Source organism: Streptomyces sp. NPDC059373, from assembly GCF_042751495.1.
Lineage (GTDB): Bacteria > Actinomycetota > Actinomycetes > Streptomycetales > Streptomycetaceae > Actinacidiphila.
Map to the genome: position 1 here is coordinate 1 of NZ_JBHYXC010000035.1, position 48,105 is coordinate 48,105.

A 48,105-nucleotide genomic window follows, 5' to 3' on the forward strand; every position below is an offset into this window, starting at 1 on the left:
CGCGCTCGTACTGGGCCGTACTTGCGTGATTCGGCAACGCCGCAGATGGCCGTGCCAGGGCGGCGAGCGGGGCAAACGTTGCCGGGCGCGGCACTGGCTCAGGGCTGGTCAGCCGATGTGGAGGACGAGGCCGCCGTCCGCGGTGGCCTCGACCCGCACCTGCTCCAGGGAGTCCACGTGGGCGGTCGGGCCGTGCGCGGCGGCCCGGGGGCCGACGCCGACGACGCGCATTCCGGCGGCGCGGCCGGCGGCTATGCCGACCTCGGAGTCCTCGAAGACGACGCAGTCCTCCGGGCCGAAGCCCAGCTCGGCCGCGCCCTTGAGGAAGCCCTCGGGGTCCGGCTTGCTGGCGCTCACCCGTTCCGCCGTCACCATGATCTCCGGCAGCGGAAGCCCGGCCGCCTGCATGCGGGCGCGGGCGAGGGCGTCGTCGGCGGAGGTGACGAGTGCGTGCGGCAGGGCCTGGAGGGCGGCCATGAAGGCGGGCGCTCCGGCGATCGGCAGGACGCCGTTCACGTCGGCGGTCTCCTGGGCGAGCAGCTCACGGTTCTCCGCGAGGTTCTGCTCCATGGGGCGGTCCGGCAGTAGCACCGCCATCGTGGCGTAGCCCTGGCGGCCGTGTACGACCTTCATGACGGCGTCGGCGTCCAGGCCGTGCCGGGCGGCCCAGCCGCGCCAGCAGCGCTCGACCACCGCGTCGGAGTTGACCAGCGTGCCGTCCATGTCGAGGAGCAGCGCGCGGGCGGACAGCGCAGCAGTGGACGGGGTCGTGGACTGCGGCATACGTGCTCCTCGTTCGTACTCAGTGGCCCCGCCCGCCGGTCAGGGAAAACGGGCGGAACCACTTTGTTCCTACACGATACAAAACCCGAGGGGCTTTACGCCAGGGGGGTCACGCGGTCAGTCGATGAACGGCAGGGGGCCAGTCCGTGTACGGCAGGGGTCAGTCCACGTACTGCAGCAGCCCCCACGTGAAGTGCGCCACGCGCGCCCCGCCGTCCTCCGGGTCCGTGAACCCCAGCCGCCAGCGGCTGGGCGCGTCGCCCTCCATCGGCACGGCGGGCGCGAACGCCCTGGCCACCTCGTCGACCGTGCACGACCACGGCTTCAGATCCTCGGTCGCACGCAGCGCCGGCCCGGCCTCGCCCGGGGCGCGGATCAGCCACTCGTTCCACGTGGCGGTCCCTCGCGGCGCGCACAGCACCTCGAAGCACAGGCTCGGCCACAGCGGTACCGGCCACCGCAGCGCCCGGAACGTCAGGTCGCCCACCCGGCGGGTCTCCTCCGCCTCCGGCTCGCCCAGTGCCATCCGGTACCGCCGCTCGCCCCGGGGCCCGTGGCGGCCGTGCCCCCAGGCCTGCCAGCGGCGGTTGGCCTCGCGGAGGTCGGCGTGGCTCGCGCCGAGCGTGCGGAGGGCGTCCTCGACCAGGGCGGGCTGGTGGTCCGCCATGCGGCGGAGCAGGACGAGCTGGAATTCCGCCGGGCCGAAGCCGTCTGTCACCACGGGCCGATTCTGTCACCCGGCCCGCCCCGGGCTCCTACGGATAGGTCGTCTTCGACTCCAGCGAGGCCCGCGTATGGGCGCCGTAGACGCCGTCCGGGTCGCCCTTGACGCCGTAGATGGCCTGGTAGCGGGAGACGGCGTCGCGGACGGCAGAGGTGTAGTTGCCGTCCACGGTGCCGTTGTAGAGCCAGACCTTGTGGAGCCGGGTCTGGAGCTCGACGACCTCGGGGCCGTGGTCGCCCATGCTGAGGACCGGGGCGGAGGTGGGCGAGGCGGAGCGGCGCGGCGACGGGGAGCTGCTCGCCGACCGGGAGGGCGAGCGCGAGGCGGAGACGCCCGTGGAGCCCGAAGCGGCGCTGCGGGAGGCCGACGCCGAGGCGGAGGCCGATGCGGACCGGGAGGCGGAGGCGGACGGGGCGCGCGAGACGGAGGCGCCGGCGGAGGGAAGGACGAGCTGGGGTGCGGAGGTGTCGCTGTCCGGCAGGACCCGCTCGGAGCTGTCGCTGCCGGCGAGGAGCTGTGTGGCGAGGACGACCGCGCCGACGACGACAGCGGTCGCCGCGACGGCGGCGGCGGCGACAACGACCGGCCCCCGGCGGCGGCCGGGCTCGTCGTCGTAGGCTTCCGGATCGCCGTACGGCTCCGGATCGGCGTCGTACGGCTCCGAGCCCTCGGGCGGTTCCGGCGGCGCGGCCGCGGCGTCGGCGGCCTCTGCGGGCTCCACGACGTACGGCTCGGGAACGGCGCCGCCCGGCTCCCCGCCCGAACCGGAGACCGCCACATAGGGCCGTACCCGCAGCGGATGGAAGTCCGCCGCCTCGGCCACCGCGTCCTCCCGCTGGGCCGCGCGCGTGGCGCAGCCGCAGCCGGGTCTGCCGTCGACCTCGGCCGGCGCGTTGCACGTCGCGCAGCGCTCCGTCATTTCCGTCGCCACCGCCTACCTCCCCTGGACGCTGTGATTATGCAGACCGACACAGACCGTGCACAGGCTCACCCCCCGCCCAGCCGGGCGCGCAAATAGCGCCAATACCGTCGATCAGTGTGAATATTGACCGGAGAATCAAGGCGAGGAGCGCGGCATGGCGCAGAACACGACCTCCGAAGCGCCCCCCGAGGGCCCGACGACGGCCGCCGCCAAGCGCAGTGTGAACCTGGCGATCGGCGCCCTCGCCCTCGGCCTGCTGCTGGCCGCGCTGGACCAGACGATCGTCTCGACCGCCCTGCCCACCATCGTCAGCGAACTCGGCGGCATTCAGCATCTGTCCTGGGTGGTCACCGCCTACCTGCTCGCGTCCACCGCCGCGACCCCGCTCTGGGGAAAGCTCGGCGACATGTACGGGCGGAAGAAGCTCTTCCAGACCGTCATCGTCATCTTCCTCATCGGCTCCGCCCTCTGCGGCATCTCCCAGAACATGGCCGAACTCATCGCCTTCCGCGCCCTCCAGGGCCTCGGCGGCGGCGGCTTGATCGCGCTGTCGATGGCGATCGTCGGCGACATCGTGCCGCCGCGCGACCGAGGCCGCTACCAGGGCGTGTTCGGCGGGGTGTTCGGCGCGTCGAGTGTCCTGGGGCCGCTGCTGGGCGGGGTGTTCGTGGACAACCTCAGCTGGCGCTGGGTCTTCTACATCAACCTGCCCATCGGCCTGATCGCCCTCGCCGTCATCGCCTCCGTCCTGCACATCCCGGTACGCCGCACCAGCCACCGCATCGACTACCTCGGCATGGCCGCGGTCGCCGCCGCCGCGACCTCCCTGGTCCTCATGGCCTCCCTCGGCGGTACGACCTGGGCCTGGAGCTCTCCGCAGATCATCGGTCTCGCGGTGCTCGGCTGCGTACTGATCGTGGCCTTCGTCCTCATCGAGCGCCGCGCCGTCGAACCCGTCATGCCCCTGCGCCTCTTCCGGATCCGCACCTTCTGGCTCTGCTCGGTCATCTCCTTCGTCATCGGCTTCGCGATGTTCGGGGCGATGACCTTCCTGCCCACCTTCCTCCAGGTGGTGCACGGATACTCGCCGACCCTGTCCGGCGTGCACATGATCCCGATGGTGATCGGCATGCTCGTGGCGTCGACCGGCTCCGGCCAGATCGTCTCCCGCACCGGCCACTACAAGATCTTCCCGATCCTCGGCACGGCGGTCACCGCCGTCGGCCTGTTCCTCCTGCACCAGCTCGACGAGTTCACCAGCACCTGGGTGATGAGCGGGTACTTCGTCGTCTTCGGATTCGGGCTCGGCCTGGTCATGCAGGTGCTGATCCTCGCCGTGCAGAACGCGGTCGGTTACGAGAACCTGGGCGCGGCCACGTCCGGCGCGACCTTCTTCCGGTCGATCGGCGCGTCCTTCGGCGTCTCGATCTTCGGCACCATCTTCGCCAACACGCTGGGCGACAAAATCGCCGCCGCCCTGGTGGGCAAGCCCCTCCCGGCCGGCTTCAACCCGTCGACCATCACCTCCGACCCGCGCGCGGTCGGCCGGCTCCCGGCGGACGTGCGGCCCGCCGTGCTGCACGCCTACTCCACCGCGATCACGAGCGTGTTCCTCTACGCGGTGCCGGTGGTCCTCGTCGCGTTCGTACTGGCGTGGTTCCTCAAGGAGGAGCCGCTGCGCGGCTCGGTGACCGTCCCCGACGCGAGCGAGACCATCGGCACCAACCCCGTCGAACGCTCCTCGCTGGACGAGATCGCCCGCGGGCTCGCCATCCTCGGCAGCCGCGACGCCCGGCGCGATCTGTACACGCGCATCACCACGATGGCCGGGCTCGACCTCTTCCCCGGCTCCAGCTGGCTGCTGTTGCGGATCGCGAAGGCCGGACCGGCCGACCCGGTCGACCTCGCCCTGAAGACCACCGTGCCGCGCGAGGTCATCGAACGGGCGGCGGTGGAGGTCGAGGAGTGGCATCTCGCCCGCCGCGAGGGCAATCCGCTGGTCCTCACCGAACGCGGCCAGGAAGTCGCCGCGCTCCTCATCGAGGCCCGCCGCAAAGTGCTCGCTGACCTGCTCGGCGACTGGGACCCCGACCGCCACGCCGAACTCGCGGCACTACTCAGCAAGCTCACCGGCGAGTTGTGCGGAGGAGACACCGACCGCCCCGGTGGCCAGAGAGACTCCGCCAAATACAGGCCCGGCGAGGCGGTCACCTGACGTAGCCGGCGTTTCAGCGCGGTCCTGGCGGCAACCCGATGCCCAACGGCACTTGTTCCGTCCGAAGGTCCAGCCCTGAGAGGCAGCTATGACAACCGGCATCATCATCGCCGCGATCGTGATCGTCCTCGCGCTCGTCGCCGCGGTCGGATTCGGCATCGTACGGCGGCCCGGCAGCGGCGCGGGCAGCCTGCGGCGGCGCTTCGGCCCCGAGTACGAGCGCGCTGTGGAGCGGCACGACGGAGACACGGCTGCCGCCCGCGAGGAGCTGCAGGAGCGGCTGCGGCGGCACGGCGAGATCAAGGCGCGGCCGCTGAGTTGGCAGGAGCGGGAGCGCTACTCGGCCGAATGGACCGGCGTCCAGGAGCAGTTCGTGGATTCCCCTGCCCAGGCCGTCGGTCAGGCCGAGGCGCTGCTCGGTCGCCTGGTCCACGAGCGCGGCTACCCGGAGGCCGAGTCCGGCGAGCAGATCGACGCCCTGTCCGTCCACCAGCCCCGGTACGTCCAGACGTACCGCGACGTGCGGTCGGCCGTCGCCCGGGCACAGAAGGGCGAGGGCTCGACCGAAGAGCTGCGCACGGTTCTCGTACGCGCCCGCGGGCTCTTCGACGAACTCGTCAAGCCCGGCCCGCAGGACCCCGACCCGCACCACGGCAACGCCAAGGGCAACGGCAATGGCAATGGCAGCAAGCACCGTGCCGGCCGCCTTCACCTCTCGTCGAGGAGCAACAGCTGATGAATGAGCAGCGACACGCCGAATCGGCCGATCGCACCGTCAACCCCGAATCCACTGACCGGCCCGAGTCCGCCAGGCCTGCGCAGCGGCCCGAGCCGACCAGGCCGACCGAGCGGACCGAGCCCGTCAAGCAGACCGAACGGCCCGAGCCGACCAGGCCGACCGAGCCGCCCAGGCGGCCCGACCGGCCCGAGCCCACCAGGCAGGCCGAGTACGCCGCCCAGCGCCCGCCTGAGCCGCCCGAGAAGGTCAACGGCGACGCGGACAAGCTCACCCTGCGCCTCCAGCAGGCCGTCACCGGCTTCGTCGACCAGCCGCGCCACGCGGTCGAGGAGGCCGACCACGTCCTGGACGAGGCACTGGCCCGCCTGCGTTCCTCGTGGCAGGGCCAGGGCGCCGGCGCCAAGGCCGCCGACACCGAGGAACTGCGGGTCGTCCTGCGCCAGTACCGCGAAGTCGTACAGCGGCTGCTAAGCCCGCGGGCCGGCTGACTGAACGACCTCGAACGACCACAGGGTGGAGCCGCTCGCCGCGGGCTTCGGGCGATCGGCCCCACCCTGGTGCGCGGCCTGCATCGGGCCGGACATCCAGGCCTGGAAGTCCTCCTCGCTCCGCCAGCGGGTGTACACCAGGTAGCTGTCGGTGCCCTCGACCGGGCGCAGCAGCTCGAACCACTCGAAGCCGTCCGAGCCCTCCACGGACCCGGCCCGCGAGGCGAACCGCTTCTCCAGGACCTCCCGCTGCTCAGCGGGGACGGCCAGCACATTGATCTTCACGACGCTCATGCCGTCCATACTGCCCCACCCCTAAATGCGGTGCTGGTGGGGGACGGGGTGTGCCACGCTTCCGCCATGTCCGCCACCAGCGCCCACGAGGTGTCCGCGCTCTTCTCCCGAGGCCGCCTGACCTCCATCCCGCGCCGCACAGCCCGCCGGGAACAGCTCCTGGCCCACCTCGCCGAGACCCTCTTCGAGCAGGGCCGTGACTACACCGAGCCCGAGGTCAACCACGCCCTCCTCACCGTCCACGACGACTGCTCGGCCCTGCGCCGTTACCTCGTCGTCGGCGGCTGGCTCACCCGCCCCCGGGACTGCAGCGTCTACCGGCGAGCCCGGTAACCATGACCAGTACGTTCCCCGAAACCGTCCTGAAGTCGGACCGCCTCGTCCTGCGCCCCTTCGAGGCCGCCGACATCGCCGACGCCGCCGCGGCCTGCTCCGACGAACTCACCCAGCGCTGGCTGCCGCTGCCCAACCCCTACACCCTTGACCACGCCACGGACTGGTGCACCCGCACCGCCCACGAGCTGCGCGAATCGGGCGACGGCGTCCAGTTCGCCGTCACCGACGCCCCCTCGGGCCGGCTCCTCGGCGCGATTGGCCTCAACCGCACCAGCTGGAGCTCCCTCGTCACCGAGATCGGCTACTGGACGGCCCCCTGGGCCCGCGGCCAGGGCATCGCCGTCGACGCCACCCGCCTCCTCGCCGCCTGGGCCCTCACCGACCAGAACTTCGCCCGCACCGAGGTCCGCGCCGCCACCGCCAACGCCGCCTCCCAACGCGTCGCCCTCAAGGCCGGCCTCCACCAAGAGGGCATCCTCCGCAACGCCGGCTTCGTCCACGCCGGCCGCGTCGACCTCGTGCTGTTCTCACTGGTCCCGTCAGACCTGCGCTGAGGGCACCGCGCGGCTCGGGCACGACGGGAGCTGTCGGGGTGGACCGAAAACTGCTCGATCTGCCAGGCAGGCGCGGGTGCGTACACTCGGCCGAATGCCTACCGACGTATCTCCCCCTCGCCCGGTCGTGGTGCCGTACGACCCCGCGTGGCGGCCGCAGGCGACCGCGCTGCTGACCGAACTACGTTCCGCGCTGGGGCCGTTGGGGCTGCGGGCCGAGCACATCGGCAGTACGTCGATCCCGGGGATGGATGCCAAGCCGATCCTTGACCTCCAGCTCAGCGTCGGTGACCTGGATGCGGCGGCGGAGGCGTTCGGGCGGGCGTTGGGCGAGCGGGGGTTCGAGCGGTTGCCGTACGAGAGGGATCACGTGCCGGCCGGGCGCGAGGATGACCCGGGGCGCTGGGTGAAGCGGTACTGGCGGCGGCGCGGGCACCCCGGCCATCTGGACGTCAACCTCCATGTGCGGCTGGCCGGTTCGCCGAATGAGCGGCTGGCGCTGCTGTTCCGGGACTGGTTCCGGGCGCATCCGGAGGCGGTGCCGGCGTATGCGCGGTTCAAGAGGGTGCTGGCGGGATCGGTGGCCGATCTGGACGCGTACGTCGACGTCAAGGACCCGGTGGTGGACCTGGTGGTCGAGGTTGCCGAGTCGTGGGCGGGCGCGACGGGGTGGACGGTGGGACCCCGACGGGCGGGGGGCGGGAGGGCCCGGTAGGGTCCGTTGACAGTTGAAGCGTCCTGTGACGACGCCGGGCGCGCAGTGAGATGCAAGGAACCGAAAGGTCACCTCCATGTCCCATCCCCCCACCACGCCGTCCCACCGCGCGAAGTCGCGCCTGTCGCGCCGGGGCGTGATCGGGGCCGCCGGAGCGGTGGCCGCCGGCGCGGCTGTGACGCCGATGGTGTTCGCGGCCACCGAAAGCGACGGGTCCACCACGTCCGCCGCGTCCACCGCCGGTACGAAGACCGAGAAGTTTCCGGAGACCCGGTCGAAGGCGGCCGGCGGCGCCGGAGCCGCCACCGTCGCTTTCCCGGTGAACTACGTGGGGCTGCGCTGGACCGGCGACCAGGACGGCGCCGGGATCCGCTTCGCGGACGCCTGGCAGGACGTCAAGGGTGACGGGTGCGCGAGCACGAACCTGAACGGCGGTGGAACGGCTCTGCTGGCCGCCCCGAATGCCACCGCGTACGACGTGAAGGCGCCGGACGGGGCGACCGACGTACGCTCGCTGGCGATCGACACCACGGGCGGCCCGCAGCGGAGCGTCGCGGTGCCGGCGGACACGACGCGGGTGCGCGGGGTGGCGTATCTGTCCCGTGCCGCGTGGGGCGCGGACGAGTCCCTGCGGTTCAAGGCGGACGGCACGGAGAACTCGCCGACGAAGTACTACCCGGCGCAGGTGCTGACGGTCCATCACACCGACACCCCGAACGGCGACCCGGACCCGGCCGCCACGGTCCGCGCGATCTACCAGTACCACGCGATCACGAACGACTGGGGCGACATCGGCTACCACTTCCTGATCGACGAGGCCGGCCGGATCTACGAGGGCCGCTACTCCGGCGACGACGGCATCCCGGCCCACGACAAGGACGGCAACGTCGTCACCGCCTTCCACACCGGCGGCTACAACTCCGGCAACCTGGGCATCGCCCTGCTCGGCACGCTGGTCGACCAGGGCCCGACGGACGCCGCCCGCAGCTCGCTCACCCGGCTGATCGCGGTCCTGACCCGGTTCCACGGGCTCGACCCGCAGGCGAAGGTGACATACGTCAACCCGGTCAACGGCGTGACCAAGGACGTCACCACGGTCGGTGGCCACCGCGACTGGATGGCGACGGACTGCCCGGGCGCGACGATGTACGCGCTGCTCGACGACGTACGCAAAGCCGCCGCCAAGGGCTAAAGGCTGCCCTGGCCATAGGCGACCGGCAGCTCCTTCACGCCGTTGATCCACGCCGAGCGCAGCCGGCGTGGGTCGCCGGTGAGACGGATGCCGGGGAGGGTGTCGGCGATGGCGCCGAAGATCAGGCCGATCTCCATACGGGCCAGGCTGGCGCCGAGGCAGAAGTGGGGGCCGCCGCCGCCGAAGCCGAGGTGCGGATTCGGATCGCGGGTGATGTCGAAGGCCTCGGGGCGGTCGAAGACCTCGGGGTCGTTGTTGGCGGAGGCGTAGAAGAGCCCCACCCGGTCCCCGGCCTTGATCTGCGCGCCGCCGAGTTCGGTGTCGCGGGTGGCGGTCCGCTGGAAGGACGTGATGGGGGTGGCCCACCGTACGATCTCGTCGGCCGTGGTCGAAGGGCGCTGCGCCCGGAAGACCTCCCACTGCTCAGGATGGGTGAGGAAGGCGTGCATGCCGTGGGTGATGGCGTTGCGCGTGGTCTCGTTGCCGGCGACGGCGAGGGTGAGGACGAAGAAGCCGAACTCGTCGTCCGTCAGATTGCCCTCGTCCTCCGCGGCCACGAGCTTGGTGACGATGTCGTGGGCCGGGCAGGCCTTGCGCTCGGCGGCCATGTTCATGGCGTAGGAAATAAGCTCGATCGAAGCGTTGGTGCCGATCTCCTCGGTGATGGCGAGTTCGGGGTCGTCGTAACCGACCATCGTGTTCGACCAGTCGAAGATCTTGGCGCGGTCCTCCTGCGGGACGCCGATCAGGTCGGCGATGGCCTGGAGCGGCAGTTCGGCGGCGATCTCGGTGACGAAGTTGCCGCTCTTGCGTGCCGCCGCGCCGGAGACGATGCGCTCGGCGCGCTCGCGCAGTGAGTCCTCCAGGGCCCGGATCGCCCGCGGGGTGAAGCCGCGCTGGACGATCTGGCGGAGCCGGGTGTGCTCGGGCGGGTCCTGGTTGAGGATGATCAGCTGCTGGGCGTCGATCCGGTCGCGCCGCATGTGCTCGTTGAAGCGGATGATCGCGGTGTTGGTACGCGAGGAGAAGACCTCGGGCGCCACGGAGACCGCTTTGACGTCGGCGTGGCGGGTGACGGCCCAGTAGCCGTCGTCGCCGAACCCGGCGATGCCGTGCGGCTGTCGGACCCACCACACCTGGTCGCTCTGGCGCAGCGCCGCGAGTTCGGGGAGCGGGATGGCCTGCTGGTTGACGCCCGGGTCGGTGAAGTCGAAGCCTTCGGAAATGACGGGGCAGGAGGACATCGGCCACTCCAAGTCTGACGGTCAATCAGATCGTATGCGCCGTTGACGGTAGTAACGGGTTCTCCAAGTCGCAAGGGAAGTGACACCACGGATTGTGTGCACGACCCTTGCGTGCCCCTACCGCCGGTAAGCAGACTGCATGTGGAACTAGAACGCGTACTAGTTCTGCCCGCGGGCGCCGGGACGCCCCGCGGCCGAGGAGAGGACGAGGTCATGGCCGCAGAACCCGTCATCGTCGAAGCTGTACGCACCCCCATAGGCAAGCGCGGCGGCGCGCTCGCCAACCTCCACCCCGCCTACCTTCTGGGCGAGACCTACCGCGAACTGCTCGGCCGCACCGGCATCCAACCCGATGCCGTCGAGCAGATCGTCGGCGGCACCGTCACCCACGCCGGCGAGCAGTCCATGAACCCCGCGCGCAACGCCTGGCTCGCCTGCGGACTGCCGTACGAGACCGCCGCGACGACCGTGGACTGTCAGTGCGGCTCCTCCCAGCAGGCCAACCACATGGTCGCCAACATGGTCGCCGCCGGCGTCATCGACATCGGCATCGGATGCGGCGTCGAGGCCATGTCCCGCGTGCCGCTGGGCAGCGGATCCAAACACGGGCCGGGCAAGCCCTTCCCCGACGAGTGGAACGTAGACCTGCCCAACCAGTTCGAGGCCGCCGAGCGCATCGCGCGCCGCCGCGGAATCACTCGCGAGAACGTCGACCGCCTCGGGCTCATCTCCCAGGAACGCGCCGCCCGCGCCTGGGCCGAGGAACGCTACAAGCGCGAGACCTTCGCCGTACAAGTCCCCACCACCGAAGAGGAACAACTCGCCGGACAGGGCATGTGGCGCCTCGTCGACCGCGACCAGGGCCTGCGCGACACCACCATGGACGCCCTCGCCGGCCTCAAGCCCATCATGCCCACCGCCGTCCACACCGCCGGCAACTCCTCCCAGATCTCCGACGGCGCCGCCGCCGTCATGTGGGCCTCCAAACGCATGGCCCGCGCCCTCCGGCTCAAGCCCCGCGCCCGCATCGTCGCCCAGGCCCTGGTCGGCGCCGACCCCCACTACCACCTCGACGGCCCCATCGACGCGACCAAAGCCGTCCTCGGCAAAGCCGGCATGTCCCTCAACGACATCGACCTCGTCGAGATCAACGAGGCCTTCGCCTCCGTCGTCCTCTCCTGGGCCCAGGTCTTCGACCAGGACCTCGAAAAGGTCAACGTCAACGGCGGCGCCATCGCCCTCGGCCACCCCGTGGGAGCCACCGGCGCCCGCCTGATCACCACCGCCCTCCACGAACTCGAGCGTACGGACAAGGAGTTCGCCCTCATCACCATGTGCGCCGGCGGCGCACTGGCCACGGGGACGATCATCCAGCGCCTCTGATTCTTCGGAGCCCCGCATGGTGCTTCTTTGGAACCCCGCATGGTGCAGAGGAAGACGGCGGGGAGGTCCGGGGTCGCACCCACCAACCCACGTCACCCACCCGGTAGGCAACGACGGCGGGGAGGTGCGGGGTCGCAGGGGTGGGGGTTCTGGACGCTCCGCATATTTGTGTGCGGCATGCCGGGTGAGGCAGCGGAGGGGCCGTCACGCACGTAAATATGTCGGTCCAGGACCCCCAGCCCCGGAGGCCCCGGACCGGCACCACGACCGGCACCGCAAACCGGCACCGCAACCGGCACCCGTCACACAGCGCGATACGTCACCGGGTCGCTCCCTGGAACCGCCTCCGCCAGCCCTGCCTTCACCAGTCGCCGCAAGTGAGCCTCCGCCTCGCTGACCGCGATGTTCCGCGACCCGTAAGGGATCTGCTCCCACGGCCGGTTCCACTCCATCACCTCGGCCAGCTCCCACGGCGTCCGTGGCGCCCCCGCGACGAGCCCCCGCAACGCCGCCAGCCGCTCCGCATGATGCGCCAGCAGCTCCCGCACCCGCCCGGCCGCGTCGCCGAAGGCGTACTGGTGGGCCGGCAGCACCTCCGCCGGGTCCAGGCGGCCGATCCGCTCGAGGGAGTCCAGGTAGTCGCCGAGCGGATCGGTCACCGTGGCGTCCTCCGGGTCCTCGTAGAGGCCGATGTGCGGGGTGATCCCGGGCAGAAGGTGGTCCCCGGAGAAGAGCCGCCCCCGGTCCTCGTCGTAGAGGCATACGTGCCCCGGGGTGTGCCCCGGCGTCCACACCGCCCGCAGCCGCCGCCCGGCCAGCGGCAGCCGCTCGCCCGGCACGATCTCCCGGTCCGGCAGCGCCGCCCGGGTCCCCGGCAGGGTCCGCATCCGCCCGTCCGCCTTCGCCGCGCGCAGTGGCGCGAGGTGCTCGTCGGGCGCCCCGGCGGCGGCGAGCCTGGTGAGCAGGTAGTCCACCCAGACGCCGGGATCGGCGGCGCGCGTGCGCTCCACGACAGCGATGTCGGCCGCGTGCATGGCGATCCACGCGCCGGACGCCTCCCGCACCTTCGCCGACAGGCCGTGGTGGTCGGGGTGGTGGTGGGTGACCAGAACGCCGTGGATGTCGGCGACGGACGTGCCGATGTCCGTCAGGCCGCGCGTGAGGGCCTCGTACGACTCCGGGTCGTCCCACCCGGTGTCGACGAGCACCGGCCCGCGGTCGGTGTCCATGGCGTACACCAGCGTGTGGCCGAGCGGATTGTCGGGGATCGGAACCTGGATGCTCCAGACGCCGCCGCCGTGGTCCATGGGATCCCCTCTCGCCCGATGCATTGCCCACCATAACTAGAACTGGTATCAGTTCTGAAGCAGTATCGATTCTGACGGCACGTCAGAGAGGATGGCCGGCGCCATGACCGAGCTCATCGAACACGGACAGATCGTCATCGGCGGGCAGTTGGTCGACCCGCTCGGCGACGACGGCGACACCCCGGGCACCATCGACGTCATCTCGCCCCACACCGAGCAGGTCATCGGCCGCGTACCGCACGCCTCCCGCGCCGACGTCGACCGGGCCGTCGCAGAAGCCCGCCGCGCCTTCGACGAAGGCCCCTGGCCCCGTACGCCCCTCGACGAGCGGATCGCCGTCGTCACCCGCATCAAGGACGCCGTGGCCGCCCGCCACGAGGAGATCGCCCGCCTCATCAGCAGCCAGAACGGCTCACCGATCTCCTGGAGCATCATGGGCCAGGCCCTGGGCGCCGTCATGGTCTGGGACGCCGCGATCCGCGTCGCCCGTGACTTCACGTACGAGGAGCGGCGCCCCGGCGTGCTCTGGCCCCTGGTCGTTCGCCGCGAGCCGGTCGGTGTCGTCGCCGCCGTCATCCCCTGGAACGTCCCCCAGTTCACCGCCGCCGCCAAGCTCGCCCCCGCACTGCTCGCCGGCTGCACCGCGATCCTCAAGCCGTCCCCCGAGGCCCCGCTCGACGCGTACGTCCTCGCGGAGATCGCCCGCGAGGCCGGGCTGCCGGACGGCGTGCTCTCCGTCCTGCCCGCCGACCGCGAGGTCAGCGAATACCTCGTCGGCCACCCCGGCATCGACCAGGTCTCCTTCACCGGCTCGGTCGCGGCCGGCAAGCGCGTCATGGAGGTCGCCGCCCGCAACCTCACCCGCGTCACCCTGGAGCTCGGCGGCAAGTCCGCCGCCATCATCCTCCCCGACGCCGACCTCGCCGCCACCGTCGCCGGCCTCGTCCCCTCCGCCTGGATGAACAACGGCCAGGCCTGCGTCGCCCAGACCCGCATCCTCGCCCCCCGCTCCCGCTACGACGAGATCGCCGAAGCCTTCGCCTCCGCTGCCTCCGCCCTCGTCACCGGCGACCCCCTCGACCCCGCCACCCAGGTCGGCCCCCTGGTCGCCCGCCGCCAACGCCGGCGCTCCCTCGACTACATCGCCCTCGGCCAGGCCGAAGGCGCCAAGGTCCTCACCGGAGGCGGCCGCCCCTCCGCCCAACCCACCGGCTGGTACGTGGAGCCCACCCTCTTCGGCGACGTCTCCAACACCATGCGTATCGCCCGCGAGGAGATCTTCGGCCCCGTCATCTGCCTCCTCCCCTACGACGACGAACCCGACGCCATCCGCATCGCCAACGACTCCGACTACGGCCTCTCCGGCAGCGTCTGGGCCGCCGACATCGAGCAGGGCATCGACATCGCCCGCCACATCCGCACCGGCACCTACAGCGTCAACACCTTCGCCCTCGACATGCTCGGCCCCTTCGGCGGCTACAAACACTCCGGCCTCGGCCGCGAATTCGGCCCCGAGGGCTACAGCGAATTCCTCGAACACAAAATGATCCAACTCCCGCCCGGCTACGCAGGGCCCACGGCCCCGTGACCGCCCCCGACCGCTGGCACATCGACGTCGATCGCACCGTCTGCATCGGCTCCGGCATGTGCGTCAACTCCGCCCCCAACGCCTTCAAACTCGACTCCGCCCGCCAATCCCACCCCCTCACCCCCGACTCCACCGCCGCCGAAACCGTCCTGGCAGCCGCCGAAGGCTGCCCCGTCGAGGCCATCACCATCACCCTGCGCGACACGGGGGAGGCGGTCTTCCCACCGGAGGAGTAAGGGCGGGCGCCGGTCACGCGGCGACGCCGACGCGGACGCCGGGCGCCGGTGCCCTTTCCCTCCCGGTTGGGCGTGCTTCGGCCTCAAGGCAGCCTTAAGGCAACTTCAAGCCGGTGAACGGATTGGGAGATCTTCCTCGTCGCTTCGTACTGGCTGGTGGACGCGCGCACCGCGTGAAGCCGGCCTCACGAAAGGACATCGAGTCGCACATGACGCGAAAGAGGACACTGAGCCGTAAGAAGAAGGCAGCGGCACTCGTCGGCGCGGCTGCGCTGGTCGGCGGGATCGCGATCGTCACGACCGGCATCAGCCACGCGTCGGTGGTCTGCGACGGGCTGGACACGGCACTGCGCAACAACCAGAACTTCATCGCCGACCAGAAGGCGCATCCTGACGCCCAGTCGGCTGCCCGGATAGCCAACCGGGAGGCCGTGATCAAGCAGATCGGCGTGCAGCGCGAGGCGTCCGGATGCGGGGCGGCGGTCGCAGGCGCGCAGCCGTCGGCGAGCGCGTCGGTTGCCCCGACGACAGCAGCCCCGGCCACGTCGGCCGCCGCATCCGTCGCGCCGTCCGCATCGGTCGCGCCGGCCGGGGCCGTGGTCTGCGCCGGCTCGACGGTGACGCTTTCGGGTGAGGCGGGGGCGCCGGCGGCGTCCAGCAACCAGTTCCCGCAGGGTACGAAACTCAAGGTGACGAACCTGGACAACAACAAGTCGACGGTGGTCACCGTGACCTCGACGTCGGGCAGTTGTGCCCTGCTGAACAACGCGGCGTTCGAGCTGGTCCGAGAGCCCGGCAAGTTCCTGATCCGGCACGCCGTGATCGAACGCGTCGGATAGCGCCCCCCGGCGGGGCCCGGCCCCTGCCTAGGCGGCCGCCGCATCCTCCCGGCACTCCCGGCAGTGGCCCGGGTCCGGTGCCCGGAAGCCGCGTTCGCAGCCCTCGCAGACCTGCATCGGTTCCGGCCGAGCGGGACCCTGCGGGGGCGCGGCGGGGAGCGCGGGCGGCATCAACTCCCGGAGCCGCCAGGCGATCAGCCCTGCGGGCTTGGCGATCTCGCCGACCGGCAGCAGTCCGCACAGGACGGCCCGCGCCTGCTCCGGCGTGACGCCGCGCTCCAGCCAGGCGCTCAGGCCGGGGGCCAGGCGCCGTACGTCCCGTCCCGACAGCACCAGCCGCTCATCGCACCCCCGCAGCCCCGCCAGCACGGCGGCCGCCACCGGATCCACGGGCCCCTCCGGGACCGGCTCGGTCCTGGGCCCGGGCCTGGGCGCCGCCCTCTCCCGTACGACCGGAGCCGCCGGAGCCGCCCCCGGCCGCTCGAAGAACGTCGTCCGCGTCACCATCCTGCCGTCCGCCAACCGCTCCCGCCGCCGCTCCAGATACCCGGCGGCCTCCAGTTCCCGCAACGCCCGGGCGATCGTCATCTCGCCCTCCCGGAAGCGCGCCGTCAACTCCCGGATCCCCACGGGCACCCCATCGGGCAACGACTGGATATACACCGCGATACCGATCGCCACCGCTGAAAGCTCGCGGTTCTGGGCGAGGTGATTGCCGACCACGGTGAACCGTTCGGCGTGATGGTGACGGACGTGCCGGACCCCGGCATGGGGCCCCGCGCTAAACTGCGCTGAAGTCATTGGGAAGGTGCTTCTTCCTGGTGGTCAGGCCCTCGATCGGGATGCCAGTCCCGGCCGGGGGCCGTCGTCTGTGTGCGGTTGTTCGCGCGACCGTACCGCGTTCGTCCGAACATCTGCCACCTCGTCACCCCAAGGGGTGATACGGGCAGTTGGGATGGACTTGGTGAAGTTCTCTCCCCACGTGCTTGGGAAGACCTCGCCCCTCACCGCCTCCCGGCCCACCGCGTCGCGACTACCCACGACCCGGAAACGCAAGAACCTCGACCAGCTGCTCAACTCGCTGATAGTGCAGGCCGGTCATGCCGACCGCGCCCGCCGCAGTGACGTTGCCGAGCGTGTCATCCACGAACAAGCAACGCGAGGCAGCGACCCCCGCTCGCTCCGCGGCGATACGGAAGACGACCTCGTCCGGCTTCGCCGCCCCGACACGCGACGAGTTCACGATCCCGTCGAACGCATCCCTCACCCCGAGCCGAGCCAGGTCGGCCTCCAGCCGCGTCGTCGCGTTCGACACCAGCACCACGGGCACGTACTGACGCGCTGTGGTCAGCAGGCTCAGCACCTCTCCGTCGACCCGCCCCTCCTGCGCCTCCCAACTGGCCACCGCTGCCTTTGCCTTGGCCAACGACCCGCAGGCCTCCGCCAAATCCTCGGCGACCGACGCCCGCCACTCCTCATCCGTAACCACCCCCCTCACGGCGGGCCCCAGCCGCTCCTCCCGAAACGCCGCCGCAGCCAGCGTCCCCGCCGCCAGCCCGTACTCCCGGTCCACGGCCGACATCCCGTCCGGATCCCACAGCCGCAGCACGCCGTCGATGTCGCACAGCACAGCGTCGAAGGGGACGGGGACGGTGCTCATGGGGTGGGCCTGCCGTTCTGCTTGCCGGGGAGGGGTTCGGGGCGGAGTTTTGCGATGGCGGAACGGAGTTGGGCTTCATCCAGTTCGTAGACGGTTTCGCCGGTGTGGGGGTCGCGGGCGTGGAGGGTGTGGAAGAGGGGGGAGTGGGGGGTGCCGAGGTGGACGAGGGTGGCGGAGGCGCCGCGGACGGCGCGGTTGGTGTCGGCCGGGGCGGTGAGGTCGATGCGGTTGACGACGCCGGGGGTTACCCAGACGGGGGCCGACTCGAGGTGGCCGAAGAGCTGGAGGTGGAAGTGGCCGCAGAGGATGAGTTGGACGTCGGTGCCGCGAATCGCGTCGGCCAGGTCGGACGGGTTCTGCAGTCCGAGGACGCGCTGGATCTCGATGCCGAGGTTGATCGGGGGGTGGTGGAAGACCAGGACGGTCCCGTGGGGCGCGGGGGTGTTGAGGATGTCGCGTAGCCAGTCGAGTTGGGCGCGGGTGATCCGGCCGTAGACCTTGCCCGGGACGAGCGAGTCGAGGGTGATGAAGCGGTAGCCGTCGATGTGGCTTACGGCGGCGCGTTCGCCGTCCGGGGTGTCCGGGGAGGTAAGGACGGCGTCGGCTCGGTCGTCCCCGGCCGGGTCGAGATGACCGCTTCCCAGAGCTTGGGTGAAGGCGCGGCGTTCGTCGTGGTTGCCGGTGCTGTAGATCACCGGGGCGTCTCGTTCGAGGGCGAAGGCACGCACGATGTCGCGGGTGGCTGTGTACGCCTCCAGCGACCCGTCGTCGGCGATGTCCCCGCTGATCACGATGGCGTCGATGTCGCGCATGGACTGGAGGTCGGCGAGCATGCCGCGCAGTGCCTGGGTGGCGTTGACTCCGTTGGCATTTGGGGAGTCGGTGCGCTGGAGGTGGGTGTCGGACAGGTGGAGGATCCGCATGCCCAGGACGCTACAAGGCGGACTGGGTCTTTACATCGTGAGCTCGGCGAGCAACGCGGCGAGGCGGTCCAGGACGTGGGGCCAGCCGTCGCCCATGCCGTCGAAGGCGGCTTTGCCGAGGGGGGAGTTGAGGTCGAAGCCCTCCTGGGTGAGGAAGAGGCGGGTGCCGGTGCCTTCGGGTTCGAGGCGCCAGGTGATGGTGGTGTCGAGAGTGCCGGGGGCGAAGCTGTAGGCGAGGAGGCGTTCGGGGTCGACGGCGGTGACCTCGCAGGGCTGCTCGCCCCAGGGGCCCATGTCGAGGGTGAAGCGGTGGCCGAGGACGGGGCGTACATCGCCGGCGGCCCACCAGCGGGCGTGGAGGTCCGGGTCCGTGAGGGCGTGCCAGACGGCGGCCGGCGGGTGGGGGAGGAACTGGTCGCAGTGGATGGCGGTGGGCTCGGTGGGGCCGGTCATGGGTTCTCCTGGTCGAGGACGTCGCGCAGCGAGCGCATGCGGGCACGCCAGTAGTGCTCGAAGGGGTGCAGCCAGTCGCCGACCTCGGCCAGGGGCGCGGCCTCCAGGTGGTAGAAGCGCTGTCGGCCGCGCGGCTCCTCGCGTACGAGGCGGGCCTGCCGGAGCACTTGGAGGTGCTCGGAGATGGCGGGCCGACTCAGCTCGAACTGGCCGGCGAGGTCATTGACGGCGCGGGGGCCGTCCCGGAGGGACTCGAGCAGTCGGCGCCGGACGGGGTTGGCGAGTGCGCTGAAGACGTCTGTAGGCACGGCCACGACGATACGTCGGAGATTCCCGACGCGTCAAGTGTCGGGAATCTCCGACGCGTCGGCCTGCCGCGGCCGCTGCGCCGCTGAGTCCGGACGTGATGTCCGGGGGCTCAGGTCCGAGCCTGTCGGTGTCAGACGGTCGTCAGTCGCCTGATCGACCATGGCTGGGACCACTGGTCCGGGGGCCAGTCCTGGTTGTGACCTGACTCGTGGTCGGGGTGCTTCCAGGGGTCGGGGTGATCGTAGTAATCGTTGTGGCAGTCGTCCTTGTGGTCGCCGTGGTGACCGTGGCCATTCGGGTAGTTCGGGTAAGGCGGGTAGCCCGGGTGGGGCGGCGGGTAACCGGGGTAGTCCGGGTAGCCGGGGGCACCCGGTCCGGGGGGCCCAGCCGGTCCGGCGGGTCCGGCAGGTCCGGCAGGTCCGGCAGGTCCGGCAGGTCCGGCAGGTCCGGCAGGGCCTTGGGTACCGGGAGTGGAGGGTCCGGCGGGTCCCTGAGGTCCGATCGGGCCGGCAGGTCCGGCAGGTCCGGCAGGTTTGGTAGGGCCACCGCCCGGTCCAGTGGGTCCGGCATGGCCGGTGGGCCCGGTGGGCCCGGTGGGCCCGGTGGGCCCGGTGGGCCCGGTGGGCCCGGTGGGCCCGGTGGGCCCGGTGTTGGTGACCGTCGAAGCGGCCAGAAGGGCATAGTTGGTTGCGGTGCCGAGCTGCACGGGTGCCTGTGCGGCGTAGGCTATGCCCGATATCGGAGAAATGGCCGCCAGCAGCAGTGAGCCGGGCAGCAGCGCGAAAAACACTTTGAGTCGAGTGCGTGTGCGCCTCGCATGTGGAGAGGGCGACGCAATGGCGTTCACAGCCATGGACGAGACCTTTCTTGCGGCCTTGGGACGACCGTGGTGCCCAGATGCCACGTCAGGTGAGGCTTCCGGGGGCAAGCCACGGATTCCGGGCAGGCCAAGTCACCCGAGTGAGCCGCGGGCAGTGGTCTGCCTGGAAGGGTGACGTCTCATCACCCACACCTAAAAATGGGCCATGGGGACATAGGCGGCAATTCGTAAAGATCGGTTAAACGAGTGAATTGCACGCCCGTCACCCGTTCGCCTGGCCGCCGGAATTCGTAACTGCCCAGTGGGCGTGGGGAATCCGCAGCTGCCCGCCATCGGCGCGTCAATTCACGCCGCCCCGCGCCACCCCGGCCATCCGAGAAACCGGGAGGGGCTGGCCCCGGGCTATGCCCCGAAGAGCACCCGGCACGGCTCCAGCCCCGCCACCTCGACCGGCACCGTGCGGGTCGCCTCCCACGTCGCGCGGTCCAGGCGGAGCCGCTGGAGGGTGCGGGCCCGGCCGCGTACGGAGGCCACGGTCAGGCCGTCCGGCCGGTAGCCGAGCCGCCGCGAGACGCCCAGGGAGCGCGGGTTGTCGGTCATGGCGGCCGAGGTCGCGGAGTCGGCGCCCAGACCGGCAAAGGCCAAGTGGAGGACCGCCGCGCGCATTTCGGTGCCGATGCCCTGACCCTGGTGGGCGAGGCCGACCCAGGAGCCGGTGTCGGCCACGCGGGTCACGGCGAAGTCGGCGGCCGTCAGGTCCTGGCGGCCGAGGACCTTGCCGTCGCGGATGACCGCCAGGCTGAGGTGCCACTTCTCGGGACGCCACGCGGCGACCGTCCCCAGTACGTGCTGGAAGGTGGCCCGGGCCCGGGCGGCCGGGGGCTCGTCGGTCCACGGGACCGTGAACGGCATGGCGTCGGGGTCGTGGACGCCGTCCGCCGCCACCGCCGCGAGCTCGTCGAGCAGACGCAGGTCCGGCAGGCGCAGCTCAAGGCGCGGGGTCGTGATCCGCAGGCCGTACAGCGGCCAGAAGCGGGCTTCCATGACGAGAGGCTGCCGGAGTCGCGCCCGGGCCGTCGAACGAATTACGGCGCCGGGGGTGAAGGTGGCGCCGTGAGGTCGATCAGCCGGCAGACCATCTCGATGTCGATCTTGACCTGGGCGATCGAGGCCCGCCCGGAGAGCCAGGTGACCAGAGCTGAGTGCCAGGTGTGCTCGATCACCCGGACGGCGGAGAGCTGCTCGGGACTCGGCGGGGTGTCCAGGCCCATCGCGTCGAGGATGATCGCGGTGGTGAGGCGGGAGACGGTGTCGACCTCGGGGCTGACCGACCGGTCGGCGAAGGTCAGGGCCCTCACCATCGCGTCGGCGAGGTGGGGCTCGCGCTGCATGGCGCGGAAGGCCCGCATGAGGGTGTCGGCGACGCGGTCGGCGGGGCCGGCGGCGGCCGGGGGGTGCTTGCGCAGTGCCTCGTGGAGGTGTTCGAGCTGGTCCTGCATGGTGGCGACCAGCAGGTGGATCTTGGAGGGGAAGTAGCGGTAGAGGGTGCCGAGGGCGACGTTGGACTGCTCGGCGACCTCACGCATCTGGACGGCGTCGAAGCCGCCCCGGGACGCGAGGTGGGCGCTGGTGTGGAGGATGCGGCGGCGCCGGGCCTCCTGGCGCTCGGTCAGCGGCTGGGAGTCGGGGGAGCCGACGGCCGCACGGGACGAGCCGACGGCCGCACGGGACGAGGGTCTGGGGTCTGTCGCCATCCCTGCCGTTCCCCCGTTCCCTGTTCTCGTTCTCATTCGTGCCGCAGATGCCGTGCCGTGCTGACCGCGAGCCGCGGTGTGCATGATGGCAGGACCTGCACCGTGGTGCGAATCACCTGGTCCGGCTCTTTCCGGCCGCTGCGGTGCCGGTACATTCGAGCCCTGGACCAGAGAGTCTGAAACTTGTTCTACATTAGCGCGACCGGCTACGCTCCGGCTGAAGTGCTGTGAGAAGGGGGCCGTGAGTGACCGCAGAGGCCAGGCCGCTCCGGATCGCGCTGCTCAGCTACAAGGGCAACCCCTTCTGCGGGGGCCAGGGCGTCTACGTACGCCATCTGTCCCGCGAGCTCGCCCGGCTCGGGCACAGCGTCGAGGTGATCGGGGCGCAGCCGTATCCCGTACTGGACGGCGGCGTCGTCCTCACCGAGCTGCCGAGCCTCGACCTCTACCGGCAGCCGGACCCCTTCCGAACGCCGCGGCCCGGGGAGTTCCGGGACTGGATCGACGCCCTCGAAGTGGCCACGATGTGGACCGGGGGCTTCCCCGAGCCGCTGACCTTCTCCCTGCGCGCGCGACGCCATCTGGCCGCCCGGCGTGGCGAGTTCGACGTCGTGCACGACAACCAGACGCTCGGCTACGGGCAGCTCGGCTTCGGCGTGCCGCTGGTGACGACGATCCACCACCCCATCACCGTCGACCGCCGGCTCGACCTCGACGCCGCGCAGGGCCGGCTGCGCCGCGCCTCCGTCCGCCGCTGGTACGGCTTCACACGGATGCAGAAGCGGGTCGCCCGCCGCCTGCCGTCCGTGCTCACCGTCTCCGGATCGTCGCGACAGGAGATCGTGGACCACCTGGGCGTCGCCGAGGACCGGATCCACGTCGTGCACATCGGCGCCGACACCGACCTCTTCTCGCCCGACCCGGCCGTGCCGGAGGTGCCGGGGCGGATCGTGACGACCTCCAGCGCCGACGTACCCCTCAAGGGCCTGGTCCACCTGGTCGAGGCCCTCGCGAAGCTGCGCACCGAACACCCCGACGCCCACCTGGTCGTCGTCGGCAAGCGCGCCGACGACGGACCGGTCGCCGCCGCGATACAGCGGTACGGACTCGAAGGCGCCGTCGACTTCGTCAAGGGCATCAGCGACGCCGAACTCGTGAACCTGATTCGCTCTTCCCAGGTGGCCTGCGTGCCCTCCCTGTACGAGGGCTTCTCGCTGCCCGCCGCCGAGGCGATGGCCACCGGGACCCCGCTGGTGGCGACCACCGGCGGCGCGATCCCCGAGGTCGCCGGGCCGGACGGCGAGACCTGCCTGGCCGTGCCCCCCGGGGACGCGAGCGCCCTCGCGCACGGCCTCGGCCGGCTGCTCGCCGACGCCGGGCTGCGCCGCCGCCTCGGCCTGGCCGGGCGCGACCGGGTGCTGGCCCGTTTCACCTGGCGGCAGGCCGCCATCGGCACCGCCGAGCACTACCGCGCCGCCATCGCCGCACAGAGCGGCGCCGGTGAGGCCCCCGCCGGACGGACCGCCGCGCAGTCCACTGCGCTCACGCATGCGGGGAGGTCGTCGTGATGCCGCTTTCTGTCTCCCGTAGGCCTGAGCGCAGCGTCGCCCGCACCGCCGAGCACTACCGCGCCGCCATCGCCGCCCAGAGCGGCGCCGGTGAGGCCCCCGGAACCCCTGCCATACGCCCCGCCGCCCCCATCGCCGGATAAGAGAGAGCCTCCGTGCTGACCGTCGACTTCTCCCGCTTCCCGCTCGCCCCCGGCGACCGGGTGCTCGACCTGGGCTGCGGCGCCGGCCGCCACGCCTTCGAGTGCTACCGGCGCGGTGCCAACGTGGTCGCCCTCGACCAGAACGGCGACGAGATCCGCGAGGTCGCCAGGTGGTTCACCGCCATGAAGGAGGCCGGCGAGGCACCGGCCTCCGCGAGCGCGGTCGCGATGGAGGGGAACGCGCTCCAACTCCCCTTCCCCGACGACAGTTTCGACCGGGTGATCATCTCCGAGGTCATGGAGCACATCCACGACGACAAGGGCGTCCTCGCCGAAATGGTGCGCGTCCTCAAGCCCGGCGGCCTCCTCGCCGTCACCGTGCCCCGCTACGGCCCCGAGAAGATCTGCTGGGCCCTGTCCGACGCCTACCACGAGGTCGAGGGCGGCCACATCCGCATCTACCGCGCCGACGAACTGCTCGGCCGGATCCGCGAGGCGGGGCTGCGCCCGTACGGCACGCATCACGCGCACGGCCTGCACTCCCCGTACTGGTGGATCAAGTGCGCGGTCGGCGTCGACAACGACCAGGCCCTGCCGGTGAAGCTGTACCACAAGCTCCTGGTCTGGGACATCATGAAGAAGCCACTGGCCACCCGGCTCGCCGAGCAGGCCCTCAACCCCCTGATCGGGAAGAGCTTCGTGGCCTACGCGACCAAGCCGCACGCGCCCGTCGCGCCCGAGGTGGACGCGTGAGCTCTCCCGGGCGCACCGAGCACCTCACCCTCCCCGGGGTGCTCACCGCCGAACAGGCCGCCCAGACCGTCGCCGGGATCGCCGCCGTCCAGCGCCCCGACGGAGCCATCCCCTGGTTCGCCGGCGGCCACCTCGACCCCTGGGACCACGTCGAGGCCGCCATGGCCCTGGACGCCGCCGGCGAGCACGACCGGGCCGAGGCCGCGTACCGCTGGCTGGCCGCACGGCAGAACCAGGACGGCTCCTGGTACGCCTCCTACCTCTACGCGGACGGCACCGAGGGCGAGCCCGGCGACCGCGGCAGCGAGACCAACTTCGTCGCGTACATAGCGGTCGGCGTCTGGCACCACTACATGTCCACCGGCGACGACGCCTTCCTGGACAGCATGTGGCCGACCCTCTACGCCGCCATCGAGTACGTCCTCGCACTCCAGCTGTCCGGCGGCCAGATCGCCTGGAAGCGCGAGACCGACGGCAGCCACCCCGACGAGGCGCTGCTCACCGGCTCCTCCTCCATCTACCAGGCCCTGCGCTGCGCCCTGGCCGTCGCCGAGCACCGCGAGGACCCGCAGCCCGACTGGGAGTTGGCCGCCGGGGCCCTCGGTCACGCGGTACGCCAGCACCCCGAGCTGTTCCTGGACAAGGACCGCTACTCGATGGACTGGTACTACCCGGTCCTCGGCGGCGCCCTGCGCGGCGCGGCGGCCCTGGAGCGGATCGACGGCGGCTGGGACCGCTTCGTCGTGCCGGACCTGGGCGTACGGTGCGTGGTCCCCAACCCGTGGGTCACCGGCGGCGAGAGCGCCGAACTGGCTCTCGCACTCTGGGCGATGGGGGAGTCCGACCGCGCGGTACGGATCCTCGCCGACATCCAGCACCTACGGGCGGACGACGGCATGTACTGGACGGGCTACGAGTTCAAGGACCGGGCCATATGGCCGCAGGAGCGCACCACCTGGACGGCGGGCGCGGTGCTGCTCGCCGTGGCCGCGCTGGGCGGCGACGAGGCGACCACCGCCGTCTTCGGCGGTGACCGCCTCCCGGTCGGGTTGGAGCCGGACACCAGTGCGACCGGCTGCTGCTGAGGGCTTGGGCGCCGCCTAGACCTTGTTGACCCGGCCTGCGATGGCGTGGCCGAGGAGGAGATAGACCACGGCCGGCAGGCCGTAGTTCAGCAGCGTGCGCTGCCAGTCCCGGCTCACGGTGAAGAGGTTGTGGGCCCAGCCGCCAAGCCAGAACGCCACGTTGTGGATCCAGTTGACGAGGTCGTTCGCCCGGTTGGCGTCGAGCAACCACAGCAGGATCCACAGTAGAAGGAAGAACGCCGCGACATCGGCAACGATCGCGATGATCGTAGCGGCGGGGTTGCCGCCGTATCGTCTGGACATGTATAGCGGGTTGCCCGGATGGGCGATTCGAAACCCTTCTCGAGTGGCCGGGTCGGCAGAGCCGGGTGACGATGCGGATGTCTGTGCCTCGCACCAGCCCCCTGGAGAACAGCCATGCCCCTGCGCCGCACCCTCACCGCGATCCTGCTCGCGGGCGCCCTCTTCGTCCTTCCCGCGTGCGGCGGTAACGCCTCGTCAGACATCTCCGGTGGCAGCGCGAGCCCGACCTCCTCGGTGGCGAAGCAGAAACTCGCCAAGACCCGGTTCGTGGCCAACGCCGGGCTGGCGGCGGGAGCCACGTACCAGTGGATCGTCAAGCCCTACCGGAACGGCACGTTCAAGAAGGGCGCGAACGGCCGGACCGTCGCCCTGGTCAAGGCGGGGCTCGCGGGCACCTTCGCCTACAACCGGCTGAAGCACGCGGCGAACAACGCGAAGGGCGACCCCACGCTGTCCAAGCTGGTCGTGCCGCTGACCGGCGCCATCGACTCCCTCAAGGACCTGCCGGCCAAGCTGCGCAAGGGCGAGTCGACGGACAGCGTGGTCAACAGCTTCCAGGACACCATCAGCAACGTGAAGTCGGCGGGCCAGGACGCGGGGGCCACGGTGACGGACAAGGTGCCGTCGCTGTCCCAGCTCAGCGGAGGTTGAGCTCGGCGAGTACCCGCAGCGTCTCCGGGTCGGGCGCGGTCACCAGCAGATCCGTGACCGGGCCCTCCCGCCACAGGTCGAGGCGCTCGGCGATCCGCTCGCGCGGGCCGACCAGGGAGATCTCGTCCGCGAAGGCGTCCGGGACGGCCTGCAGTGCCTCGCGGCGCCGGCCGTCGAGGAACAGCTCCTGCACGCGGCGGGCTTCGGCCTCGTAACCCATCCGCGCCATCAGGTCGGCGTGGAAGTTGCGGGTGCGGGCGCCCATGCCGCCGATGTAGAAGCTCAGCATCGCCTTGACGGCCGGCAACCCCTCGGCCGGATCCCGGCAGACCCTGGCCCGCACCATGGGCGCGATCATGAAGTCCTTGGGAGCGGCGGCGATCGGCGCCTCATAGAGGTCGGTACGGAACGGCGACCAGTACAGCGGCAGCCACCCGTCGGCGATCCTGGTCGTCTGCTCGACGTTCTTGGGGCCCTCCGCGCCCAGCAGGACGGGTATGTCCGGCCGCAGGGGGTGCGTGATCGACTTCAGCGGTTTGCCGAGGCCCGTGCCGTCCGGCCCGTTGTACGGATGGCTGTGGAAGCGCCCGTCCACCGCGACCGGCCCCTCCCGGCGCAGCACCTGCCGGATGACCTCCACGTACTCCCGGGTCGCGGTCAGCGGGCTCTTCGGGAACGGCCTGCCGTACCAGCCCTCCACCACCTGCGGGCCCGACAGCCCGAGACCCAGCATCATCCGCCCCCCGGAGAGGTGGTCCAGGGTGAGCGCGTGCATCGCGGTCGCCGTGGGCGAGCGCGCCGCCATCTGCGCGATCCCGGTCCCCAGCCGGATCCGGCTCGTATGGGCCGCGATCCACGTCAGCGGCGTGAACACGTCCGACCCCCACGCCTCCGCCGTCCACACCGAGTCATACCCCAGCCGCTCCGCCTCCCGCGCCAGCGCCACATGGTCCTGGGCGGGCCCGCGCCCCCAGTATCCGAGTGCCAGCCCGAGTCGCATGCCTCTCCCCCTACTGACGGCCAGTCAGATGCCTAGGGGACTGTACGGCAACGGCCCCCGCCGTGGAAGGGCGGGGGCCGTGTGGTGGTGGGGCTGGGGTTGGTCTCAGCCGCGCTGGATGCCGCTGGTGTCCTGGAGGACGCCGCGGCGGCCGTCCTGGGTCTGGGCGATGAGGGCGGGGCCGCGCTGATCGACCGCGAGGTACCAGGTGCCGGGGGTGAGTTCGGCGATGGGGGTGGGGGAGCCGTCCTCGGGGAAGAGGGGGCGGGCCACCGGGACGGCGAACCAGAAGGCGGCGAACTCGGGGGCGGCGGGGGCGGCCGGGCCGGGCTGGGGGGCGGCCTGGGTCGGCTGGGGCTGCGGGGCCGGGGCCGGGGCGCCGTAAGGGTGCGGCTGCGGCTGGCCGCCGTACGACGGGTCGGGCGCGCCCGGGGCCGGGTAGCCGTAGCCGCCGGGCTGCGGGGTGCCGGGGTAGGGCTGGCCGTACGGCGTGGGCTGCGGCTGCTGCGGGCGCGGAGCCGGGAGCAGCGGGGCCTTGAGGGCCGGGTTGCCGATCAGGGTCAGCACGGCGAGCGCGGCCAGCCCGAAGGCGCCGACGAGCGACAGGTACGCACCGGCGCCCAGGCTCAGGTCGATGCTGTCGCCGCCGCTGCCTGCGAACAGCGACCACAGGGCGGCCCAGGCGGCGGAGAAGGCGAGGACCGTGCCCCACTGGTCCAGGGCGATGCCCAGCACCTTGCGTCCCTCGGGCTGGAAGCGGGCGGCGACGATCAGACCGGCCGCGATGAGCCCCATCAGGTGGACGGACGGCAGCAGCGGGAAGAGGTTGCTCTTCCAGGCGTTCGTCTCGGCGTGGTAGGAGGCGAAGGAGCCGGTGCCGCTGCTGCTGTAGAAGGTCAGGAACGAGGCGATCAGAAGCAGCACCGCTGCACCGATCACCGCGCCGTCTCCTCGCGTGAGGGAGCGGTTATTCACTAATGGTCCTTAGTCGTCAGTAGTCCAGGCGCGGGGGCGATCCCCCATCGTACGGGTGTGATCAGAGGCCGGTGAGCCGGGTGTTGGCTCTGGTACAGGATCGGGACCCAGCCTCTACGGCGTTCTCACGTGCTCACGTCTTTCCTTCCAGGTATGCGGTGATGCCGTCCGCGATGCCCTGCGCCGCGCGCTGGCGCCAGGCCGCGTCGGTGAGCTCGGCGGCGTCCTTCGGATCACGCATGTTGCCGCACTCGATGAAGACCTTCGGGACGGTGCTGAGGTTGAGCCCGCCGAGGTCGCTGCGGGTCACCAGGCCGGTGCCGCCGCCGAGATAGTTGGCGGGGGAGGAGCCGGTGTCCGCGGCGAAGTGCTTCTTCACGGCCTTGCCGAGGCTGCGCGACGGCGCGACGATCGACCGGGTGTCCGCGATGCCCTGGTGGACGGACGCCGGGAGGATGACGTGGAAGCCGCGGTTGCCGGCCGCCGAGCCGTCCGCGTGGACGGAGATGGCGGCGTCGGCCTTGGCCCGGTTGCCGATGCCGGCGCGCTCGTTGATGCACGGCCCGAAGGCGGGGCCGTCGGTGTCGTGGGTGAGCTTGACCGTGGCCCCGCGCTTGACCAGCAGGGCCTGGGCGCGGTGGACGACGTCCAGGGTGAAGGACGCCTCCGCGTAGCCGCCGTTGGTGGCGGTGCCGGTGGTGTCGCAGGCCTTACGGGCGTTGCCGATGTCGACCAGGCGCGCGATCTCGGCCGTGTGGTTGCGGTCGCCGGGGTTGTGGCCGGGGTCGAGGACGACGACCTTGCCCTTGAGGGGCAGGGCAGCAGGGGTGGCGGGGGTGCCGCCGGCCGCTTTGCTGTCGCTCTTGCCGGCGTCCTTGCTGTCGCCGCCGAGGGTGGACGCCGCCGACGACACGGACGGCAGCGGCAGCACGCGCTGCGGCTCGCCCCCGCCGCCGGGCCCGCGCATCGAGTCCCAGACCAGCCAGCCCGCGAAGCACGTCGGTACGAGTGCGGCCACCGCGATGGCGAGCGTGCCGCCCCGCCGGCCGGATGCATTGCTGAACACGGCAGCGATGCTAGCCGCCGCCTCAGATCCCCGCGCCCGTACGCCGCAGGACGTGCAACGAACCGGTCACGGAGAGTTCCGTAAAAGCGCCGGACGCGAGCGCCCGCCGGTAGATCCGGTACGGGGCCTGGCCGCCGTCGGCCGGATCGGCGAAGACGTCGTGGATCACCAGCAGGCCGTCCGGCGCGACGTGCGGCGCCCAGCCCTCGTAGTCGTTCGTGGCGTGCTCGTCGGTGTGGCCGCCGTCGATGAAGACCAGGGCGAGCGGCTTCCCCCACAGGGCGGCCGCCCGGGGCGAGCGCCCCACGAGGGCGACGACGCTGTCCTCCAGGCCCGCCGCGTGCAGCGTCCTGCGGAAGGTGGGCAGCGTGTCCATCAGGCCGACCTCCGGATCGACCAGCTCCTTGTCGTGGTACTCCCAGCCCGGCTGCTGCTCCTCGCTGCCCCGGTGGTGGTCGACCGTGACGGCGGTCGTCCCCGCCTCCCGGGCGGCGCCGGCCAGCAGGATCGTCGAGCGCCCGCAGTACGTTCCGACCTCCAGCAGCGGCAGCCCCGGCAGCCGCCGGGCCGCGTCGGCGGCGGCCGCGTACAGAGCGAGGCCTTCATGGGCGGGCATGAAGCCCTTCGCCGCCTCGAAGGCGGCAAGCACGGCTGGTGCGGGGTGCTGCGTCATGCCGCCCATCGTGCCAGTCGCCTCCGGCGGGGTGCGCTGGGGGTTTCGGTTGCGTGCCGTTGCGCCTGCGGCGGGCTTCTCCCACCCGCCCACCCGGCGCCCTTGACCGTCGGGCTGGGGCCTCTTGAGGGTGGTTGCGCGCCGTCGGCGACTGTCGCGCCGCACACCCGGAGGGTGCTCTTACAGCCAGCCGTTGTGGCGCGCGGCGCGCAGGGCTTCGAGGCGGTTGCGGGTGCCGGTTTTGCCGATGGCGGCGGCGTTGAGGACGTCGCGTTCGCGGGGGGTGAGGGGGCCTCCTCCCCCTGGTCCCTGTGGGGCCGGGACCATCATCGGTCATGCCCTGACCGTACGAGGGATGGTGCGGGCCGGGGCAGATGCGAATGTCGTGGGTCCGGCAGGACAAATGTCCTGCCCCGACATCCACCGGCTGATGGTGCGTCAGCTCTTCCCGCTCCAGGAGCGATGCGTTATACAGGAGGCCGTTGCTAGAACGCGTTCTAGAAGGAGCGGTCCGGGCATGCCGATCGATGTCACCAAGGCCACCACCGCCGAGCCCCGCCGGGCGGAGCTCGCCTGGACCCACAAGGACGTCCTCCTCTACCACCTCGGAATCGGCGCCGGTGCCGGTGCCGACGACCTCCGCTACACCTTCGAAAGCCCAGCCCTCCAGGTGCTGCCCAGCTTCGCGACCGTCGCCGGCGGGGCGCTGGCCGCCGCCGGCGGACTGTCGATGCCGGGGATCGACGTCGACCTCGCCACCGTGCTGCACGGCGGCCAGCGCATCGACGTCGCCCGTCCGCTCCCCGTCCACGGCAAGGCCGTCCAGTCCTCGCGGATCGCCGCCGTGTACGACAAGGGCAAGGCCGCCGTCATCATCCTCCGCAGCGAAGTCGCCGACTCCGACGGCCCGTTGTGGACCTCCGACACCCAGATCTTCGTACGCGGCGAAGGCGGCTTCGGCGGCGAACGCGGCCCCTCCGCCCGTACGGAGGCCCCCGACCGCGACCCGGACCGCACGGCCCTGCGCACCACCCGCGAGGACCAGGCCCTGCTCTACCGGCTCTCCGGCGACTGGAACCCGCTCCACGCCGACCCCGAGTTCGCCAAGCGCGCGGGCTTCGACCGGCCGATCCTGCACGGGCTGTGCTCGTACGGGATCGTGCTCAAGGCCGTCGTCGACACGCTGCTCGGGGGCGAGGCGGCCCGCGTCCGCGCGTATTCCACCCGCTTCGCCGGGATCTTCTTCCCCGGCGAGACCCTGCGCATCCGTATGTGGTCCGGCGAGGGCCGCATCCAGGTGTCGGCCACCGCCGTCGAACGGGACGACGCGCCGGTCCTCTCCGACACCGTCGTCGAACACGCCTAAGCACGCCTAAGGAGAACCGGCATGCGCGCAGCACTGCTGCAGGAGATAGGCCAGGACAAGCTCGAAGTCGTGGACGACATCGACACGGTGGGCTTCGGCCCCGGGAAAGTACGCATACGCATCCGGGCCACCGGCCTGTGCCACTCCGACCTCTCCGCGATGAGTGGCGTCCTGCCGCAGCCCGCGCCGTTCGTGCCGGGGCACGAGGGCGCCGGCGACATCGTCGAGGTCGGCGCCGGCGTCGACGGCCTGGCGGCCGGCGACCGCGTCCTCGTCTGCTGGCTCCCCGCCTGCGGCTCCTGCCCCGCCTGCCGGCGCGGCCAGTCCCACCTCTGCCTCGCCGGCTTCGTCAACGCCGGCACCCCCAACTTCCGCCGCCCCACCGGCGACGTCTTCGGCTTCGCCGGTACGGGCACGTTCGCCGAGGAGGTCGTCGTCGCCGCCCCCTGCGCCGTCCCCATCCCGGACGACGTCCCCTACGAGATCGCCGCGCTCATCGGCTGCGGGGTCACCACCGGCATCGGCGCCGCGCTCAACACGGCCCGCGTGGAACCCGGTTCGTCGGTCGCCGTCATCGGCTGCGGCGGCGTCGGCATCAGCGTCATCCAGGGCGCGCGGGCCTCCGGCGCCGCCGACATCATCGCCGTCGACCCCGTCGAGTCCCGGCGTGACGCCGCCCTCCGCTTCGGCGCGACGGACGCCGTCGCCCCGGACGACCTCGCCGAGGTGAAGGCCCGCGCCACGGGAGGTGAGGGCTTCGACTACGTCTTCGAGGTCGTCGGCCGTTCCGGTACGGCCCGAACGGCGTACGAGACCACCCGGCGAGGCGGCACGATGTGCGTCGTGGGTGCCGGGGCCATGGACGACCTGCTCCAGATCAACATGTTCGAGCTCTTCTTCGACGAGAAGCGGATCCTGCCGTCGCTGTACGGGGGTGGTGACGTGCTGCGGTCGTACGACCGCGTCATCCGGCTCTGGCGGGCCGGGCGTATCGACCTGGAGGGGCTGATCACGCACCGGGTGCGGCTGGAGGAGATCAACGAGGCCATCGGCCAAATGCGGACCGGTGAGGCGCTCCGTACGTGCATCACGGTGTGACCGCAGCCCGGCCCTCCCCCGTGGTGCCGGTCCGGGGCCTCCGGGGCTGGGGGTCCTGGACCGACATATTTACGTGCGTGACGGGTCCGTCCGTTGCCTCACCCTGCATGCCGCACACAAATATGCGGAGCGTCCAGAACCCCCACCCCTCCGACCCCGGCCCTCCCGTCGTCCACCTTCTGCTCCCCGAGTGGGTGGGTGACTGCGGCCCCGGCCCTCCCGTCGTCCACCTTCTGCTCCCCGAGTGGGTGGGTGACTGCGGCCCCGGCCTTCCCGTCGTCCACTTCTGCCCCCCGGGTGGGGTGGGTGGTTCCGGCCCCGGCCCCTCACGTCGTCCACATTCTGCTCCCCCGGGTTGGGGGTAGGCCGTCCGCCTGAGGCGGGACGGGCTGGCCCAACCCGGCCACCCGGCGAACGCCGCCCGACAGACCCCAGCCACTCACCCTGCGAAGGCGTAGGCGGTGCCCCGGCACGGCGGACGGAGTCCGGCGCAGCCGTCCGAAGCAAGCGCAGCGGCCGCGCACGCGGCGTCCAGGATTTGGGGCCCGGAGGCCCCGGACCGGCACGGAAACGGGGACTGACCAATCGTGAAGGGAACCCCAAATGCCGCTCACCCCACTGCAGGGCCGTACGGCCATATTGACCGGCGCCGGGCGCGGGCTCGGCAGAGCGGAGGCGCTGGAGTTGGCGCGGCTCGGGGCGAATGTGGTCGTGAATGATTATGGGCAGGCGGCGCGCGACGGCTCGGGGGAGGCGTCGGCGAGCCCGGCGGACAGCGTGGTGGCGGAGATCGTGGCGGGGGGCGGGAGCGCCGTGGCGCACCACGGGGACGTGGGGGATTTCGGTGCGGCGGAAGCTTTGATCGGGCTCGCGGTGGAGACGTACGGCGCTCTGGACGTTCTGGTCAACAATGCCGGGATTCTGCGGGACCGCATGGTGTTCTCGATGGCGGAGGAGGAGTGGGACGCGGTGATCCGGGTCCACCTCAAGGGGCACTTCAATACGACGCGCTTCGCCGCGGCGCACTGGCGCGACCGGGCCAAGAGGAGTGGGGCGCCGGTGTACGGGCGGATCGTGAACACGTCGTCCGAGGCGTTCCTGGCGGGCTCCGCCGGGCAGCCCAACTACGCGGCGGCGAAGGGTGGCATCGTGGCGCTGACGACGTCGACGGCGGCGGCGCTGGGGAAGTACGGGGTACGGAGCAACGCGATCTGCCCGAGGGCGCGGACGCGGATGACGGAGGATGTGTTCGGGGCGCCGGAGGGCGGGGGGTTGGATCCGCTGGCGCCGGAGCATGTGGCGCCGGTGGTGGGGTATTTGGCAGGGCCGGCCGCCGACCGGGTGAACGGCCAGCTGTTCGTGGTGCACGGGGGGATGGTGGCGGTGGTGGAGCGGCCCAGGGTGGCGGCGCAGTTCGACACGGCGAAGGACGCGTTCACGTACGACGAGCTGGATGAGCTGCTCACCCCGTACTACGGCGACCGCGACCCGTCGCAGACCTTCGCGGCGACGGAGGTGCTGGCGTTGCGCCGCAGTACGGGGTGAACGTTTCCGCTACTCCGCCGCAGGCCTGCGGTGACGGCCGTGCGCTGAGTTGTCGTTGTCGTCCGGCGAGGCCGGACCCCGGTGGCGGCCCGCGGCCGCACCCTCGGCGGCATCGGCGTGGACGCGTGCCTCGGCGGTGTCGTTTCGGGCTTCGGACATGGGGATTCTCTCCGTCGATCGCTTACGATGTCTGCGCTCGGGGGTCGGCGGAAACGCCCAACGAGCCATCCACGCATGCCGATTGATCACCGACATCGCCCCCGCGCGATCTTATCGGAACTCAAGATCCCGCCGAAATCCGCCCCGCCGCGGCGAGCGGCGCCTTCTGCAGTGGCAGTACGGGACTGGGCGCCGGCTCATCAGGCACCTCCGGGACCGGCGGCGCCTCCGGGAGGACCGCAGGCGCGTCGTAGTCCACCACCCCGCAGGGGCAGTGCACGCAGGCGTAGGGCAGCCGCAGAACGCCCTTCGCCGTCCACAGCCCCGCGCCGGGCAGCCAGCCCTCCGGGCCGGTCAGCCAGGTGGCGGGGCGGCGTTCGCCGGGGCGCCAGACGGCGAGGGACGTCCCGTGCGGACCCTCCACCCGCAGGGCGACCCCGCACGCCTCGGGCATCAGCATCTGCCCGGGCTGGGCCGCGAACGGCACAAGCGTGGCGTCCGGCAGGCGCAGTGCCTCGGGGAAGCGCACCGGGTGGCGGCTGCCGAGCACGCCCCAGCCGAGGCGGTCGTCGCCGGGGGCGTCGCTGCGCACGACGAGCAGCCCGCTGTCGGGCTCGGCGAGCAGCAACCGGTCGTTGCTGTCCTCGGTGATCTGCAGCAGCGGGCTGACCTGCCCGCCGCCGCGCACATCCACCGCCACCGTCTTGGTCCGCCCCTCCACCTCCTGGTCGAGGGCGAGCATCCGGCCCGTACGGTCCAGCCAGACGCCGCCCGCGCAGCGTCCCGGCACCTCGGTGAGCTTCTGCAGGCCCTCGCCGCCGTGCACGAGCCAGACGTGACTGGTCGTGCCGTCGTACGTCAGCGCCAGCGCCTCCCCGGAGACGGGCGGGGGCAGCAGCCGGACCTCCTCCCCTTCCGCCGAGCCGAGCGGCAGCGTCCCCGTGCCGGGCCCGGTCGGATACAGCAGGACGAAATCGTGCCGGTCGGCGACCCGGCGGCGGATGAGGACCCGCCCGTCGGGCAGCGGGAGCACCTCGGAGCCCGGGTCCTCGGGCTGGTTGCCGGGCAGCGGGACGGTGTAGGGCTCGGGGCCGTCCAGCGTCCAGCGCTCGGGGTACCAGTCGTCGCCGTCGCCCCGGGCGGCGAGACAGGCCGCGTACGAGCCGTCGGCCGCAATCGTGAACCCCGCCCGCCGCACATGGTCCGTGGCGGTCTCGGTGGCGCAGGTTGTCATGGTGTGAGCTCACCTCCGTCCCCAGACGCTAGTTTTCGTACCTTCGCCCGACCGACATGAGTTGGTGTGCTTCACACGTAAGGGTGGCTCTTGTCCGGATCTGCGGGAGATCCGGACCCGCATGTGCTGAGCCTCGCGACTCCGTCCCCGTAAGGGATGAGAGGTAACCTTCCACCCGTGCCCAAACTGTCCGACGTCATCGCCGCACTCGAAGCCCTCTGGCCCCCGGAGCGGGCCGAGCAGTGGGATGCCGTGGGCCTGGTGTGCGGCGACCCCGAAGCCGATGTGACGCGGGTGCTCTTCGCCGTCGACCCGGTCCGGGAGGTCGCCGACGAGGCGATCAGGATGGGCGTCGATCTGCTGGTCACCCACCATCCCCTCTATCTGCGCGGTACGACCACGGTCGCGGCCACCGGATTCAAGGGCCGGGTCGTGCACACGCTGATCAAGAACGACATCGCCCTGCATGTGGCGCACACCAACGCCGACCGCGCCGACCCCGGGGTCTCCGACGCCCTCGCCGGCGCCATCGGCCTGCGCGTCACCGGGCCGCTCGTCCCGGACCCGGCCGACCCGGCGGGCCGCCGCGGCCTCGGCCGGATCGGCGAGCTGGACGCACCCCTGACCCTGGCCGAGTTCGCCGACCGGGCCGCGAAAGGGTTGCCGCGCACCGCGGCCGGGCTGCGGATCGCGGGCGACCCGGAGCAGCAGATCCGTACCGTCGCCGTGTGCGGCGGATCGGGCGACAGCCTCTTCGCCGACGTACGCGCGGCCGGGGTCGACGCCTACCTCACCGCCGACCTGCGCCACCACCCGGCCAGCGAGGCCCAGCAGGCAGGGTCGCCGGCACTGATCGACGCCGCCCACTGGGCCACCGAGTGGCCGTGGTGCGAGCAGGCCGCGAGCCAGCTCGACGAGATCTCCGACCGGCACGGCTGGGCCCTGCGGACGTACGTGTCCCGCACGGTCACCGATCCGTGGACGGCACACGCACTTTCCCCCGCCACAACTAGCTCAGGAGCCCCCCGCTGAACGCCGCGCCCGCCGACCAGATCCGACTCCTCGAAGTCCAGGCCCTCGACTCGCGTATCGCGCAGCTGGACCACAAGCGCCGCAACCTCCCCGAGCACACGGAGCTGGAGCGGCTGACCGCCGATCTCACGCAGCTGCGTGACCTCCTCGTCGCCGCCCAGACCCAGGAGAGCGACACCGCCCGCGAGCAGACCAAGGCCGAGCAGGACGTCGACCTGGTGCGCCAGCGCTCGGTCCGCGACCAGCAGCGCCTCGACTCTGGCGCGGTCTCCTCCCCGAAGGACCTGGAGAACCTCCAGCGCGAGATCACCTCGCTCGCCAAGCGGCAGAGCGACCTCGAGGACGTCGTCCTGGAGGTCATGGAGCGCCGCGAAGGCCTGCAGGAGCGCGTCGCCGAACTCACCGGCCGCGTCGACTCCGTGACCGCCAAGGTCACCGAGGCCGAGGCCCGCAAGAACGCCGCCCTGGAGGAGATCGACGCCGAGGGCTTCAAGGCGGCCAAGGAGCGCGAGGTCATCGCCGGCGCCGTGCCGGCCGACCTGCTCAAGCTCTACGACAAGATCCGCGTCCAGTCCGGTGGTGTCGGCGCCGCCAAGCTCTACCAGAAGCGTTGCGAGGGCTGCCGCCTGGAGCTCAACATCACCGAGCTCAACGAGGTGCGCGCCGCCCCCGCCGACTCGGTCGTCCGGTGCGAGAACTGCCGCCGCATCCTCGTCCGCACCCCGGAGTCCGGTCTCTGATGCCTGCCGGTACCCGTCGTTCGTTCATCGTCGAGGCCGACGGCGGCTCCCGGGGCAACCCCGGACCGGCCGGCTACGGCGCCGTCGTCCTCGACCCGGCCACCGGTGAAACGCTGGCCGAGGCCGCCGAATATCTGGGGACGTGCACCAACAACGTCGCCGAGTACCGCGGCCTGATCGCCGGGCTGCGGGCCGCCCACGCCCTCGACCCCGAGGCGCGGATCCGGGTCCGTATGGACTCCAAGCTCGTCGTCGAGCAGATGTCCGGCCGCTGGAAGATCAAGCACCCCGACATGCGGCCGCTGGCCGCCGAGGCGCGCACGGTCTTCCCGGTCGGCCAGGTGACGTACGAATGGATCCCCCGCGAGAAGAACAAGCACGCCGACCGCCTCGCCAACGAGGCCATGGACGCGGGCAAGAAGGGCAAGCAGTGGGAGCCGGGGCAGTCCCGGGCGGCCTTGTCCGTGGTCCCCGACCCCGAACCCCTGGACGAGCCCTTCGAGGAGCCCCTCGATGAGCCGAAGGCCGCGCCCTCGGCCGGCTGGTCCGGCGACGTCGGGGCTCCGACGACCTTCGTGCTGCTCCGGCACGGCGAGACCGCCCTCACCCCCGAAAAGCGCTTCTCCGGCAGCGGTGGCACCGACCCCGAGCTGTCCGAGAAGGGCCGCTGGCAGGCCCAGCGCGCCGCCGAGTCCCTCGCCGCACGCGGCACCATCCAGGCCGTCGTCAGCTCCCCCCTCGCCCGCTGCCGCCAGACCGCCGACACCGTCGCCGCCCGCCTCGGCCTCGACGTACGCATCGACGAAGGCCTGCGCGAAACGGACTTCGGCGCCTGGGAAGGCCTCACCTTCGCCGAGGTCAAGGACCGCTACCCCGCTGAACTCGACGCCTGGCTGGCCTCCCCCAAGACCGCCCCGCCCGGCGGCGAAAGCTTCGCCACCGTCGCCCGCCGCATCGCCGTCTCCCGCGACAAACTCCTCGCCCGCTACGCCGCCAAGACCGTCCTGCTCGTCACCCACGTCACCCCCATCAAGACCTTCGTCCGCCTGGCCCTGGGTGCCCCGCCCGAGTCCCTCTTCCGCATGGAGCTGTCAGCGGCGGCCTTCTCGGCGGTGGCGTACTACGCGGACGGCAACGCGTCGCTGCGGCTGCTCAACGACACGTCGCACCTGCGGACCCCTTTTTAACGCGCCCCTCGCACCGCTTCGCGGGCTTCGGGGCGCTGCGCCGGCCTCCGGCCGTCGTGCTGGGGCCGCGGCACGGGCAGGACGGGGTTCTCGCCCCAGGGTGTAGGGGTCCGGGGGCGGAGCCACCGGTTTCGGGGAGAGGCGGGGCGGGGGAGATCCCCGCGCCCGGGCGCCCGCCTAGTGGATGTCCTCGACCAGGACGTCGATCCGGCCGGGCCCCGGCACCTCCACCACGAACCCCAGCTCCCGCAGGACAACCACCAACTCCGCCGGGTCCTTCGGCCGCGCCCCCGCCACAAGCAGGGCCCGCACCAGCCGCCCCTTCGTCGCCTTGTTGAAGTGGCTGACCACCTTCCGGGTATCGGCCTGAAGCACCCGCACCGTCGCCGTGCGCCGCGCCACCTCACCCTTCGGCTTCCACACCGTCCCGTAGGCCGCCGACCGCAGGTCCAGCACCAGGCCGCCGTCCGCCACCGCCGGCATGACCTCGGCCATCGGGCCCCGCCAGTACGCGCCGAGCCCGCCCAGCGCCGGGAGCCGTACGCCCATCGAGCAGCGGTACGACGGGATGGCGTCGCCGATCCGCACCGCGCCCCACAGGCCGGAGAAGACCAGCAGGGATTTAGCCGCCCGGCGCCGCGCGGCCGCGTCCAGGGTGGCGAGCCCGAGGGCGTCGTAGAGCACACCCGTGTAGAGCTCACCGGCGAGCAGGGTCGGGGCGTCGCGCAGCCCGGCGTTCTTGGCGACCTCGCCCCGAAGCCCGGCGCTCAGCCCGAGTACGTGCGCCGCCTTCTCCTCGTTCCCCGCGCACAGCCCGACCAGTTCATCGAGGACCGCGCCCCGTGCCTGCGTCAGCCCCGGCAGTGACAGCGCCTCCAGCTTCACGGCCGGACCGGTACCCCCGGTGGCCTTGCCCTCGGACGGCGGAAGCAGGACGAGCACGGCAGGTCTCCTCGGCGCAGCGGTACGACATCAGTGACGATGCAGCCTACGGCGGCCCGGCTTACGCTCGCTCCAGGCGCCGTCGCCACCTGCGCGTGAAGGCCGCCGCCGTTCGCCCCGGCGTGGACGGGGACCGAGGTCGACTACCATGGTCACCACGGCGGACGAGCCGGCCGGGCGGCCGCGACGGGGTCTTGTGATCCCGTCGAGGAACGTCCGGGCTCCACAGAGCAGGGTGGTAGGTAACGCCTACCCGGGGTGACCCGCGGGACAGTGCCACAGAAAACAGACCGCCAGGAGCCGTCAGGCACCTGGTAAGGGTGAAACGGTGGTGTAAGAGACCACCAGCGGCCGGGGTGACCCGGCCGGCTAGGTAAACCCCACCCGGAGCAAGGTCAGGAAGGGGACCGACAGGTCCCTGCGCGAACGTTCGAGGGCTGCTCGCCCGAGTTCGCGGGTAGACCGCACGAGGCCGGCGGCGACGTCGGCCCTAGATGGATGGCCGCCTCCCCCGGAGCCGTAAGGCCCCGGGGAGACAGAACCCGGCGTACAGGCCGACTCGTCCGCCTTCGGCTCTTACCAGGCCTTTTGCCTGGTGAAACCGACGAATTTCTTGCTGCCGGTTATCTCACCAGGTGGTGAGGGGGTTGGAGTTCCGTATCGACGGGCGGAGCGGCATCGCCCGGGTGCTCCGCCCGTACCGACCAGAACCTCGAGAAACACACCATCGTCGGCGAAGAGAACCGTCGGTCACTTTGAGTTCGCCTTCACCGGTACGAGTGCCCTGTCGAAATCTATGTCGACGGCGTTGACCAAGGTGCCTTGACGCCCCGAACCAGCGCCTCGCCGTATCCGGTCAGGCTGGTGAACTACCAGATCACCGGTCTGGTCGCCGGGTCTCACCGGGTGAAGATCGTGAACAACAGCGCGGCCCTGCTGGTCGTGGACGCCTTCACGTCACGGTACTGACGCCGTCGCCGTCCGCCGGGCTGCCCTTGATCGAGGGCAGCCCGGCCATGGCTGGAGCGTGCGCTTCATTCGGTCAGGACGAGCCAGCGCCTGCCGTCGATGAGTTCGCGTACGGCGTCGAGGTGACCGGCGTGGCTTGCGGTCTCGACGATCACGTGCAGGACGACTTCCCGCAGGGAGTGGATCCGCCAGTCGCCGAAGAGTCCTTCCGGCCACCAGGTGGGGGCGGCGTCCAGAGGGGTGTCGGTGATGATGGCGTTCGCGAGGTCCGTCTGCCGCCGGTAGAGGTCGAGAATCGTCGCGGCCGGTACGTCGGGGCCGACCTGCCAGGCCGCGTCGGGGGCTTGGGGCGGTCTGTCGGTGACGGCCGGCTCGCCGGCGACGACGCCGCGGAACCAGAACCGTTCGACGTCCAGGGCGAGATGCTGGACCAGTCCCAGGCAGGTCCAGCCCGACGGGAGGACCGGTCGGCGCAGGGCTTCGTCGTCGAGGCCGTCCAGGATTCCAAGCACGTGCTCACGCTGGTCGTTGAGGTAGGAGAGGAGCGTCTTGCTCTCCATGCCGAGCGTCGGTTGCGACACCGATTCCTCCGTTGTTGTCCACGCTGTGTACGTAGATGTACAAAGCGTAGACGGCTATGGCGGCGGCAAGAAGCAGTTACCACCATGGCGGTCTGCGGGATGCGCTGGTGCGCGCCGTGGCTCAGGATGCCCTGGTCCATATGGCCCGGACCATCGAGGAGAAGCAGAAGGAGAAGCGGGCCGAGGCGGGAGACGGCCTGGCGATGCTGCGCGGGGTGGGGGAGGGCTACATCCAGTTCGCCCTTGATGAGCCCGGCTGGTTCGACGTCGCCTTCTTCGCGATGGCCGACATGGTCAACTCCACGGCGGTCACGCTCTCGCCGTACCGGCAACTCCAGGACGCCCTGGCCGACCTCGTGAGCGCGGAACTCCTCGACCCCGCCAAAGCCGCCGACGCGGCCGTCACTTGCTGGTCGGGAGTGCACGGCTTCGCCACCCTCACGTCCCGCGGCCCTTTGCGGGAGTTGCCGCGAGAACGTGTGGATGCGCAGGCCGAGCGGCTGGTCGCGGACCTGGTGGACGCGGTCGCAGGTGCGGACCGCAGGTCAGGGTAGGCGTACGACCTCACCGGTGGTGGCGGCGGTGCGGGCGGCGTCCAGTACGGTCGCGGTGGCCACCGCGTCCCAGGGGTCGACGGGAAGGGGCCGGGTGCCCCGGACGGCGGCGGCGAACGCCGGGTAGAACAGGTCCCACCGTCCACGGGCGGACGGTGCGGGCTCGGCATGGTCGCCACGGAGTACCCGGCCCCACCGGTACTCGGGCTCGATCCCCCAGCGGTCGCCCTCCGAGGCCGGGGAGGCGCCCGCGATCAGCAGGTCCTCCTGTCCGTCCACGCCGTCGACCAGGTAGGTACCGGTGGTGCCGGTCGCGCGGAAACGGGGGCCCGGCGCGCCCTGCCGCCAACTGCCGGACAGGTGCGACTGCGCCCCGCCCCGGTGGGTCAGGGCGACGAAGACGTCCTCGTCGAGCCCGTCGGCGTCGTCACGGTGCCGCAGTTCCGCGTACACCCGCTCGACCGGCCCGGACAGTACGAGTGCCTGGTCGACCAGGTGGCTGCCGAAGTCGAGCAGGGTGCCGCCGCCCGCGGCCGGCGGGCCGGGCTCGGGCTGGAACCGCTCGAAGCGCGACTCGAACCGGGTCAGCGTGCCGAGTGCCCCGTCGGACACGAGCCGCCGCAGGGTGAGGAAGTCGGAGTCCCAGCGCCGGTTCTGATAGACCGTCAGCGGCGCCCCCAGCCGTTCCGCAAGCTCCACGGTCTCCCGGGCCGAAGCGGCGTCGAGCGCGAACGGCTTGTCGCAGACCACCGCCAGGCCCAGCTTCAGCGCCTGCTGGGCCAGCGGGATGTGCGTGGCTGCCGGGGTGGAGATCGCGACCGCCTCGGCCCCGGCCCGGACCAGTTCCTCCAGCGAGGCGTACGCGGGCCGGCTCAGCTCGCGGGAGACCTGGTCGCGGCGCTCGGGCGAGGTGGTGACCACTCCGAGGAACTCGCAGGTCGGTGCGGAGGCGAGCAGCGGCGCATGGAAGTACCTGCCGCCGAAGCCGTAGCCGGCCAGTCCGATGCGTACGGGCGGGACGTCCATGCGTGTTCCTTCGAGGTTGTCGTTGAGGTGGCCGGCGATCAGGGCGAGTGTCGCACCGCTCGGGTCGACGCCACGTACAGGCCGGCCACCTCGACCACGTCAGCAGACCTTGTAGGCGACGTGGCTGTTGTTGTAGCTGCAGGAGTCGACCTTGGTGCCACTGGCCTTCTTGAGGGTGGCGGTGTCCTTGTCGTTGTTCCAGACGTAGGCGCGGCGGTTCTGGTACTTGTTCGTCGAGGTGTCGCTGCCGGAGCCGGTGTGGACCTTGACGGTCTTGCCGGCGCCGAGGGTGAAGGTGCGGAAGGTGTACGTGTGGCGGGAGGCGTCGGTCAGGGTCCATCCCTTGAGGCTGCGGGCGGTGGAGGTCGAGTTGGAAATGGTGACCCACTCGGCGTTGAGGCTGGCGTTGGACCGACGATCGACGCCCGGGCTGTTGTAGTAGATCTTGGCGATGTGTACGGACCCGGCGGCCTGCGCGGCGGGGGCGGCGATCAGGGCGGCGGTCGTCGCGGATATCGCGGTGACAAGACAGGCGAGAGTGCGGTGGCGCATGGTGCGGTTCCCCCCAAGGGATGGTGCGGCGGCCCGATGGGCTGCTGCGATGAGGGGAACCGTACACCCGGTATGACCATGTTGGATATGTAATGTTAACAATGTAAGGACGTTGGGTTTTCAGGTAATCGCAACGCCCGTGCCGCTGACCCGAACCCGGGGGTCGTCCTCGCGCAGCGAGACCGTGAGGAGGCCGGGGCGGCCCATGTCGTGGCCCTGGTGGAGGGTGAGGGTCGCGGGGGCGGTGACCAGGCCCAGTTCGCGTACGTACGCGCCGAAGGCGGCGGCAGCGGCGCCGGTGGCGGGGTCCTCGACGACGCCGCCGACGGGGAAGGGGTCGCGGACGTGGAAGACGGACGAGGACTCGCGCCAGACGAGCTGGAGGGTGGTGAGGTCGGCCGAGCGCATGAGGGCGGCGAGACGGTCGAAGTCGTAGTCCAGGTCGGCGAGCCGGGCGCGGGTGGCGGCGGCGAGGATGAGGTGGCGGGCGCCGGCGTAGGCGATGCGGGCCGGCAGGGCCGGGTCGAGGTCGGTGGCGGGCCAGCGGAGGGCGGCGAGGGCCTCGATGACGGTCTCGCGGGGTGCGGGAGCGACGTGGGGCTCGACGCTGGTGAGGGTGGCGCGCAGGGCGCCGGAGTCGTCGGCGCTGACGGTGACCGGGACGGTGCCGGCGGCGGTGGAGAAGACGAGGTCACCGGGACCGAGGCGTTCGGCCAGGGCGATGGCCGTCGCGACGGTGGCGTGGCCGCAGAAGGGGACTTCGGCCTTGGGGCTGAAGTAGCGGACGGTGAGGTCGCGCGGGTTCCGGCGGCCGGTGATGAAGGCTGTCTCCGAGTAGCCGACCTCGGCGGCGGTGGCGAGCATCGCGGCGTCGTCGAGGCCGGTGGCGTCGAGCACGACACCGGCCGGGTTGCCGCCTGCCGGGTCAGCGGAGAAGGCGGTGTACCGCAGGACTGTCCCGCCGGTGGGCCGGGTCTGCGTGTGTGGCTGCTGCTTCATGCCCGGCGTCAACGTGGTCCTTCCGTACGGTGTTCCCGATCGGCCACGGGTGCGGCACGCGTCGGGCGGCGAGGTCCTCGGCCCAGCCGACCAGGAGGATGGCCACCGCGATCAGCGGCCAGGTGACCAGGTACTGGAACCAGACGGCGTCCAGGGGCAGATGGGCCGCGAAGGCCGGGACGTTCCACATCGCGTCGATCAGCGGGACGCTGGCGATGAGCGCGATCTCGTGCCACAGGTAGACCGTGACCGCGCGGGCGTTGAGCAGCCCCACCACGCCGTCCACGAAGGGCATCCGGGGCAGCCGGCGCGGCCGGAAGCGCAGCAGGACGAGGACGAAGCCGAGCGACCACAGGGCCTGGGCGAGGGGGATGTCGTTGAGGTCGTAGCCCTCCTCCGTGGGGTGGGTGTACGCGAAGGCCCCACCGGCGGCCACGCAGACCGTCGCCGCGGCCAGGACCGTGCGGGCCCGCACGGCGTCGAGCCGGCCGTCGCGGTGGGCGAAGCCCAGCAGCCAGCAGGCGGTGAAGGCCGTCAGGTCGACCGCGGCGGACAGCGCGGGCTCGGGGAGCGGCAGCAGCTCGTACTGCGCGAGCGCGGCCAGGCCCAGGCAGGCGCCGAGGCAGAGCAGGGGGGCGCGGCGGAACGCCCTCAGCAGCAGCGGGGAGAGCAGGACGAGCCAGAGGTACGTACGAATGTACCACAGCGGCGCCGTCATCTGCTCGGCCCACGCGGTGCTGGGCGGGTCGCCGAGCGGCAGGATCCAGAACGCCGCCCGCAGCCAGGAGTGCGGCCGCCATCCGTGGACGTACATCGCGCTGAGCGCCACGGCCGCGAAGACCCAGAAGGGCACCAGCAGCCGGCGCAGGCGGCTCTTCAGGACGGCGGCCGCCGGACGGGCGAGCGACTGCGCCATCAGCGACCCGGCGAGGGCGAACATGACGCCGAGGGAGGGGAACAGCAGGGTCAGCCAGGCCCAGCCGAAGGCGTGGTACGTGACGACCCGGACGAGGGCGAGGGCCCGCAGCAGGTCGAGGTAGCGGTCCCGGCCGCCGGCCGTCTGCGGGGCGGGACCTGGTGGCGCCGTGGCGGGCCCGGCTGCCGGTGTGACTTCGGCGGCGTGCAATGTGTCCTCCTGAGCGGGGGTTTGCGTTGTCGGGCCGCGGCCCGGTGGCCGGGTTGTGGCCGCCCGTTCCGCCCCTGCGGAACGCCTGCCCACAACCGGTGGACGCGAGGTCATCGATGGCCGCCGGCGCCCACGGGCGGCGGCGCGCCGACCTCGCCGGTGCGGCGGAGCTTGTGCCAGCCGAGGCGGCCGCCGGCGAGGGCGGTGGCACAGGACTGGAGCAGGACGAGGTACATCAGCTGCCGGTACAGGACCTGCTGGAGCGGCAGGGGCCACAGGTCGCGCAGCGGCTCGCCGTCGAGCCGGAAGGCGTAGGCGGCGCACGCGGCCTGGACGGCGAGGACGGCGGACCAGGCGAGGGCGGTCTTCGCCGGGTCCATGAAGATGAGGCCGTAGAGGGCGAAGATGTCGATGAGCGGGGCGAACAGCGGGGCGAGCAGCTGGAACAGCACGATCAGCGGGAGCCCGACCCGCCCGAAGCGGCCGGAGTGGCCGTGGTCGAGCGCGGCGCCCCGGTGCTTCCACATCGCCTGCATGGTGCCGTACGACCAGCGGTAGCGCTGCTTCCACAACTGCTGTACGGAGGATGGCGCTTCGGTCCAGGCGCGGGCGCGCTCGGCGTAGACGACGTGCCAGCCGGCGCGGTGCAGGGCCATCGTGATGTCGGTGTCCTCGGCGAGGGTGTCGTCGCTCATGCCGCCGACGTCGGCCAGGGCGGTGCGCCGGAAGCCGCCGACCGCGCCGGGGATGGTGGGCATGCAGCGCATGAGGTCGTACATGCGGCGGTCGAGGTTGAAGCCCATGACGTACTCGATGTGCTGCCAGCGCCCGATCATGGAGCCGCGGTTGCCGACCTTGGCGTTGCCCGCGACGGCGCCCACCCGGGGGTCGGCGAAGGGCTGGACGAGCTCGCGGACGGTGGCCGGCTCGAAGACGGTGTCGCCGTCCATCATGACGACCAGCTCGTAACGGGCCGTGGTCACACCGGTGTTGAGGGCGGTGGGCTTGCCGCTGTTGGGCTGCCGTACGACGGTGACCTCGGGCAGGCCCATCGCCTCGACGATGTCGGCGGTGCCGTCCGTCGAGCCGTCGTCGACGACGATGATCTCGACGGGGTGGTCGCTCGCGACGAGTGAGGTGACGGTGTTGGCGATGCACTCGTGCTCGTTGTACGCGGGCACGATCACGCTGACCGGGTCGGTCACCGGCGGCCCGAACACGCGGGGCCGCTTGACGTGGCGGCGGGCCAGCACCAGCATCGCGGCGAAACGGGCGAGCACCAGCACCCCGACGGCGCTCAGCAGCGCGGCCAGGGCCGGCACGGCGGCGTCGGAGAGCTGGACGGCGGCGACGAAGGCGCGGCCCTTCCACAACTCCGTACCGGTGACGGGGTGGTTGGCGGTGTCGGCGCCGAGGGCTCCGCTGACGGTGGCGAAGTGGTAGCCGCGCGCCCGGAGCAGCGGGACGATGCGGCCGAGGGCGGCGACGGTCTGCGAGCGGTCGCCGCCCGCGTCGTGCATGAGGATGACGGCGCCTTCGCCGCGGGTCCCGGGGACGGCGGCGTCGACGATGGCCTGGACGCCCGGGCGCTGCCAGTCCTCGGTGTCGCGGTCGATGAAGGCGGTGACGTAGCCCTTGCGGCCCAGCTGCTGGACCACCGGCCAGGAGAGGTTGTCCAGCGCGTCGGCGGTGGAGGAGTACGGCGGCCGGAAGAGCGAGCTGTGGATCCCGGCCGCGCCGGCCAGGGCCAGCTGGGTCTGCGACAGCTCGCGGTCGAGGCGGGCGGAACCCTGGTAGACCAGGTCGGGGTGGGAGAAGGTGTGCACGCCGATCTCGTGGCCGTCGCGGACCATCTGCCGGATCAGGTCGGGGTAGCGGGCGGCGTTCTCACCGGTGACGAAGAAGGTGGCGTGCACGCCGTTGCGGCGCAGCACGTCCAGGATCCTCGGGGTCCAGGTCGGGTTCGGCCCGTCGTCGAAGGTCAGCGCGATCGTACGGGCCGGGGTCCGGTACGACGTGGGGCGGGCGCCTGTGGTGTCCACCACCGGGCCGCCGTCCAGCACCGCCTCCGGTACGTGGTCGGCGGACACCGGCGGATGGACGCGGTGGTCGGCGGCGAAGTCCCCGCGTACGTAGCCGCCGAGCAGCAGCACGCACACCAGCATCGTCAGCACGAGCAACGGAATGACCAGCCGGGGACGGAGCGGGATCACTGTCCCCCGCCCCGCGGCGCCTCGGCCACCGGCGACGCCGCGTCACTCGCCGCCGGGCTGCCCGTCACCGGCGCGGACGCGCTCGCCACCGGGTTCCCCGACGCCGACGCGCTCGCCGAACCCGAGCCGCCCGCACCGGCCGACGGCGTCGCCGTCGCGCCCCTCGCGGTGCCCGTCGCCCGGGGCGACGCGGACGCCGACGCCCGGGCCGACGTGGTGACCGTGGGCGCCGCCGGTGCCGGCTGCCCGCCGCCCGTTCTGGCCTTCGCGTACGCAGGCGTACGTCCGTACCCCGCACTCCCCGCCGTGGTCGCCGCCGACGGCTCCGCCGGCAACTCCACCGTCCCCGCCTCCGACTCCCCGTCCCCCGGCGCCGAACTCGGCACCCCCGGCAGCGGCAACAACGTCCGCGGGGCGATCGGCGTCGCCCCGGTCAGGCTCAGCACAAGCCCCACCGTGTACACCCCGCACGCGGCCCCCACAATCCACCCGATCCGGCGCACCCTCCGGGCCCGTCTCCCACTGCTGTCCACGAACACCGGCCCCGACAGCGGTATCAGCTCCGCTGCAGGCTCGGGTTCGGGTCCGGCCCATACATCTACGGCTATGGGAGTTACGGCAGTTACGGCTGTGTCGTGGTGCCTGGTGAGCATGCCGCAACGTAACGTGCCGGAACCAGCTCTATAGGCAGTATTTCTGACTTGACCGTTTCCGTACGAAAGATGATCGCCTCAGCCGCGGCCGATGTACGGCATGGTGGTCGCCATCACGGTGGCGAACTGGACGTTGGCCTCCAGGGGGAGGGACGCCATGTGGACGACGGTGCGGGCGATGTCGGCCGCGTCCATGACCGGTTCGGGCGTGACGGTGCCGTTGGGGCCCCTTCTTTCTGCGGCCCTCGCGCCGCTTCGCGGGCTTCGGGTCGCTGCGCCGGACTCCGTCCGGCGGATCCGGCTTCCCGTCAGCCGCGGCCGATGTACGGCATGGTTGTGGCCATCACGGTGGCGAACTGGACGTTGGCCTCCAGGGGGAGGGACGCCATGTGGACGACGGTGCGGGCGATGTCGGCCGCGTCCATGACCGGTTC

General features: G+C 71.7%; 52 protein-coding genes, 1 other RNA gene and 3 pseudogenes. 26 read left to right on the forward strand and 30 right to left on the reverse strand.

Features of this window, described 5'->3' with window-relative positions; translation table 11 throughout:
• Positions 1 to 108: 108 nt before the first annotated feature.
• The 3 genes from ACFXJ5_RS32040 to ACFXJ5_RS32050 form a co-directional block, all read right to left on the reverse strand.
• Positions 109 to 783 carry an HAD-IA family hydrolase gene (locus tag ACFXJ5_RS32040; protein WP_384638876.1) on the reverse strand — a complete coding sequence of 225 codons (675 nt, stop codon included), beginning with the start codon at positions 781 to 783 and terminating at the stop codon, positions 109 to 111.
• 160 nt (positions 784 to 943) lie between these two features.
• The gene (locus tag ACFXJ5_RS32045; RefSeq protein WP_384639071.1) at positions 944 to 1,450 is read right to left on the reverse strand and encodes a hypothetical protein; all 507 of its coding nucleotides are present in this window, start codon (positions 1,448 to 1,450) and stop codon (positions 944 to 946) included.
• 88 nt (positions 1,451 to 1,538) lie between these two features.
• On the reverse strand, positions 1,539 to 2,438 hold the full coding sequence (locus ACFXJ5_RS32050; RefSeq protein ID WP_384638879.1) for a peptidoglycan-binding protein: 900 nt from the start codon (positions 2,436 to 2,438) through the stop codon (positions 1,539 to 1,541).
• Between the two features lie 145 nt (positions 2,439 to 2,583).
• On the opposite strand from ACFXJ5_RS32050, the gene ACFXJ5_RS32055 reads away from it, so the two are divergent.
• The 3 genes from ACFXJ5_RS32055 (at position 2,584) to ACFXJ5_RS32065 (ending at position 5,871) form a co-directional block, all read left to right on the forward strand.
• Entirely contained in the window at positions 2,584 to 4,644 is a 2,061-nt protein-coding gene (locus ACFXJ5_RS32055; RefSeq protein ID WP_384638881.1) for a DHA2 family efflux MFS transporter permease subunit, read from the forward strand.
• A gap of 88 nt (positions 4,645 to 4,732) precedes the next feature.
• A complete protein-coding gene (locus ACFXJ5_RS32060; protein WP_384638884.1) occupies positions 4,733 to 5,380 on the forward strand; it encodes a hypothetical protein in 648 nt (215 codons plus the stop codon).
• Positions 5,380 to 5,871, forward strand: a complete 492-nt coding sequence (locus ACFXJ5_RS32065; RefSeq protein WP_384638886.1) for a hypothetical protein — start codon at positions 5,380 to 5,382, stop codon at positions 5,869 to 5,871. The genes ACFXJ5_RS32060 and ACFXJ5_RS32065 overlap by 1 nt, the downstream gene beginning before the upstream one ends.
• Here ACFXJ5_RS32065 and ACFXJ5_RS32070 read toward each other — a convergent pair.
• On the reverse strand, positions 5,851 to 6,165 hold the full coding sequence (locus ACFXJ5_RS32070; RefSeq protein ID WP_384638889.1) for an antibiotic biosynthesis monooxygenase family protein: 315 nt from the start codon (positions 6,163 to 6,165) through the stop codon (positions 5,851 to 5,853). The two genes, ACFXJ5_RS32065 and ACFXJ5_RS32070, sit on opposite strands and share 21 nt — an antisense overlap.
• Before the next feature lie 66 nt (positions 6,166 to 6,231).
• Here ACFXJ5_RS32070 and ACFXJ5_RS32075 point away from each other — a divergent pair, with 66 nt between their 5' ends.
• From ACFXJ5_RS32075 to ACFXJ5_RS32090, 4 genes are all read left to right on the forward strand, one after another.
• Positions 6,232 to 6,498, forward strand: coding sequence for a DUF2087 domain-containing protein (locus ACFXJ5_RS32075; protein WP_384638891.1), 267 nt, complete (start codon positions 6,232 to 6,234; stop codon positions 6,496 to 6,498).
• A 2-nt stretch (positions 6,499 to 6,500) separates the two neighbouring features.
• Positions 6,501 to 7,055, forward strand: coding sequence for a GNAT family N-acetyltransferase (locus tag ACFXJ5_RS32080; RefSeq protein ID WP_384638894.1), 555 nt, complete (start codon positions 6,501 to 6,503; stop codon positions 7,053 to 7,055).
• Positions 7,056 to 7,149: 94 nt separating this feature from the next.
• Positions 7,150 to 7,770, forward strand: a complete 621-nt coding sequence (locus tag ACFXJ5_RS32085) for a GrpB family protein (RefSeq protein WP_384638897.1) — start codon at positions 7,150 to 7,152, stop codon at positions 7,768 to 7,770.
• Positions 7,771 to 7,846: 76 nt separating this feature from the next.
• The gene (locus tag ACFXJ5_RS32090; RefSeq protein WP_384638900.1) at positions 7,847 to 8,962 is read left to right on the forward strand and encodes a peptidoglycan recognition family protein; all 1,116 of its coding nucleotides are present in this window, start codon (positions 7,847 to 7,849) and stop codon (positions 8,960 to 8,962) included.
• On the opposite strand, the gene ACFXJ5_RS32095 is transcribed toward ACFXJ5_RS32090, so the two are convergent.
• Complete coding sequence (locus ACFXJ5_RS32095) at positions 8,959 to 10,206, reverse strand: cytochrome P450 (protein ID WP_384638903.1); 1,248 nt, start codon at positions 10,204 to 10,206, stop codon at positions 8,959 to 8,961. The genes ACFXJ5_RS32090 and ACFXJ5_RS32095 overlap by 4 nt on opposite strands.
• 213 nt (positions 10,207 to 10,419) lie before the next feature.
• Between ACFXJ5_RS32095 and ACFXJ5_RS32100 the strand changes: the two genes are divergently transcribed.
• The gene (locus tag ACFXJ5_RS32100; protein ID WP_384638906.1) at positions 10,420 to 11,589 is read left to right on the forward strand and encodes a steroid 3-ketoacyl-CoA thiolase; all 1,170 of its coding nucleotides are present in this window, start codon (positions 10,420 to 10,422) and stop codon (positions 11,587 to 11,589) included.
• 302 nt (positions 11,590 to 11,891) lie between these two features.
• Here the strand turns inward: ACFXJ5_RS32100 and ACFXJ5_RS32105 are convergent, their stop codons facing one another.
• Positions 11,892 to 12,896 (reverse strand): MBL fold metallo-hydrolase, encoded by a 1,005-nt coding sequence (locus tag ACFXJ5_RS32105; RefSeq protein WP_384638909.1) that lies wholly within the window; start codon positions 12,894 to 12,896, stop codon positions 11,892 to 11,894.
• A 103-nt stretch (positions 12,897 to 12,999) separates the two neighbouring features.
• On the opposite strand from ACFXJ5_RS32105, the gene ACFXJ5_RS32110 reads away from it, so the two are divergent.
• The 3 genes from ACFXJ5_RS32110 (at position 13,000) to ACFXJ5_RS32120 (ending at position 15,559) form a co-directional block, all read left to right on the forward strand.
• Positions 13,000 to 14,484 (forward strand): aldehyde dehydrogenase, encoded by a 1,485-nt coding sequence (locus tag ACFXJ5_RS32110; RefSeq protein ID WP_384638912.1) that lies wholly within the window; start codon positions 13,000 to 13,002, stop codon positions 14,482 to 14,484.
• Entirely contained in the window at positions 14,481 to 14,720 is a 240-nt protein-coding gene (locus tag ACFXJ5_RS32115; protein WP_384638915.1) for a ferredoxin, read from the forward strand. The genes ACFXJ5_RS32110 and ACFXJ5_RS32115 overlap by 4 nt, the downstream gene beginning before the upstream one ends.
• A 209-nt stretch (positions 14,721 to 14,929) precedes the next feature.
• Positions 14,930 to 15,559 (forward strand): hypothetical protein, encoded by a 630-nt coding sequence (locus ACFXJ5_RS32120; RefSeq protein WP_384638918.1) that lies wholly within the window; start codon positions 14,930 to 14,932, stop codon positions 15,557 to 15,559.
• Positions 15,560 to 15,586: 27 nt separating this feature from the next.
• Here the strand turns inward: ACFXJ5_RS32120 and ACFXJ5_RS32125 are convergent, their stop codons facing one another.
• From ACFXJ5_RS32125 to ACFXJ5_RS32155, 7 genes are all read right to left on the reverse strand, one after another.
• Entirely contained in the window at positions 15,587 to 16,240 is a 654-nt protein-coding gene (locus ACFXJ5_RS32125) for a helix-turn-helix domain-containing protein (RefSeq protein WP_384638921.1), read from the reverse strand.
• 352 nt (positions 16,241 to 16,592) lie between these two features.
• Positions 16,593 to 17,219 carry an HAD family hydrolase gene (locus tag ACFXJ5_RS32130; RefSeq protein WP_384638924.1) on the reverse strand — a complete coding sequence of 209 codons (627 nt, stop codon included), beginning with the start codon at positions 17,217 to 17,219 and terminating at the stop codon, positions 16,593 to 16,595.
• The gene (locus ACFXJ5_RS32135; protein ID WP_384638927.1) at positions 17,216 to 18,142 is read right to left on the reverse strand and encodes a metallophosphoesterase family protein; all 927 of its coding nucleotides are present in this window, start codon (positions 18,140 to 18,142) and stop codon (positions 17,216 to 17,218) included. The genes ACFXJ5_RS32130 and ACFXJ5_RS32135 overlap by 4 nt, the downstream gene beginning before the upstream one ends.
• A gap of 30 nt (positions 18,143 to 18,172) precedes the next feature.
• Positions 18,173 to 18,595 (reverse strand): SRPBCC domain-containing protein, encoded by a 423-nt coding sequence (locus ACFXJ5_RS32140; protein WP_384638930.1) that lies wholly within the window; start codon positions 18,593 to 18,595, stop codon positions 18,173 to 18,175.
• Complete coding sequence (locus ACFXJ5_RS32145; protein ID WP_384638933.1) at positions 18,592 to 18,903, reverse strand: ArsR/SmtB family transcription factor; 312 nt, start codon at positions 18,901 to 18,903, stop codon at positions 18,592 to 18,594. Before ACFXJ5_RS32145 ends, ACFXJ5_RS32140 begins: the two co-directional genes overlap by 4 nt.
• 1,223 nt (positions 18,904 to 20,126) lie before the next feature.
• On the reverse strand, positions 20,127 to 20,768 hold the full coding sequence (locus tag ACFXJ5_RS32150) for a GNAT family N-acetyltransferase (protein WP_384638936.1): 642 nt from the start codon (positions 20,766 to 20,768) through the stop codon (positions 20,127 to 20,129).
• Between the two features lie 41 nt (positions 20,769 to 20,809).
• On the reverse strand, positions 20,810 to 21,478 hold the full coding sequence (locus ACFXJ5_RS32155; RefSeq protein WP_384638939.1) for a TetR family transcriptional regulator: 669 nt from the start codon (positions 21,476 to 21,478) through the stop codon (positions 20,810 to 20,812).
• 245 nt (positions 21,479 to 21,723) lie between these two features.
• Between ACFXJ5_RS32155 and ACFXJ5_RS32160 the strand changes: the two genes are divergently transcribed.
• Genes ACFXJ5_RS32160 through ACFXJ5_RS32175 form a run of 4 tightly spaced genes read left to right on the forward strand, consistent with a single transcriptional unit; the run spans position 21,724 to position 25,027 of the window.
• On the forward strand, positions 21,724 to 23,046 hold the full coding sequence (locus ACFXJ5_RS32160) for a glycosyltransferase family 4 protein (RefSeq protein ID WP_384638942.1): 1,323 nt from the start codon (positions 21,724 to 21,726) through the stop codon (positions 23,044 to 23,046).
• Positions 23,046 to 23,189: a hypothetical protein gene (locus ACFXJ5_RS32165; RefSeq protein ID WP_384638945.1), complete on the forward strand. Its 144-nt coding sequence runs from the start codon at positions 23,046 to 23,048 to the stop codon at positions 23,187 to 23,189. Before ACFXJ5_RS32160 ends, ACFXJ5_RS32165 begins: the two co-directional genes overlap by 1 nt.
• 12 nt (positions 23,190 to 23,201) lie before the next feature.
• Positions 23,202 to 23,942 (forward strand): class I SAM-dependent methyltransferase, encoded by a 741-nt coding sequence (locus tag ACFXJ5_RS32170; protein WP_384638947.1) that lies wholly within the window; start codon positions 23,202 to 23,204, stop codon positions 23,940 to 23,942.
• Entirely contained in the window at positions 23,939 to 25,027 is a 1,089-nt protein-coding gene (locus tag ACFXJ5_RS32175; protein WP_384638950.1) for a prenyltransferase, read from the forward strand. The genes ACFXJ5_RS32170 and ACFXJ5_RS32175 overlap by 4 nt, the downstream gene beginning before the upstream one ends.
• Positions 25,028 to 25,042: 15 nt before the next feature.
• On the opposite strand, the gene ACFXJ5_RS32180 is transcribed toward ACFXJ5_RS32175, so the two are convergent.
• Complete coding sequence (locus tag ACFXJ5_RS32180) at positions 25,043 to 25,330, reverse strand: hypothetical protein (protein WP_384638953.1); 288 nt, start codon at positions 25,328 to 25,330, stop codon at positions 25,043 to 25,045.
• A 114-nt stretch (positions 25,331 to 25,444) separates the two neighbouring features.
• On the opposite strand from ACFXJ5_RS32180, the gene ACFXJ5_RS32185 reads away from it, so the two are divergent.
• Complete coding sequence (locus tag ACFXJ5_RS32185) at positions 25,445 to 25,981, forward strand: hypothetical protein (RefSeq protein WP_384638956.1); 537 nt, start codon at positions 25,445 to 25,447, stop codon at positions 25,979 to 25,981.
• On the opposite strand, the gene ACFXJ5_RS32190 is transcribed toward ACFXJ5_RS32185, so the two are convergent.
• From ACFXJ5_RS32190 to ACFXJ5_RS32210, 5 genes and pseudogenes are all read right to left on the reverse strand, one after another.
• Positions 25,968 to 26,981 carry an LLM class F420-dependent oxidoreductase gene (locus tag ACFXJ5_RS32190; protein WP_384638959.1) on the reverse strand — a complete coding sequence of 338 codons (1,014 nt, stop codon included), beginning with the start codon at positions 26,979 to 26,981 and terminating at the stop codon, positions 25,968 to 25,970. The genes ACFXJ5_RS32185 and ACFXJ5_RS32190 overlap by 14 nt on opposite strands.
• 105 nt (positions 26,982 to 27,086) lie before the next feature.
• Positions 27,087 to 27,956: a hypothetical protein gene (locus ACFXJ5_RS32195; RefSeq protein ID WP_384638962.1), complete on the reverse strand. Its 870-nt coding sequence runs from the start codon at positions 27,954 to 27,956 to the stop codon at positions 27,087 to 27,089.
• Positions 27,957 to 28,089: 133 nt separating this feature from the next.
• Complete coding sequence (locus tag ACFXJ5_RS32200; RefSeq protein ID WP_384639074.1) at positions 28,090 to 28,980, reverse strand: N-acetylmuramoyl-L-alanine amidase; 891 nt, start codon at positions 28,978 to 28,980, stop codon at positions 28,090 to 28,092.
• 64 nt (positions 28,981 to 29,044) lie between these two features.
• Positions 29,045 to 29,704, reverse strand: a complete 660-nt coding sequence (locus ACFXJ5_RS32205; RefSeq protein WP_384638965.1) for a class I SAM-dependent methyltransferase — start codon at positions 29,702 to 29,704, stop codon at positions 29,045 to 29,047.
• A gap of 171 nt (positions 29,705 to 29,875) precedes the next feature.
• A pseudogene (locus ACFXJ5_RS32210) lies at positions 29,876 to 29,995 on the reverse strand (DNA-binding response regulator); the annotation flags it as partial.
• Between the two features lie 217 nt (positions 29,996 to 30,212).
• Between ACFXJ5_RS32210 and ACFXJ5_RS32215 the strand changes: the two are divergent.
• The 3 genes from ACFXJ5_RS32215 (at position 30,213) to ACFXJ5_RS32225 (ending at position 33,704) form a co-directional block, all read left to right on the forward strand.
• Positions 30,213 to 31,061 carry a MaoC/PaaZ C-terminal domain-containing protein gene (locus ACFXJ5_RS32215; protein WP_384638968.1) on the forward strand — a complete coding sequence of 283 codons (849 nt, stop codon included), beginning with the start codon at positions 30,213 to 30,215 and terminating at the stop codon, positions 31,059 to 31,061.
• Between the two features lie 21 nt (positions 31,062 to 31,082).
• Positions 31,083 to 32,159: a Zn-dependent alcohol dehydrogenase gene (locus ACFXJ5_RS32220; RefSeq protein ID WP_384638971.1), complete on the forward strand. Its 1,077-nt coding sequence runs from the start codon at positions 31,083 to 31,085 to the stop codon at positions 32,157 to 32,159.
• A 603-nt stretch (positions 32,160 to 32,762) separates the two neighbouring features.
• The gene (locus ACFXJ5_RS32225; protein WP_384638974.1) at positions 32,763 to 33,704 is read left to right on the forward strand and encodes a 3-oxoacyl-ACP reductase; all 942 of its coding nucleotides are present in this window, start codon (positions 32,763 to 32,765) and stop codon (positions 33,702 to 33,704) included.
• Between the two features lie 9 nt (positions 33,705 to 33,713).
• On the opposite strand, the gene ACFXJ5_RS32230 is transcribed toward ACFXJ5_RS32225, so the two are convergent.
• Positions 33,714 to 33,863, reverse strand: a complete 150-nt coding sequence (locus ACFXJ5_RS32230) for a hypothetical protein (RefSeq protein ID WP_384638977.1) — start codon at positions 33,861 to 33,863, stop codon at positions 33,714 to 33,716.
• A gap of 121 nt (positions 33,864 to 33,984) precedes the next feature.
• Positions 33,985 to 35,097 carry a hypothetical protein gene (locus tag ACFXJ5_RS32235; RefSeq protein WP_384638980.1) on the reverse strand — a complete coding sequence of 371 codons (1,113 nt, stop codon included), beginning with the start codon at positions 35,095 to 35,097 and terminating at the stop codon, positions 33,985 to 33,987.
• A gap of 177 nt (positions 35,098 to 35,274) precedes the next feature.
• Between ACFXJ5_RS32235 and ACFXJ5_RS32240 the strand changes: the two genes are divergently transcribed.
• Genes ACFXJ5_RS32240 through ACFXJ5_RS32250 form a run of 3 tightly spaced genes read left to right on the forward strand, consistent with a single transcriptional unit; the run spans position 35,275 to position 38,056 of the window.
• On the forward strand, positions 35,275 to 36,129 hold the full coding sequence (locus ACFXJ5_RS32240) for a Nif3-like dinuclear metal center hexameric protein (RefSeq protein ID WP_384638983.1): 855 nt from the start codon (positions 35,275 to 35,277) through the stop codon (positions 36,127 to 36,129).
• Entirely contained in the window at positions 36,126 to 36,869 is a 744-nt protein-coding gene (locus ACFXJ5_RS32245; protein WP_384639077.1) for a zinc ribbon domain-containing protein, read from the forward strand. Before ACFXJ5_RS32240 ends, ACFXJ5_RS32245 begins: the two co-directional genes overlap by 4 nt.
• Positions 36,869 to 38,056, forward strand: a complete 1,188-nt coding sequence (locus ACFXJ5_RS32250; RefSeq protein WP_384638986.1) for a bifunctional RNase H/acid phosphatase — start codon at positions 36,869 to 36,871, stop codon at positions 38,054 to 38,056. The genes ACFXJ5_RS32245 and ACFXJ5_RS32250 overlap by 1 nt, the downstream gene beginning before the upstream one ends.
• Before the next feature lie 177 nt (positions 38,057 to 38,233).
• Here ACFXJ5_RS32250 and yaaA read toward each other — a convergent pair whose 3' ends face one another.
• On the reverse strand, positions 38,234 to 38,998 hold the full coding sequence (gene yaaA, locus ACFXJ5_RS32255) for a peroxide stress protein YaaA (RefSeq protein ID WP_384638989.1): 765 nt from the start codon (positions 38,996 to 38,998) through the stop codon (positions 38,234 to 38,236).
• 165 nt (positions 38,999 to 39,163) lie between these two features.
• Here yaaA and rnpB point away from each other — a divergent pair.
• Together rnpB and ACFXJ5_RS32265 are read left to right on the forward strand one after the other, a co-directional pair.
• Positions 39,164 to 39,564, forward strand: an RNA gene (rnpB, locus tag ACFXJ5_RS32260) — RNase P RNA component class A.
• Between the two features lie 256 nt (positions 39,565 to 39,820).
• A complete protein-coding gene (locus tag ACFXJ5_RS32265) occupies positions 39,821 to 39,967 on the forward strand; it encodes a hypothetical protein (RefSeq protein ID WP_384638992.1) in 147 nt (48 codons plus the stop codon).
• A 65-nt stretch (positions 39,968 to 40,032) separates the two neighbouring features.
• On the opposite strand, the gene ACFXJ5_RS32270 is transcribed toward ACFXJ5_RS32265, so the two are convergent.
• Complete coding sequence (locus tag ACFXJ5_RS32270) at positions 40,033 to 40,527, reverse strand: DinB family protein (protein ID WP_384639080.1); 495 nt, start codon at positions 40,525 to 40,527, stop codon at positions 40,033 to 40,035.
• Between the two features lie 137 nt (positions 40,528 to 40,664).
• Between ACFXJ5_RS32270 and ACFXJ5_RS32275 the strand changes: the two genes are divergently transcribed.
• Positions 40,665 to 41,102, forward strand: a complete 438-nt coding sequence (locus ACFXJ5_RS32275) for a TetR-like C-terminal domain-containing protein (protein ID WP_384638995.1) — start codon at positions 40,665 to 40,667, stop codon at positions 41,100 to 41,102.
• Here ACFXJ5_RS32275 and ACFXJ5_RS32280 read toward each other — a convergent pair.
• The 5 genes from ACFXJ5_RS32280 to ACFXJ5_RS32300 form a co-directional block, all read right to left on the reverse strand.
• Positions 41,094 to 42,128: a Gfo/Idh/MocA family protein gene (locus ACFXJ5_RS32280; protein WP_384638997.1), complete on the reverse strand. Its 1,035-nt coding sequence runs from the start codon at positions 42,126 to 42,128 to the stop codon at positions 41,094 to 41,096. The genes ACFXJ5_RS32275 and ACFXJ5_RS32280 overlap by 9 nt on opposite strands.
• Positions 42,129 to 42,227: 99 nt before the next feature.
• Entirely contained in the window at positions 42,228 to 42,680 is a 453-nt protein-coding gene (locus tag ACFXJ5_RS32285) for a lamin tail domain-containing protein (protein WP_384639000.1), read from the reverse strand.
• Positions 42,681 to 42,800: 120 nt separating this feature from the next.
• The gene (locus ACFXJ5_RS32290) at positions 42,801 to 43,679 is read right to left on the reverse strand and encodes a PhzF family phenazine biosynthesis protein (RefSeq protein WP_384639003.1); all 879 of its coding nucleotides are present in this window, start codon (positions 43,677 to 43,679) and stop codon (positions 42,801 to 42,803) included.
• Positions 43,606 to 44,805, reverse strand: coding sequence for an acyltransferase (locus ACFXJ5_RS32295; protein ID WP_384639006.1), 1,200 nt, complete (start codon positions 44,803 to 44,805; stop codon positions 43,606 to 43,608). The genes ACFXJ5_RS32290 and ACFXJ5_RS32295 overlap by 74 nt, the downstream gene beginning before the upstream one ends.
• A gap of 110 nt (positions 44,806 to 44,915) precedes the next feature.
• Positions 44,916 to 46,970 (reverse strand): bifunctional polysaccharide deacetylase/glycosyltransferase family 2 protein, encoded by a 2,055-nt coding sequence (locus ACFXJ5_RS32300; RefSeq protein WP_384639083.1) that lies wholly within the window; start codon positions 46,968 to 46,970, stop codon positions 44,916 to 44,918.
• Between ACFXJ5_RS32300 and ACFXJ5_RS32305 the strand changes: the two genes are divergently transcribed.
• Complete coding sequence (locus tag ACFXJ5_RS32305; protein ID WP_384639009.1) at positions 46,902 to 47,705, forward strand: hypothetical protein; 804 nt, start codon at positions 46,902 to 46,904, stop codon at positions 47,703 to 47,705. The two genes, ACFXJ5_RS32300 and ACFXJ5_RS32305, sit on opposite strands and share 69 nt — an antisense overlap.
• Before the next feature lie 44 nt (positions 47,706 to 47,749).
• Here ACFXJ5_RS32305 and ACFXJ5_RS32310 read toward each other — a convergent pair.
• Together ACFXJ5_RS32310 and ACFXJ5_RS32315 are read right to left on the reverse strand one after the other, a co-directional pair.
• Positions 47,750 to 47,893, reverse strand: a pseudogene (locus ACFXJ5_RS32310) (3-oxoacyl-ACP reductase); the annotation flags it as partial.
• 86 nt (positions 47,894 to 47,979) lie between these two features.
• Positions 47,980 to 48,105, reverse strand: a pseudogene (locus tag ACFXJ5_RS32315) (3-oxoacyl-ACP reductase); the annotation flags it as partial.

Coding starts and splice junctions, on each gene's coding strand:
- ACFXJ5_RS32100 (WP_384638906.1), top strand. CDS start 10,420: ATGGCCGCAGAACCCGTCATCGTCGAAGCTGTACGCACCCCCATAGGC.
- ACFXJ5_RS32090 (WP_384638900.1), top strand. CDS start 7,847: ATGTCCCATCCCCCCACCACGCCGTCCCACCGCGCGAAGTCGCGCCTG.
- ACFXJ5_RS32205 (WP_384638965.1), bottom strand. CDS start 29,704: ATGGGCGGCATGACGCAGCACCCCGCACCAGCCGTGCTTGCCGCCTTC.
- ACFXJ5_RS32300 (WP_384639083.1), bottom strand. CDS start 46,970: ATGCTGGTGTGCGTGCTGCTGCTCGGCGGCTACGTACGCGGGGACTTC.
- ACFXJ5_RS32230 (WP_384638977.1), bottom strand. CDS start 33,863: ATGTCCGAAGCCCGAAACGACACCGCCGAGGCACGCGTCCACGCCGAT.
- ACFXJ5_RS32150 (WP_384638936.1), bottom strand. CDS start 20,768: ATGGAAGCCCGCTTCTGGCCGCTGTACGGCCTGCGGATCACGACCCCG.
- ACFXJ5_RS32215 (WP_384638968.1), top strand. CDS start 30,213: ATGCCGATCGATGTCACCAAGGCCACCACCGCCGAGCCCCGCCGGGCG.
- ACFXJ5_RS32045 (WP_384639071.1), bottom strand. CDS start 1,450: ATGGCGGACCACCAGCCCGCCCTGGTCGAGGACGCCCTCCGCACGCTC.
- ACFXJ5_RS32305 (WP_384639009.1), top strand. CDS start 46,902: ATGGACGCGGTGGTCGGCGGCGAAGTCCCCGCGTACGTAGCCGCCGAG.
- ACFXJ5_RS32130 (WP_384638924.1), bottom strand. CDS start 17,219: ATGAGCACCGTCCCCGTCCCCTTCGACGCTGTGCTGTGCGACATCGAC.
- ACFXJ5_RS32060 (WP_384638884.1), top strand. CDS start 4,733: ATGACAACCGGCATCATCATCGCCGCGATCGTGATCGTCCTCGCGCTC.
- ACFXJ5_RS32110 (WP_384638912.1), top strand. CDS start 13,000: ATGACCGAGCTCATCGAACACGGACAGATCGTCATCGGCGGGCAGTTG.
- ACFXJ5_RS32085 (WP_384638897.1), top strand. CDS start 7,150: ATGCCTACCGACGTATCTCCCCCTCGCCCGGTCGTGGTGCCGTACGAC.
- ACFXJ5_RS32065 (WP_384638886.1), top strand. CDS start 5,380: ATGAATGAGCAGCGACACGCCGAATCGGCCGATCGCACCGTCAACCCC.
- ACFXJ5_RS32225 (WP_384638974.1), top strand. CDS start 32,763: ATGCCGCTCACCCCACTGCAGGGCCGTACGGCCATATTGACCGGCGCC.
- ACFXJ5_RS32270 (WP_384639080.1), bottom strand. CDS start 40,527: ATGGAGAGCAAGACGCTCCTCTCCTACCTCAACGACCAGCGTGAGCAC.
- ACFXJ5_RS32070 (WP_384638889.1), bottom strand. CDS start 6,165: ATGAGCGTCGTGAAGATCAATGTGCTGGCCGTCCCCGCTGAGCAGCGG.
- ACFXJ5_RS32075 (WP_384638891.1), top strand. CDS start 6,232: ATGTCCGCCACCAGCGCCCACGAGGTGTCCGCGCTCTTCTCCCGAGGC.
- ACFXJ5_RS32185 (WP_384638956.1), top strand. CDS start 25,445: ATGCCCCTGCGCCGCACCCTCACCGCGATCCTGCTCGCGGGCGCCCTC.
- ACFXJ5_RS32040 (WP_384638876.1), bottom strand. CDS start 783: ATGCCGCAGTCCACGACCCCGTCCACTGCTGCGCTGTCCGCCCGCGCG.
- ACFXJ5_RS32235 (WP_384638980.1), bottom strand. CDS start 35,097: ATGACAACCTGCGCCACCGAGACCGCCACGGACCATGTGCGGCGGGCG.
- ACFXJ5_RS32055 (WP_384638881.1), top strand. CDS start 2,584: ATGGCGCAGAACACGACCTCCGAAGCGCCCCCCGAGGGCCCGACGACG.
- ACFXJ5_RS32165 (WP_384638945.1), top strand. CDS start 23,046: ATGCCGCTTTCTGTCTCCCGTAGGCCTGAGCGCAGCGTCGCCCGCACC.
- ACFXJ5_RS32080 (WP_384638894.1), top strand. CDS start 6,501: ATGACCAGTACGTTCCCCGAAACCGTCCTGAAGTCGGACCGCCTCGTC.
- ACFXJ5_RS32285 (WP_384639000.1), bottom strand. CDS start 42,680: ATGCGCCACCGCACTCTCGCCTGTCTTGTCACCGCGATATCCGCGACG.
- ACFXJ5_RS32105 (WP_384638909.1), bottom strand. CDS start 12,896: ATGGACCACGGCGGCGGCGTCTGGAGCATCCAGGTTCCGATCCCCGAC.
- ACFXJ5_RS32135 (WP_384638927.1), bottom strand. CDS start 18,142: ATGCGGATCCTCCACCTGTCCGACACCCACCTCCAGCGCACCGACTCC.
- ACFXJ5_RS32280 (WP_384638997.1), bottom strand. CDS start 42,128: ATGGACGTCCCGCCCGTACGCATCGGACTGGCCGGCTACGGCTTCGGC.
- ACFXJ5_RS32250 (WP_384638986.1), top strand. CDS start 36,869: ATGCCTGCCGGTACCCGTCGTTCGTTCATCGTCGAGGCCGACGGCGGC.
- ACFXJ5_RS32180 (WP_384638953.1), bottom strand. CDS start 25,330: ATGTCCAGACGATACGGCGGCAACCCCGCCGCTACGATCATCGCGATC.
- ACFXJ5_RS32155 (WP_384638939.1), bottom strand. CDS start 21,478: ATGGCGACAGACCCCAGACCCTCGTCCCGTGCGGCCGTCGGCTCGTCC.
- ACFXJ5_RS32290 (WP_384639003.1), bottom strand. CDS start 43,679: ATGAAGCAGCAGCCACACACGCAGACCCGGCCCACCGGCGGGACAGTC.
- ACFXJ5_RS32220 (WP_384638971.1), top strand. CDS start 31,083: ATGCGCGCAGCACTGCTGCAGGAGATAGGCCAGGACAAGCTCGAAGTC.
- ACFXJ5_RS32120 (WP_384638918.1), top strand. CDS start 14,930: ATGACGCGAAAGAGGACACTGAGCCGTAAGAAGAAGGCAGCGGCACTC.
- ACFXJ5_RS32095 (WP_384638903.1), bottom strand. CDS start 10,206: ATGTCCTCCTGCCCCGTCATTTCCGAAGGCTTCGACTTCACCGACCCG.
- ACFXJ5_RS32190 (WP_384638959.1), bottom strand. CDS start 26,981: ATGCGACTCGGGCTGGCACTCGGATACTGGGGGCGCGGGCCCGCCCAG.
- ACFXJ5_RS32140 (WP_384638930.1), bottom strand. CDS start 18,595: ATGACCGGCCCCACCGAGCCCACCGCCATCCACTGCGACCAGTTCCTC.